The organism is Ruegeria atlantica, assembly GCF_013033965.1.
In the GTDB taxonomy this organism is placed as follows: Bacteria; Pseudomonadota; Alphaproteobacteria; order Rhodobacterales; family Rhodobacteraceae; genus Ruegeria; species Ruegeria atlantica_D.
Genome location: NZ_WQFE01000017.1, coordinates 1 through 57,671, shown reverse-complemented (window position 1 = coordinate 57,671; position 57,671 = coordinate 1). Strand labels below are relative to the sequence as shown.

The 57,671-nt window shown below is 56.2% G+C and carries 46 protein-coding genes (1 of these 46 running past the window's edge); 30 read left to right on the top strand and 16 right to left on the bottom strand.

Annotated elements, in window-relative coordinates:
- The 9 genes from GOW16_RS21770 to GOW16_RS21730 all read left to right on the top strand — a co-directional run.
- Nucleotides 1-7,304, top strand: partial view of a cadherin-like domain-containing protein gene (locus GOW16_RS21770; RefSeq protein WP_170419562.1) — the final stretch only. Its footprint begins 14,098 nt before the window's first position; only the last 7,304 of its 21,402 coding nucleotides appear in the window; the start codon falls outside the window, past its left edge; it ends in the stop codon at nucleotides 7,302-7,304.
- A gap of 228 nt (nucleotides 7,305-7,532) precedes the next feature.
- Nucleotides 7,533-9,257: a type I secretion system permease/ATPase gene (locus GOW16_RS21765; protein ID WP_170419561.1), complete on the top strand. Its 1,725-nt coding sequence runs from the start codon at nucleotides 7,533-7,535 to the stop codon at nucleotides 9,255-9,257.
- A complete protein-coding gene (locus tag GOW16_RS21760) occupies nucleotides 9,254-10,561 on the top strand; it encodes an HlyD family type I secretion periplasmic adaptor subunit (RefSeq protein WP_170419560.1) in 1,308 nt (435 codons plus the stop codon). Before GOW16_RS21765 ends, GOW16_RS21760 begins: the two co-directional genes overlap by 4 nt.
- A 64-nt stretch (nucleotides 10,562-10,625) precedes the next feature.
- Nucleotides 10,626-11,609: a LysR family transcriptional regulator gene (locus tag GOW16_RS21755; RefSeq protein ID WP_170419559.1), complete on the top strand. Its 984-nt coding sequence runs from the start codon at nucleotides 10,626-10,628 to the stop codon at nucleotides 11,607-11,609.
- Nucleotides 11,610-11,879: 270 nt separating this feature from the next.
- Nucleotides 11,880-12,995, top strand: coding sequence for a TIGR03032 family protein (locus GOW16_RS21750; RefSeq protein ID WP_170419558.1), 1,116 nt, complete (start codon nucleotides 11,880-11,882; stop codon nucleotides 12,993-12,995).
- 170 nt (nucleotides 12,996-13,165) lie between these two features.
- A complete protein-coding gene (locus GOW16_RS21745; RefSeq protein WP_170419557.1) occupies nucleotides 13,166-18,643 on the top strand; it encodes a beta strand repeat-containing protein in 5,478 nt (1,825 codons plus the stop codon).
- A gap of 158 nt (nucleotides 18,644-18,801) precedes the next feature.
- The gene (locus tag GOW16_RS21740) at nucleotides 18,802-19,260 is read left to right on the top strand and encodes a rhodanese-like domain-containing protein (RefSeq protein WP_170419556.1); all 459 of its coding nucleotides are present in this window, start codon (nucleotides 18,802-18,804) and stop codon (nucleotides 19,258-19,260) included.
- Nucleotides 19,261-19,998: 738 nt separating this feature from the next.
- Nucleotides 19,999-21,633: an RcgA family putative transporter gene (locus GOW16_RS21735; protein WP_170419555.1), complete on the top strand. Its 1,635-nt coding sequence runs from the start codon at nucleotides 19,999-20,001 to the stop codon at nucleotides 21,631-21,633.
- Nucleotides 21,626-22,573, top strand: a complete 948-nt coding sequence (locus tag GOW16_RS21730; RefSeq protein ID WP_254429874.1) for an alpha/beta hydrolase — start codon at nucleotides 21,626-21,628, stop codon at nucleotides 22,571-22,573. Before GOW16_RS21735 ends, GOW16_RS21730 begins: the two co-directional genes overlap by 8 nt.
- 82 nt (nucleotides 22,574-22,655) lie before the next feature.
- On the opposite strand, the gene GOW16_RS22655 is transcribed toward GOW16_RS21730, so the two are convergent.
- Complete coding sequence (locus GOW16_RS22655) at nucleotides 22,656-23,207, bottom strand: hypothetical protein (protein WP_174864302.1); 552 nt, start codon at nucleotides 23,205-23,207, stop codon at nucleotides 22,656-22,658.
- A gap of 388 nt (nucleotides 23,208-23,595) precedes the next feature.
- On the opposite strand from GOW16_RS22655, the gene GOW16_RS21720 reads away from it, so the two are divergent.
- The 15 genes from GOW16_RS21720 (at nucleotide 23,596) to GOW16_RS21650 (ending at nucleotide 37,948) form a co-directional block, all read left to right on the top strand.
- Complete coding sequence (locus GOW16_RS21720) at nucleotides 23,596-23,949, top strand: hypothetical protein (protein WP_170419554.1); 354 nt, start codon at nucleotides 23,596-23,598, stop codon at nucleotides 23,947-23,949.
- A 117-nt stretch (nucleotides 23,950-24,066) separates the two neighbouring features.
- On the top strand, nucleotides 24,067-24,480 hold the full coding sequence (locus GOW16_RS21715; RefSeq protein WP_170419553.1) for a thermonuclease family protein: 414 nt from the start codon (nucleotides 24,067-24,069) through the stop codon (nucleotides 24,478-24,480).
- Nucleotides 24,481-25,055: 575 nt separating this feature from the next.
- Nucleotides 25,056-26,405, top strand: coding sequence for a DUF1173 family protein (locus GOW16_RS21710; RefSeq protein WP_170419552.1), 1,350 nt, complete (start codon nucleotides 25,056-25,058; stop codon nucleotides 26,403-26,405).
- A 225-nt stretch (nucleotides 26,406-26,630) separates the two neighbouring features.
- Nucleotides 26,631-27,278 (top strand): lytic transglycosylase domain-containing protein, encoded by a 648-nt coding sequence (locus GOW16_RS21705; RefSeq protein ID WP_254429873.1) that lies wholly within the window; start codon nucleotides 26,631-26,633, stop codon nucleotides 27,276-27,278.
- A 28-nt stretch (nucleotides 27,279-27,306) separates the two neighbouring features.
- Nucleotides 27,307-27,609 carry a TrbC/VirB2 family protein gene (locus GOW16_RS21700; protein WP_170419551.1) on the top strand — a complete coding sequence of 101 codons (303 nt, stop codon included), beginning with the start codon at nucleotides 27,307-27,309 and terminating at the stop codon, nucleotides 27,607-27,609.
- Entirely contained in the window at nucleotides 27,609-27,899 is a 291-nt protein-coding gene (locus GOW16_RS21695) for a VirB3 family type IV secretion system protein (RefSeq protein WP_170419549.1), read from the top strand. Before GOW16_RS21700 ends, GOW16_RS21695 begins: the two co-directional genes overlap by 1 nt.
- A 1-nt stretch (nucleotide 27,900) precedes the next feature.
- Nucleotides 27,901-30,327: a hypothetical protein gene (locus GOW16_RS21690; protein WP_170419547.1), complete on the top strand. Its 2,427-nt coding sequence runs from the start codon at nucleotides 27,901-27,903 to the stop codon at nucleotides 30,325-30,327.
- Nucleotides 30,328-30,338: 11 nt separating this feature from the next.
- The gene (locus GOW16_RS21685) at nucleotides 30,339-30,518 is read left to right on the top strand and encodes a hypothetical protein (protein WP_170419545.1); all 180 of its coding nucleotides are present in this window, start codon (nucleotides 30,339-30,341) and stop codon (nucleotides 30,516-30,518) included.
- Between the two features lie 24 nt (nucleotides 30,519-30,542).
- Nucleotides 30,543-31,295, top strand: a complete 753-nt coding sequence (locus GOW16_RS21680) for a type IV secretion system protein (RefSeq protein WP_170419543.1) — start codon at nucleotides 30,543-30,545, stop codon at nucleotides 31,293-31,295.
- The gene (locus GOW16_RS21675; RefSeq protein WP_170419541.1) at nucleotides 31,295-31,681 is read left to right on the top strand and encodes a hypothetical protein; all 387 of its coding nucleotides are present in this window, start codon (nucleotides 31,295-31,297) and stop codon (nucleotides 31,679-31,681) included. The genes GOW16_RS21680 and GOW16_RS21675 overlap by 1 nt, the downstream gene beginning before the upstream one ends.
- A complete protein-coding gene (locus GOW16_RS21670; protein WP_170419539.1) occupies nucleotides 31,678-32,757 on the top strand; it encodes a type IV secretion system protein in 1,080 nt (359 codons plus the stop codon). The genes GOW16_RS21675 and GOW16_RS21670 overlap by 4 nt, the downstream gene beginning before the upstream one ends.
- Before the next feature lie 59 nt (nucleotides 32,758-32,816).
- Entirely contained in the window at nucleotides 32,817-33,554 is a 738-nt protein-coding gene (locus GOW16_RS21665; protein WP_170419537.1) for a virB8 family protein, read from the top strand.
- Entirely contained in the window at nucleotides 33,554-34,378 is an 825-nt protein-coding gene (locus GOW16_RS21660; RefSeq protein ID WP_170419535.1) for a TrbG/VirB9 family P-type conjugative transfer protein, read from the top strand. The genes GOW16_RS21665 and GOW16_RS21660 overlap by 1 nt, the downstream gene beginning before the upstream one ends.
- Complete coding sequence (locus tag GOW16_RS21655; protein WP_170419533.1) at nucleotides 34,378-35,667, top strand: TrbI/VirB10 family protein; 1,290 nt, start codon at nucleotides 34,378-34,380, stop codon at nucleotides 35,665-35,667. The genes GOW16_RS21660 and GOW16_RS21655 overlap by 1 nt, the downstream gene beginning before the upstream one ends.
- A gap of 100 nt (nucleotides 35,668-35,767) precedes the next feature.
- The gene (locus tag GOW16_RS21650) at nucleotides 35,768-37,948 is read left to right on the top strand and encodes a type IV secretory system conjugative DNA transfer family protein (RefSeq protein WP_170419531.1); all 2,181 of its coding nucleotides are present in this window, start codon (nucleotides 35,768-35,770) and stop codon (nucleotides 37,946-37,948) included.
- Nucleotides 37,949-38,137: 189 nt separating this feature from the next.
- On the opposite strand, the gene GOW16_RS21645 is transcribed toward GOW16_RS21650, so the two are convergent.
- From GOW16_RS21645 to GOW16_RS21610, 8 genes are read right to left on the bottom strand one after another with little or no spacing between them, the layout of a single operon-like run.
- The gene (locus GOW16_RS21645; protein WP_170419529.1) at nucleotides 38,138-38,986 is read right to left on the bottom strand and encodes a fumarylacetoacetate hydrolase family protein; all 849 of its coding nucleotides are present in this window, start codon (nucleotides 38,984-38,986) and stop codon (nucleotides 38,138-38,140) included.
- Nucleotides 38,987-38,995: 9 nt separating this feature from the next.
- Nucleotides 38,996-39,733, bottom strand: coding sequence for an SDR family oxidoreductase (locus tag GOW16_RS21640; RefSeq protein ID WP_170419527.1), 738 nt, complete (start codon nucleotides 39,731-39,733; stop codon nucleotides 38,996-38,998).
- Complete coding sequence (locus tag GOW16_RS21635; RefSeq protein WP_170419525.1) at nucleotides 39,730-40,539, bottom strand: amidohydrolase family protein; 810 nt, start codon at nucleotides 40,537-40,539, stop codon at nucleotides 39,730-39,732. Before GOW16_RS21635 ends, GOW16_RS21640 begins: the two co-directional genes overlap by 4 nt.
- Nucleotides 40,532-40,870 carry an L-rhamnose mutarotase gene (locus tag GOW16_RS21630; protein WP_170419523.1) on the bottom strand — a complete coding sequence of 113 codons (339 nt, stop codon included), beginning with the start codon at nucleotides 40,868-40,870 and terminating at the stop codon, nucleotides 40,532-40,534. The genes GOW16_RS21635 and GOW16_RS21630 overlap by 8 nt, the downstream gene beginning before the upstream one ends.
- Nucleotides 40,867-41,703, bottom strand: coding sequence for a carbohydrate ABC transporter permease (locus GOW16_RS21625; protein ID WP_170419521.1), 837 nt, complete (start codon nucleotides 41,701-41,703; stop codon nucleotides 40,867-40,869). The genes GOW16_RS21630 and GOW16_RS21625 overlap by 4 nt, the downstream gene beginning before the upstream one ends.
- On the bottom strand, nucleotides 41,700-42,620 hold the full coding sequence (locus GOW16_RS21620) for a carbohydrate ABC transporter permease (RefSeq protein ID WP_170419519.1): 921 nt from the start codon (nucleotides 42,618-42,620) through the stop codon (nucleotides 41,700-41,702). The genes GOW16_RS21625 and GOW16_RS21620 overlap by 4 nt, the downstream gene beginning before the upstream one ends.
- Before the next feature lie 58 nt (nucleotides 42,621-42,678).
- Complete coding sequence (locus tag GOW16_RS21615; protein ID WP_170419517.1) at nucleotides 42,679-43,938, bottom strand: ABC transporter substrate-binding protein; 1,260 nt, start codon at nucleotides 43,936-43,938, stop codon at nucleotides 42,679-42,681.
- Nucleotides 43,939-43,969: 31 nt separating this feature from the next.
- The gene (locus GOW16_RS21610; protein WP_170419515.1) at nucleotides 43,970-45,112 is read right to left on the bottom strand and encodes a mandelate racemase/muconate lactonizing enzyme family protein; all 1,143 of its coding nucleotides are present in this window, start codon (nucleotides 45,110-45,112) and stop codon (nucleotides 43,970-43,972) included.
- A gap of 150 nt (nucleotides 45,113-45,262) precedes the next feature.
- Between GOW16_RS21610 and GOW16_RS21605 the strand changes: the two genes are divergently transcribed.
- Genes GOW16_RS21605 through GOW16_RS21595 form a run of 3 tightly spaced genes read left to right on the top strand, consistent with a single transcriptional unit; the run spans nucleotide 45,263 to nucleotide 47,930 of the window.
- The gene (locus tag GOW16_RS21605) at nucleotides 45,263-45,907 is read left to right on the top strand and encodes a GntR family transcriptional regulator (protein WP_170419513.1); all 645 of its coding nucleotides are present in this window, start codon (nucleotides 45,263-45,265) and stop codon (nucleotides 45,905-45,907) included.
- A gap of 1 nt (nucleotide 45,908) precedes the next feature.
- Nucleotides 45,909-46,967 carry an ABC transporter ATP-binding protein gene (locus GOW16_RS21600; RefSeq protein ID WP_170419511.1) on the top strand — a complete coding sequence of 353 codons (1,059 nt, stop codon included), beginning with the start codon at nucleotides 45,909-45,911 and terminating at the stop codon, nucleotides 46,965-46,967.
- A 3-nt stretch (nucleotides 46,968-46,970) separates the two neighbouring features.
- Complete coding sequence (locus GOW16_RS21595; protein ID WP_170419509.1) at nucleotides 46,971-47,930, top strand: aldo/keto reductase; 960 nt, start codon at nucleotides 46,971-46,973, stop codon at nucleotides 47,928-47,930.
- Between the two features lie 302 nt (nucleotides 47,931-48,232).
- On the opposite strand, the gene GOW16_RS21590 is transcribed toward GOW16_RS21595, so the two are convergent.
- Genes GOW16_RS21590 through GOW16_RS21580 form a run of 3 tightly spaced genes read right to left on the bottom strand, consistent with a single transcriptional unit; the run spans nucleotide 48,233 to nucleotide 52,430 of the window.
- Complete coding sequence (locus tag GOW16_RS21590) at nucleotides 48,233-49,210, bottom strand: ATPase, T2SS/T4P/T4SS family (RefSeq protein ID WP_170419506.1); 978 nt, start codon at nucleotides 49,208-49,210, stop codon at nucleotides 48,233-48,235.
- Nucleotides 49,207-51,987: a relaxase/mobilization nuclease domain-containing protein gene (locus GOW16_RS21585; protein ID WP_170419504.1), complete on the bottom strand. Its 2,781-nt coding sequence runs from the start codon at nucleotides 51,985-51,987 to the stop codon at nucleotides 49,207-49,209. The genes GOW16_RS21590 and GOW16_RS21585 overlap by 4 nt, the downstream gene beginning before the upstream one ends.
- Nucleotides 51,984-52,430, bottom strand: coding sequence for a MobC family plasmid mobilization relaxosome protein (locus tag GOW16_RS21580; protein WP_170419502.1), 447 nt, complete (start codon nucleotides 52,428-52,430; stop codon nucleotides 51,984-51,986). Before GOW16_RS21580 ends, GOW16_RS21585 begins: the two co-directional genes overlap by 4 nt.
- Before the next feature lie 518 nt (nucleotides 52,431-52,948).
- Here GOW16_RS21580 and GOW16_RS21575 point away from each other — a divergent pair.
- From GOW16_RS21575 to GOW16_RS21565, 3 genes are read left to right on the top strand one after another with little or no spacing between them, the layout of a single operon-like run.
- Nucleotides 52,949-53,725: a ParA family protein gene (locus tag GOW16_RS21575; RefSeq protein WP_170419500.1), complete on the top strand. Its 777-nt coding sequence runs from the start codon at nucleotides 52,949-52,951 to the stop codon at nucleotides 53,723-53,725.
- On the top strand, nucleotides 53,712-54,164 hold the full coding sequence (locus GOW16_RS21570) for a hypothetical protein (protein ID WP_170419499.1): 453 nt from the start codon (nucleotides 53,712-53,714) through the stop codon (nucleotides 54,162-54,164). Before GOW16_RS21575 ends, GOW16_RS21570 begins: the two co-directional genes overlap by 14 nt.
- Nucleotides 54,161-54,406, top strand: coding sequence for a hypothetical protein (locus GOW16_RS21565; protein WP_170419497.1), 246 nt, complete (start codon nucleotides 54,161-54,163; stop codon nucleotides 54,404-54,406). Before GOW16_RS21570 ends, GOW16_RS21565 begins: the two co-directional genes overlap by 4 nt.
- Nucleotides 54,407-54,621: 215 nt before the next feature.
- Here GOW16_RS21565 and GOW16_RS21560 read toward each other — a convergent pair whose 3' ends face one another.
- From GOW16_RS21560 to GOW16_RS21545, 4 genes are all read right to left on the bottom strand, one after another.
- The gene (locus GOW16_RS21560; protein WP_170419495.1) at nucleotides 54,622-55,431 is read right to left on the bottom strand and encodes an N-6 DNA methylase; all 810 of its coding nucleotides are present in this window, start codon (nucleotides 55,429-55,431) and stop codon (nucleotides 54,622-54,624) included.
- A complete protein-coding gene (locus GOW16_RS21555) occupies nucleotides 55,428-55,631 on the bottom strand; it encodes a hypothetical protein (RefSeq protein ID WP_170419493.1) in 204 nt (67 codons plus the stop codon). The genes GOW16_RS21560 and GOW16_RS21555 overlap by 4 nt, the downstream gene beginning before the upstream one ends.
- Nucleotides 55,628-56,494, bottom strand: a complete 867-nt coding sequence (locus GOW16_RS21550; protein ID WP_170419491.1) for a DUF932 domain-containing protein — start codon at nucleotides 56,492-56,494, stop codon at nucleotides 55,628-55,630. The genes GOW16_RS21555 and GOW16_RS21550 overlap by 4 nt, the downstream gene beginning before the upstream one ends.
- An 866-nt stretch (nucleotides 56,495-57,360) precedes the next feature.
- The coding region (locus tag GOW16_RS21545) for a hypothetical protein (RefSeq protein ID WP_217354712.1) at nucleotides 57,361-57,671 on the bottom strand (311 nt) is incomplete at its 5' end.

Below are 57,671 nucleotides of genomic sequence, written 5' to 3'. Positions count from 1 at the left end.
ATGACCGTCTTGTTGGCGACGCACAGAACAACGTGCTGGTTGGCAATTCGGGCGCGGACGAGTTGATCGGCGGTGCCGGTAACGACACGCTAGACGGCGGGCTTGGCGCAGACCGTTTGGATGGTGGTGACGGCCAGGATACAGCACTGTTCAACACGCTGTCGCAGGGGATCACAGTGGATCTTGCCGCGGGCACGACCAACGATGGTGATCAGATCAGCAACGTCGAAAATGTCGTGGCAACCGAGTTTGCGGACCGGCTGGTCGGGGACGCGAATGCTAATACCTTCTTTGCCGGCGCGGGTGACGATGAACTGCTTGGCAACGGTGGGGCTGATGCCCTGGTTGGTGGCGCTGGTTCTGATCATCTTGATGGTGGGGATGGCGTAGATACGGCTGTCTACAATGATGGCCGGACCATTGGTGTCGAGGTTGATCTGGCGACAGGTGAAAACAACGATGATGATACATTTGTCAGCATCGAAAACGTGATCGGAACCGGGCAGGACGATATCTTGCGCGGCGACGATCAGGCCAACACGCTGACCGGTCTTGACGGTGCGGATGTGCTGGAAAGTGGCGCCGGGAATGACGTTCTGGACGGAGGAGCCGGGGCGGATGTTTTGGACGGTGGCAGCGGTATCGACACGGCATCGTATCGCAATGCGACCGAGGCGCTTGATATTGACCTTTACGACTCAGTCAACAGCGACGGAGATCGCCTGAGCAATATCGAGAACCTTGAAGGGGGCCGGTTTGATGACCGCTTGCAAGGGGATGATGGGCGCAACCAGATCATCGGTAACGAAGGGGATGATGTGCTGGCCGGACATGGCGGCAGCGACATTCTGTTGGGCGGCGCCGGCAATGACACGCTGATAGGCGGAACCGGCAATGATGTTCTGGCCGGTGGATCTGGTCAGGACCGGCTTGTCGGCGGCGCAGGTTCGGACAGCGCGACTTACGCCTCTGAAGCGCAAGCCATTGCTATCAATCTGGCCACCTCAGAGAACTCGACCGGGGATGAGTTGATCTCAATCGAGAATATCGAGGCAACCGCGTTTGACGACACCGTGACTGGCGATAATCTGTCCAACAATCTCTATGGGCTCGGCGGTGCGGATACGCTTACCGGTGGTGCGGGCGATGACCGCCTGTTCGGCGGCGAAGGCGCGGATGTGCTGGACGGTGGCGACGATGATGATGAGCTGGATGGCGGGGCCGGCGCTGATGTCCTCCTGGGAGGTGATGGTGTCGATCTGGTCAGCTATGCGACCCGTGACAGCGACGGCGTCACTGTCTCGCTGCTGACGGGTGAAAACAGCGATGGGGATGTCCTGGCAGAAATCGAGCAACTGGAAGGAAGCGCCTTTGCCGACACGCTTGAGGGCGATGGGCAGGACAACCTTCTGCTGGGCAATGATGGCGACGACACCCTTGTCGGTCATGCAGGCAATGACGTGCTGCGCGGAGGTGCAGGAAGTGACGTGCTGGATGGAGGGGCCGAATCTGATGTGCTGTCGGGTGGGGCCGGGGATGACACCCTTCGCGGCGGCGAGGGCGACGACCTGTTGCGCGCAGATGGCGGTCAGGATCACCTAATTGGGGGCAGCGGCCTTGATATCTTTGCCATCAGCGCCGCCAGCACAAATTCGCTGGTGACAGCGGGCGAAGATGTTGACCGGCTCGCCTTTGACGATCTGAGCGCGGATGACTTGACGCTTTCAGTGGCGCAAGACAGCGGTGACCGCTTCCTTGTGTTCAGCAGGGTGCAGTCAACTGAAGGCACAGGGGTGCCGCAACCGCTGATCCGTATCAGCCTTGCCGCGCTGTTCCCAGCGACCGTTGATGTCGTTACGCTGACATCGGATCAGATCGCATCTGCAATCAGCCAGTCATTTGATCGCGTCATCTTCACCGATGGTTCGGTCAGCGGCAGCGCCATTGAAGCGCTGGTGCAGGATGGGTTGGCCGGACGCCCGCTTACCGTCACCCCGTTTGGAGTACGAACCGGCACCGATGGAGATGATGTTATCGACGGTTCGGGCCGTGCGGATGACGTCCTGAGCGGCAAGGGCGGCGATGACCGTCTTACCGGGCTGTCTGGAAATGACCGGCTGGAAGGCGGGCATGGTGCCGATGTGATCGACGGTGGCGAAGGCGTGGATATCGCTGTCTATGCCAGTTCTCAAACCGGGGTCAGCGTCGATCTGGAGTCCGCCGAGCAGACCGGAGGTGATGCCACCGGAGACCGGCTGGTTGATATCGAAGGGCTGGAAGGCTCTGACCATGCTGACAGTCTGTCGGGTAATGCACAGGACAATATCTTTCTGGGCGGTGCAGGCGATGACACGCTTGTTGGGCGCGCAGGATCAGACACACTTGATGGTGGCGCGGGTGCTGACCGGTTGGATGGTGGCCTTGGCGATGATCTGTTGATCTCTCGGGACGGTGATGATGTTCTCGCAGGCGGTCAGGGTGCAGATATCTTCGTGGTCAGTACCTCGTCCGGTGCGGTGACAATCTCTGAGACTCTGCTGGGAGAAAACGCGGGCGAGAACCGTATTGTCTTTGATGGTGTGGATTATGGCGATGTGATGGCCCGCCAGTCAGGTGACGCGTTGGTTCTGACGCTTTCTGCGACAGCCAACGTGACAATCGAAAATTGGTTCGCCGCTTCTGGAGCAGTGGCGTCTGCCTTTGGCAGATTCCAGTTTCTCGGAGGGGTCCAGATTGATCCGTCTCACTTCGTTCAACAGATTCTTGCTGGCGAACAGCCGACTGTATTCTTAGGTGGCGCAGGCGATGACGTCTTTGCCACGGGTGATACGGTTGTCACAATCGACAGCGGCGACGGCGCAGATAGGATCGAAACGGGCGCAGGCGATGATGTCGTGAACGCCGGAGATGGTACAGACATTGTCACTGGCAATGGCGGTTTCGATCACATCGATCTGGGGGCCGGCAACGACGTGTTCTATGATCGGGGCGAAGGCATCGCCAACTCGGCACCAAATGATGACGATGTCGTCATTGGGGGAGCGGGTCAGGATGTGTTCTTCTCGGAACGTGGCAATGACCGGCTGTTTGGCGGCGCGGGCGATGATTTGTTCCAGCTTCAACTGGGCAATGGCGTTCGCACCATCGAAGGCCAGGCGGGCATCGATACGCTCAGTTATACGCTGGAGGATCTGCCCACTGGGTTCGACCCCGCGTTTGCCGATCTGCATCGAATCAGCCTGACACTGAATGATGTTGCAACTGAAAGCATCGGGCCGGGCGGTTTCCGATATGTCTTTGGAGAAACACTGGACGCGCTGATTGCCGACGGAGAAGTGGTCGAGGAAGAAATAGACTCGGATCGGGAAGGAGTGACCGATATCATCTACCGCGACAGCGAAGGACGAGAGCTTATTGTTATTGCGCCGGAATTCAGCTCGTTCCTGCAACTGACGTCAAGTCAACCCGGAGCAGAGTTCAACCAGATTTCGCTTACCGCGGTCAGAGGTATCGAAAATGTCACTGGAAGCGCGCTTTCTGACGACATAAGCGGCAACAATGTGGATAACATCGTGCTGGGTCGCGAAGGTGACGACGTTTTGTCCGGTGGCGGGGGAGCCGATATGTTGGACGGTGGCGTCGGTGATGACCAGCTTTTTGGTGATGAAGGAGATGACAGGCTAATCGCCCAGTTCGGGTCGGACCGGTTGGTCGGCGGCCTTGGCAACGACACCTATGTGATCCACCGCACGGCGCGTGACAGCGTGATCAATGAACTGGTTGATGGTCGTTCGAGCACTGGGAACACTTTGGTGTTTGAAGATGCGCGTTTTGACGAAGTCAGCTTTGTTCGGGTAGGGGTCAACATTGAAGCCTATGTCGATGGCAACCGTATCCTGACCATCGAAAGCATCTTCCCTGGGATTAATCCGATACCAAACGCACAATTCGAGGCGATTCAATTCGCGGATGGTGTCTTTATCACCGGTGTGCAAACCGTACAGAATTTCCTGATTGCGCGTCTGAATGGCGAGGATGGCGTGCGGGATGCCATATTGGGCAGCAATGATACGGACATCATCAACGGGGATGCAGGCGACAATGCCTTTAGCGGGCAACGGGGCGATGACGTCTTGTCAGGCGGTGCTGGCAACGACGTGCTGCGTGGTGATGATGGGGATGATCATCTAGATGGAGGCACCGGCAACGATACGCTGGATGGCGGCGAAGGCGATGATGCCATCATTGCCACCCAGGGGTCGGACATCGTAAGCACTGGTGCAGGCGACAACCGCATCATCCTGAGCGCACAGTCCCAGTTTTCGCAGATCGATGCGGCGGGCGGGACCACTACGGTCGAGTTCCAGGATCTGTCCGTCGCGGATGTTTCGTTCCGCCGTGCCGGGCTTGATCTTGAAATCACCTATGGGGGTCAGCGTCTCGCTGTCGTTCTGGATTTCTGGTTCAACCTCTTCAGCAACGTGTCCCGTGATGAAGTGACATCCTTTGTCTTCACCGACGCGTCCATCGCGGCCTCCGAAATTGAGTTCGAACGGTTGCCAGACAATTTTGATCTTCGGATTTCACCGCTGCTGCCGACACAAGACAGCCTGCTGGCGGTCGAAGACGAGACGGTCAGTGTCTCAGTTAATGATCTGCTGGCAAATGATTTGAATGTCGGGCCAGAGACTGCGCTGCATTCGGTTGAAAACGCACGCCATGGCAGTGTCAGCGTCGAAAACGGCATCGTCCAGTTTACACCAGATGCAGACTTCAACGGCGTCGCCGCCTTCGACTACGTCCTGATCGATGGGAATGGCACGCGCGTGTCTTCAACCGTTACCGTGACGGTCACAGCGGTCGAGGATGCGCCGGATGCCAGTGACGACGCTCTGGAAACGCAGGAAGATACGACAATTGTCATTCCGGTTGCTGACCTGTTGGCTAATGACCTTGATGCGGATGGCAATGCGCTGACCTTTGTCTCGGTACAGAATCCTGTGAATGGAAGCGTCGAGCTGGGCGCCGACGGCACCATCCTGTTCACGCCCGATGCGGATTACGCCGGGCCTGCCAACTTTGGTTACACTATAGCTGACTCCAACGGTAATCAGACATCCGCAACGGCACACGTGACCGTTTTGCCAGTGAACGATGCGCCTGTGGCGGTCGAAGATCGCTTTGTCAGCGCGTTTGATGAGCCGTTGATCGTTTCGTTGGCCGATCTACTGGTCAATGACAGTGATGTGGACTCGGTGACGCTCTCGATTGCGTCTGTGGGCAATGCACAGAACGGCACTGTCCGCCTTACCCCGGAGGGACTGGTCGAGTTTACACCGGACGCTGGTTTCGACGGAACGGCGGGCTTTGACTATACGCTGGTCGATGCGGAAGGTGCTCGTTCCATCGGGGTTACCTCGATCGAGGTTTCACCCAGCACGGCACCGCCGGTTGTGGCTGATGACACATTTACTTATACGGTCGCACAGCCGCTTGAGATTGCTCAAAGCGCATTGCTGGTCAACGACAGCGACCCGGAAGGTGGCAGCCTGACCGTTGTGTCAGTACAAGATGCCATCGGGGGACATGTCGAGCTTAACGCGCAAGGCAGTATCGTATTCACACCTTCAGGCAGAGATCCGGTTCCAGCGCAGTTCACTTACACCGTCAGCGATGAAGACGGGAACACCTCAACCGCGATCGTCTATTTGACGGGGCAGGCAGCAGAGTTGCTGTATCTGTCCGAGGCGCAACCGATCTCGGCTGTGAATGGCTGGGGCAATTTCGAGGTCAACTATGCCAATGGTTACCTGACCGATGGTGATGCTGTGCCGCTGCGACTGGACGGGGTTACTTATGACAACGGGTTGGGTGTTCATGCCGGATCCGAGTTGATCTATGATCTAACAGGCGGCGATTTTGCAGAGTTCACGGCGCGGATTGGGGTCGATGACTCCCGTGGCAATAACGGATCGGTCGTTTTCGAAGTCTATGTGGACGATCGGCTGGCCTATTCCAGCGGTCGCGTAACCGGCGCAACTGCGGCGCAGGATATTTCGATCAGTATTGGCGCAGCTGCAGAAACTCTCCGACTTGTTGTTGCAGAGGCCGGGGATGGCAGAGGCAACGACCACGCTAACTGGATAAACGCTGCTCTTGTAGTAGCAAACCCATCAAGCACCCTACAAACAGATGGTTTGGATCGCGCGATTGTAACAGATGGATCTGATCGGAACGACTGGATCACCGCTGGAGCAGGCACACAAATCATTTATGGTCGCGGTGGCAATGACGAGATTGCCGCCGGTGCTGGCGACGATTTTGTTGATGGTGGCTTTGGTACCGACAATTCGGATGGCGGCGACGGAATCGATACGCTCAGCTTCCAATATTCCATTGCTGAATCGGATCAGCGCGGCGTTATTATTTCGTTGAGAACCGGCAGTGTGTTTCTGAAAGACCCGGATGGTAACCTTACAACCTCTGATGTTTTTGAACGTCACATTAACTATGAAAATGCCATCGGAACACATAATGACGACCACCTTTTTGGCACGGCGGGCGCAAATTCGCTGACCGGAGGGCGCGGCAATGATGACCTACTGGGTTTTGATGGCGACGACTTTATTGATGGTGGCTTGGGAATCGACAGTTCCAACGGTGGCGTGGGAATCGACACTATCACCTTTGCCAACAGCTTTGGTAACGGTGATCAAAGAGGAATTGAGTTTATTCTACATTCGGGGCAGAGCTATTTGATCAACTCGGATTTCACCCGCAATCAGCAGAGTGTGTACGAACGTCACCTGGAGTTTGAAAATGTCATCGGCTCTTCCGGCAATGATGTGCTTTTCGGCTCCTCCGAATCCAATGAACTGACTGGTGGTGGGGGTAACGACCGCATTTTTGCGGCCGAGGGCAACGACTATCTCAATGGTGGTGCCGGAAATGACGAGTTGACAGGCGGAGCGGGTCTGGATGTGCTGGAAGGCGGCGCCGGAGACGACATGCTGTTTGGTCGAAATGGTGACGACACCCTGAACGGTGGCATCGGTGATGACATTCTTTCAGGCGGCAACAACTCGGATACATTCGTGTTTGCCAGCGGGGATGGAAGAGATCGCATTGTCGACTTCGAAGTTGGCGTTGATCTGATCCGCATCACCTCGGGTGTTCGTTTTGAGGATCTCGTCTTCGCGAACGGGGCAAGTGGCGTTTCCATCAACTATGGAACCGGCGATCAGATTGTTGTCGAAGGTATCGATCTTGATCGCTTGGACGAAGACGACTTTGCCTTTCAATAAGGGCCATGTCAGCGATGCGCTGTCCCTGTGATAGTGCATCGCCGAAGCGTCAGCTGCGTGGTGGAATGGTGAAATGTTACAGCTTTTCACACCCACGTGGCGAGGTTTGATGGGCATGTTCGAGAAGCAGATGTTAGCCTGAACGGACCCACCCCAGGCGGTGTTTTCGCAGGCTCGGGACTGATCCCGTTGATCTGCACCGAGTACCTGTATTGAGTGAGAAGGACAATGAACCCGGTAGTATCTGATGATCTGCTAGAGGCCCGAAAGGCAGGGCGAAGCTTCTTGTGGGCTGTGTGTATGTTCAGCGTCTTTGTGAACCTTTTAATGCTGACCGGGCCGCTGTTCATGTTGCAGGTCTATGACCGCGTGCTGGCATCGGGTTCCGAGGAAACATTGGCAGCGTTGTTCGTGTTGGTGGTGGTGCTTTACGGGTTGATGACGGTGCTTGACTACGTGCGTAGTCGCGTACTTGCGCGGTTCGGCGCGCGCTTTCAGGCGCGGTTGGATAACCGGGTTTTTCATGCGGTCGTCAAACGGGCGGTCCTACCCAAAGAACGGGCCGCGCCTTCGGCGGGTTTGAACGATCTTGAATCCGTGCGCGCGGCGTTTGCATCGCCAGTGATGATTGCACTGTTCGATATTCCGTGGACACCAATTTTCGTCGCCGGAATTTTCATCCTGCATCCCTGGCTGGGCTGGTTGGCGGTCTTTGGCAGCGTGGTTCAGATCGCGACGACACTTGTCAACAACTGGCTGACGGGGACAAAGACCCTGGCCGCTCAGAATTCCTCACGCCAAGCTCAGGGGTTCGCCGAGCAGGTCCGTCGTTCCGCAGAAATCGTTCGTGGTCAGGGCATGAGCCGCTCAGTCGCTGAACGCTGGCACGGGATGCGGGATGACGCGCTTGAAAAATCCATACGGGCAAGCGACTGGACGGGGCTTTTTTCGTCTTTCGGAAAGACCTTCCGCTTATTTTTACAATCGGCCATGTTGGCGCTAGGAGCCTATCTTGTTCTGAAAGGTAGTGCGACCGGTGGCGCCATGATCGCAAGCTCAATCCTGCTTGGGCGGGCTTTGGCCCCGATACAGCAGGCGCTGGGTCAATGGGGATTGATCCTACAGGCCCGTAATGGTTGGCGGTCTTTGGGCGATCTACTTGCAACCACACCCGAAGATATGGAACGGCACGACCTGCCGAGACCCCATCCCAACATTTCCTTTGTCGGTGTGTCGGTGATCGCTCCCGGTGCCAAAGCCCCGACCGTCAGGAATGTCTCGTTCTATTTGGGCGAAGGTGAAATTTTAGGAGTGATCGGCAAAAGCGGTTCGGGCAAGACGACGCTGGCGAAGACTTTGCTGGGTCTTTTTCCGGCCGCCGCCGGTGAGGTCAGGCTAGGGGGCGCCACGCTTGATCAGTATGATCCGGATGTTTTGGGATCCCATATCGGGTATCTGCCACAAAGCGTCACCCTGTTTTCCGGGACAATCTCGGAGAACATCGCGCGGATGGCACCAGAGCCGGATCAGCTCAAAGTGACCGAGGCCGCGAAGCGTGCCAACGCGCATGAGATGATCCTGTCGCTGCCAGATGGCTACAATACCGTGCTTCAAGGGGATGAGAGCCAGCTTTCGGGTGGTCAAAAGCAGCGTATCGCACTTGCCCGCGCGTTTTTTGGCGACCCCGTTCTGCTGCTGTTGGACGAACCCAATTCTGCCTTGGACAATGACGGCACAATTGCGCTGAACCAGGCTTTGCGTGACTTCAAGACACAAGGAAAATCTGCCGTCCTGATGACGCATCGCCCGTCCGCCATCACAGAATGTGACCGGTTGCTGGTGATCGAGGACGGGCAGATTACGGCAGATGGCCCCCGCGATGAGGTGCTCAAGGCAACGATTGCCCCCGTTGAGCAATCGCGAAAACCGCAGCAGATGGTGAAGATGAAATGACCGCGCATCCGACAAAGCAATGGAAGGCAACGGGTACAATCCTCGTTGGAGCCGCGACTTTGGTTGTATTGTTCGGTGCGCTTGGCGTCTGGGGGGTGCAGGCACGGATTGACGGAGCCATTATCGCGCAAGGCATGACGCAGGTGGAATCCAATCGACAGATTGTACAACATCCGGATGGCGGTGTGGTCGGTGCATTGCACGTGAAAGATGGTGACTGGGTTGTTGCCGGAGACGTACTGCTGACGTTCGAAGATGAGTTCATCCGATCGGAGTTAACAACAGTCGAAGGCCAACTGTTCGAAATCGTCGCGCGCAAAGCCAGGCTGGCTGCGGAACGTGATGGGTTGGCTACGCTAAAGATCTCACCATCCCTTGTCGCGTATCTGGAAGAAGCACCCGAGATCAAGGAACTGCTGAACGATCAACAGCAGTTATTGGACGTGCGGCGTCAAGCACAGGCGGAGAATGAGGCGCAGATCACCGAACAGATTTCTCAGGCCAATCATCAAATCGAAGGAGCTGAAGCGCAGTTAGCCGCGATCCAAAGGCAAAGTGAGCTTATCTTGGGCGAATTGGAAAATGTGCGCGTTCTTTTTGAAGAGAAACTGACGCCGGCGTCCCGTCTTTCCTCGTTACAACGCGAAGATGCCCGCCTTATTGGTGAGCAAGGTACGACACTCGCAAGTATAGCGCAGCTCAAAGGGCAAATTGCTGCGCTGAATATTCAACTGATCTCGCTAAAAACCCAACGACGCGAAGAAGCCATTTCGACACTGCGCGACCTTGAAGTGCGAGAGATCGAGTTGGTGCAGCGACGCCTGGACCTGAAGCGCACTCTGTCGCGCGTCGAAGTGCGGGCGCCCGTCGATGGCGTTGTTTTTGGCTCGCGGGTATTTGCTGTACGCGCGGTCGTGTCTGCCGCCGAACCGATCTTGTTCGTGATCCCGCAAGACCAACCCTTGGTGATTTCAGCACGTGTGGAACCCATCCATGTGGATCAGGTGCTTATCAACCAAGAGGCGACCCTTAGGTTCACGTCGTTTGATCAGAGATTCACACCCGAGCTGAAAGGCACAGTGGTTGGGGTATCGGCTGATATCCATCAGGATGAAGCGACCGGATTTCCGTACTACCGCGTTGAAATCGTTCCAGACGATGGTGAAATCAGCAAGCTTGGCGACAATACTCTGATCCCCGGAATGCCGGTGGAATCCTTGATCAAAACCGGTGCGCGTTCACCATTAAATTATCTTACCAAACCCCTCACTGACTATTTCGTGAGATCGTTTCGCGAAAGCTAGAGCAATCAGAGCGTGTCTCATACCAAAGACTGAAAAAACCGAAGAAAGTCAAAATCATCTCGTCATGAATCTCAGAGACCTAGAATATGTGATCGCCGTTGCGGAACTTAAGAGCTTTACCCGCGCTGCTGAGAGGGTGGCCATCTCTCAGCCGACATTGTCGAACCAGATCAAGAAACTTGAAAACAATTTCCAGATGCAAATCTTCGAACGCAGGAATGGAACGGTCAGACTGACCAAATTTGGTCAGGAATTCGTAGCGATCGCAAAGCGGATTGACGACTCCGTTTGTGACATCAGTCGATTGGTCCAAAGCCTTCAAGGATCCAAGGTACGACCTGCCAGAATTGGAACCACCCCGACGCTGGCAGCCTATCTGACGCGCTATCTGCGAAATACGTTCCGGCGCGTTTGCAAGAACCTGCAAATTGTCATCGTGGAAGAATACCCCACGACGCTGGCCAAAATGGTCAAGTCCCGCGAAATCGAAATGGCCTTGATTGCGCGCAAAAGTTACCAGGACATCTTTTCGAAAGATACAGAAAGCGTCGGATTTGCACCCTTGTGGCGAGAAGCTTTGTATCTGGGTGTGCGAAAGGGACATCCATTGACAAAAAACAAATACATCACCGCGCATGAGGTGCCACAAGCAAACCTGCTGCGTTTCGACATCCCTTTTGGGTTTGAACTTGAGGCTAATTTACCCAAATCATCCAAAGATGCCGGTGCACAAGCCGGAATTGATATTAGATCGGCCCGATTTGAAACCGTTTGTCGCCATGTCGCCCAAAGTGATGCTTGCACAATCGTAAACTCGATTGCTGCTGAGCAATTCAAGAAGGACGGATTTGGGTTGGATTTCATTCCCTTCGAAGGTCTGGGCAATACACGGGAACTGGGTGCAATTACGCATCCGAAGTATCCGCACATGGATATTGTCGAGAGGTTTCAAGCCGAAGTCTGGGCAGCACCGCCGACGGGGGCATTTGTACCTGAAACCAAATTTCTCCAACAGCCGCTGCAGTGTGTGAAGCGAGACACTTCATGACCCGGTATCGCATTGTTGTTTCCAGCGAATTCACGGGCCGGTCCATTGTAGGAAATTTGACGGTCAATTTTGCCGTCTGGTGCGCCGGGAAACGAGTAGATCAAATCCCGGATTTTACTCACGTAAACGTGTTAGTTTTGGGCTTAGATGTGTTGAGTAGCACTGTTGCCAATTGCGTGCTTGCAAAACAGCCTATGAAAGAGTGTGGGGGCAAGTTTGGTCTGCATTCGTGAGGCGTGAAGCTGGATGCAGTTAGTTAAGAGTGGTCAAATGGAAGAAGAAACGACGGTTCTAAAAAAAGAGCGCACCAATAATCCCGCGCAAGTTAAAAGTGACGTAATCGAAAACAAGGTCGAATACTCGGTATCCGCTGGCCTGGGTCATAGGATCAATTCGTTGGCGGCCTCGATTGCAGTCACGTCCTATCAATCGAATGCGGTCTATTTCATTGGTGTAAAGCCTCAAGGCGGCGTGAATATTCACACGATGCCGGTCACGCGTCCGATGGGCATATGCCGCGACGGATCAAACGGTTTGTCCATCGCCTGTCAGCGACAGATCCTGCATCTGCAAAACATTCTGGCCGAGAATGAGCGGATGAACAATTGCTTTGATGTGGCGTTCATGGCGCGGCGCAGCGAGTATATTGGCGAATTGGATCAGCACGATCTGGGAATTGACGCGGAAGGCAACGCGGTTTTCGTCAACACACGCTTTAATTGTCTGGCGACGCCAGATATCCGGCATAATTTCCGAGAGATTTGGCGCCCCGATTTTGTGTCCAAACTGGTCTCGGAGGATCGCTGCCATCTTAACGGAATGGCGATGCAAGACGGAGCGCCGCGCTATGTGACCGCCGTCAGCCGTTCGGATACGATTGATGGTTGGCGGGATCGCCGAGCCGATGGGGGCGTCGTCATTGATGTAACGACCGGCGATGTGGTGTGCGAAGGTTTGTCGATGCCGCATTCTCCGCGCCTTCATCATGGGCGGCTATGGGTTCTCAACTCTGGCTCAGGTGAACTGGGCGAGGTCGTATTTGATGGAGAGAACGCGATGGGCCGTTTCGAGGCCCGCGTATTCTGCCCCGGTTTCCTGCGCGGGCTAGCCTTTCATGGTGACTATGCTTTCGTGGGCCTGTCCAGACCACGTTACAAACGGTTCGAGGGTCTGGAGCTTGATCATCGATTGCGTGACACCGACAGCGCGCCGTGGTGCGGGATCCAGATCATTGATCTGAAAAAAGGAACTTGCGTGGACTGGTTCCGTATCGATGGAGCGGTTGCCGAAATCTACGATCTTGAATTGATCAACGGCTATCGCTGCCCAATCGCGATCCCGCCTGACGCGCCGGAGGCTGCTTCGATTGTAACCATCGGACACTGACCGAAGCAGCTTGCTCCGTAGCTAAGCAACCAAAAACAAACAAGAACTGGTCCCTGTGTTTCACAGGGCTGTGGAGACTATTACCCATGAAACAGAAACCGCTTTCCAAAACTGATCCTGAAAACAGAGGTTTTTTCAAAAATTCGCAATGTCCGCTGCGCGGCGGTCGGATGACCAAGTTCAAAGGGCAGGTCGCAAGTTATGCGCCCATGCTGGGGCTGGTCCAAACCGGCATTTTCGCCATTGCCTTGGGGGCGTCGCTTCAATTTGCAGGCGCGACACCCGGATTTGCAGGCGATTGCTTGCCCGGGAGTGCGCCAGGTGACTTTTTATGCTCGGGGCCTGCGGATCCGATAAACGATCAGACGCAAGTTCTGACGTTTAGCCGGCCTGGCAATTTGCTTGCTACAACCGAACCGGGATTTGGACTTGATACCGAGACATCCGGTGGTGGCGATGGCATCGTCTTGCAGAAAAACGATGCCGGAGACCTGATCTTTCTGGACGCAAACAGCTCGGACATTCGCGCCCGGGGCACCGGGCTTAGCGCAGATACGGATGCCAACGCGGGCTCGATCTCGATCACGTCCACGGGTGAGATCGGCGGCGGTCCTTACGCGGTGCGTGTCAATTCGCAAGGAAGTGGATCGGTCGATGTCTCTTTGAACAATGTGCAAACCCTTACCGGTACTGGGGTTCGAGTTGAAAATACCCTGAATGGCACAGGGCTTTCGGTGACAACATCGGGCTTTGTCCAAGCGCAGAATGACGGTATCTATGCAACAAATAACGGGTCCGGTGCGCTTTCGATTTCGGCGGCGAGTGTATTTGCCAACCGTGATGGGGTCTATGCAAGAAACTTCGACCAAGGAACCGATCTGACCGTTTCTTCGGAGTATTCTGTAAACGGGTATGAGCGCGGCATCGTCGCCATCAACAGAGGTAGCGGTGAGTTGACGCTGATGACAAATGAAGTCGGCAGCGAACTTGGGGATGGCATCTACGCGTTTAACTACGACACAGGCACCGCAGTGACGATTACGGCCAACGGTTCGGTCAGCGGGGGCTTGTCAGGCATCGTCGCTGGCAATGCAGGTAGTCAGGATCTGACGATATTAGCCCTACAGGACGTTGTGGGGGCAGACACCGGAATCATAGCCGAGAACGTGAGCGGTGGCGATTTATCCGTCACGACAGCGGGAAGCGTAACAGGAACGGGAAATAATGGGATATATGCCAATAACGAGGATGACGCGGGCAATCTGACGATCACAGCAACAGGGCTCGTCACGGGCCAAAGGGACGGTATTGAAGCTAACAACCGGGGCACCGGTGTATTGTCGGTTAACGCGGGAGACGTCACCGGAACGTTGGGCGACGGGATTGATGCCGACAACCGAGCGAATGGCACAGGGATATCTGTCACCTCGACGGGGACCGTTTCGGGCGGGATTAACGGCATTGGGGTTGCCAATTATGGCGCTGGGTCAACTACTGTGTCCGCCGTGAATGTCAATGGTCAGAATTCGGGTATTGTTGCCAGTGGCGGCCAATACAGCTCTGATTTGACGATCACAGCCACAGGTGCTGTGACGGGGGGAAGTTCTGCAATAAGTGTCTACAGCAACGGAACCGGGCAGGTGGCCGTGTCTGCAAATAGTGCGACAGGCGGGTTGAGAGGCGTCATTGCAAGCTCGCAACAGACAACAACTGGTCTGACGATAACTGCAACCGGCACGGTCACAGGCAATGGTGCCGAGGGTATTTCAGCCTCGCATGACGGGACCGGTGCAGTCACCATCACAACCGCGGTTGTGTCAGGTGATGACGATGGCATTCAGGTGCAGAATTCTGCCAATGGCTCGGATCTGAGCGTGTTTGCGAACGGTTCAGTCTCAGGGGGCGACACCGGTATCAATGCGGAGAACGAAGGCAGCGGCGACGTGTCGATCAGGACGGCTCAGGGTGTTTCGGGGGATAACTTCGGAATTGTGGCCCGCAATTCGAATGGCGGTGATCTGAGCATTGTCACGGATGGCAACGTGACCGGGCTGAGCAATGACGGAATCGAGGCGCGCAGCGAGGCTGGAACCCGTGATCTGGTGATCAATGCAAACGGGCCAGTCAATGGGGCTCGAGACGGTATCGAAGCGGTCAACTTGGGGATGGGTGTTTTGGACATTACCGCCTCTGATATCACAGCAGAACGTCGTGGAATCCTGGCCTTCAACGCGACTGATGGGACAAGCCTGACCATAACGACCACAGGAACGGTTATCAGCAACGGCAACACAGGTATATACGCAACCAATCGCGGTTCCGAGGGGATGACGATTGACGTGCAAGGCAGCTTAAATGCGAGTTTCGATGGCATCAACAGTGTGCACTACGGTCAAAGCGCTCTGTCGATTTCGGCGAACAATGTGCAAGCCGGATCGAGAGGTATCTATGCACGGTCCGATCAGCTTTCGACCGGACTTTCGATAGAGAGCAGTGGGCAGATTGAAGGTCAAGATATCGGCATCTTCGCCTTCCATGCCGGATCCGGCGATCTGGCCATCGACGTCAATGATGTTGTGGGAGACAACAGTGGGGGTATCCGGGCTCGAAATAACGGCAGCGCTGCACTGACAATCGCAGCTGCCAATGTAGGCAGTCAAAACGAGGATGGCATTTATGCTGTCAATTTGTCGAGGGGCACCGCACTGACCATAACCACAAGCGGCGTGGTATCTGGGGCTGATGCTGGTATCGATGCAAGAAATGCTGGAAACGCAAACTTGCGTATCACAAGCGATCAGGACGTGACCGGCGGTGATCGAGGGATTGATGCCATCAATCGCAATGGGGGCGATCTGATCATCTCCGCCAATGGTGCTGTGACCGGAACGTCATCAGAAGGTATCTTTGCAGACAATGGATCGGGAACCGACAATCTGACGGTCACCGCGACCGGGCCGGTTAGGGGTGGAGCCGATGGTGTCAGAGTTAACAGTCGAGGCGCCGGACAGGTGACCATTTCGACTGCTGATGTATCCGGCGCGACCCGCGGGATTTATGCGACCAGTGAAGGTTCAACAACCAGTCTTTCCATCACCACAACCGGAACAGTGACAGGCGCTACTCAGGAAGGCATATTGGGCACCCATAGAGGAAGCGGTGCTGCTAGCGTAATTGCCGAGAACGTCTCGGGCGCAACGGATGGTATCCAGTTGTCCAACACCACCAGCGGCACGAACCTGAGCGCAAATGCAACCGGTACCGTGCAAGCCCTTCAAGAGGGGATTGCCGTCCGTAACTCTGGCACCGGGGCAACCGAGATCACTGCGGTCGATGTTTCGGGCATGACCAGAGGTGTCATTGGTGTCAACTATGATGGTTCAAGCGATCTGACGATCACCACAACCGGTTCTGTGAGCAGCAGCTTAGGCGAAGGTATATTCACCACCAATCGGGGCAGTGGCGACACAATCATTAACGCAACTGGCGACATCACAAGTGAGTTAAACGCAGTCGACAGTGTGCAGGTTGGTCCAGGATCCCTGTCGATCTCGATCGCCAACGCCAACAGCAACCGGGTCGGCGTTTTCGGTATTTCCGAGGCGGGATCCACAGGGCTGTCAATTGAAAGCAGCGAATCTATCTATGGCCGCGATGGGGGTATCTTGTCACTGAGCGATGGGACCGGCGATGTCAGCATCGTTGCAAACGATGTATCCAGCCAGTTAGACGGAATTTCCGCCAGCACTTTCGGTGCGCAAGACCTGTCAATCACGGTCACCGGAGAAGTCACTTCGACAACAAGAGATGCGATTACCGCTTCAACGCGGGAAGGCAGGCACACCCAAATCATTGCTACCTCAGGATCTCGGGTAGGTGGGCTATCCGGCAGCGCGATCGTCAACAATGAAGGCGATAGCGACACAGTGTTCCAGTCGGGTTCTGTCTTAGCTGGTGCGGTCTCGCTGGGAGCTGGTGCGGACTCGCTGTCCTTGCAGGGCGTCGGGGTGCTGGTAAACCAGCTCGATGGATTTGATTTTGATGGTGGCGACGGCACTGACACATTGAGCTTCGACAACGTGCAAGCCGGCCTTGATCAGGTGGATCTACTCAACTGGGAAACTGTCAATGTGAATACAGGTTCCGATCTTCGATTCAGCGCCGCGTCTGACACGCTTGGTGCGGACATTCTGAATTTGAGCGACAGCCGCATTTCATTCGTGAACGGATTACTTGTTGTCGGTGCAGGCGGTTTCGCTCAGACCGTCCAAATCTCGAGAAGGTCAATAATAGATGCAAACGTAACCAATAGCGGGAATATTTCGCTGAGCAATGGGCAGACCAGTGATGTATTGGCAGTAAGGGGAAACCTGACGGGAACAGGTAATGTCACACTGGACGTTGGAAATGACGGCAACGACCGGTTGGACATTGGGGGCAACACAGCGGGTGCCAACCAATTGCTGTTCATTCGCACGACGGCGACTTTGGATGGACAGACGCAAGCCTATCTCTTGGTTGAAGTCGATGGCGAAGCGACGGCAGGTGACTTTGAATTGGGCAACGCCGACACTGTGTCATCTGACGGGGAACGCGCGATTGTCAGCGGGGCACACTTGTACACACTCAGCTTTGACCAATCGACCAATCAGTTTGTTCTGTCAGCGCTAAATCAAAACGGCCAACTTCAGGTGACTTCAGACGCTGCGATATACGGAGCAAATGTTCAAGCATTGGGCGATCTTCTGAACGTTGGTTCGGCAAGCCGTCGACTTGCAAGTATTGCACAGCGAAACCTGGGTAACGGTGATCAATTCGTAACTCGAAGCCTGCACGAATTGATCACGACTGACGGGAGCAACCTGACCTGGTTCGAGGTCTCTGGTGGTCGCGATGGATACAGTTTCGATGGCCGTGATGTCGACACAAGCTTCGGCAGAATTGAATTTGGTCTTGGAATCCCTGTCTTGGAAACCGGTGCCGGGGTTCTGATCGCCGGTTTGGAACTGGGTGCAACAGATCTGTCCACAACTGCGCAAGCGGCCACATTGAACGCTGCAAGCTCGTCCACGACCAGCTACGATGCGACCCTCAGCGGTTTGTGGCTGGGAAACAATCTGTTTTACGCTGAAGGACAAGCGCGCTTTGCGACATTCGACAACACGTTGAACTACACGGATGGTACGGCCGAGGACATTAATGGCAGTGGCTTCGCAGCCTCGATCGAGGTCGGCAAAGAAATCCCGATTGCCGGCACGAACAGTCAGATCGTACCTCAGGCGCAACTGATCTACAACGAGGTGCGCAGCGACGATTCTGCAACAACCGGTGGCTCGCTCACCGACGGAGATACTCTGACCGGCCGGCTTGGCCTGCGCTACCAATACTTCAATGCCAGCGGAAACCAGTTCTACTCGCAAGTGGATTGGTTTCATGCGTTCGACAATCAGACGGCTGTCAGTTTCGGCGGGACAGAATTGCCTACAAGACGCAATCGCGACCGTGCGCAATTGACAGTTGGTGGCCAGTGGCAACTGTCTGAAACCGGATCATTGTTTGGAGAATTATCTGTATCCGACGGGTTCGGCGGAACCAGCAGTGATGAATTGTCCATTTCGGGCCAGTTTGGTTTTGCGATGAGCTTCTAAAAGCATGAGTGGTGCGCGAGCCATACTCGCGCTCCACTATGCGCCTCCGAAAGGCTCAAGAACACAATTGCTCACCGTTCCGTTTAGTTAGGTTTCAACTGTTGTGAGACCATCATCTTTTTTCCACTTTCATTAGTATCCGCGAAAGGAGGCTAGCGATGGAGTACAAACTGATAAACAGTCACACTGTTGTTGACGAAATGGACCCTCTCGACGTTTGGGACGCAATGCAAGCAATACCAGATGCCGCTATGGTGGACGTTCGAACGCATCCCGAATGGCACTTTGTAGGTCGCCCTGATCTTTCTTCTATTGATCGCCGATTGTTGTGCGTCGAATGGCATACCTGGCCACGTATGACCCAAAATCTTGGGTTTTTAACCGATCTGTTGGATGACTTGGGTGACGAGATCCCATCTCGTCTATTCTTCCTGTGCCGGGCCGGTCCCCGGGCCATTTCCGCGGCAGAGGAATTCTCGCGCCAGATGCAGTCGCGTGGTGTGAATGTGCATTGTACAAATGTCGCGTTTGGTATGGAAGGTGAGGTGAATGCACAAGGTCATCGCGGTCTTATCAATGGATGGAAAAAGGCAGAACTGCCCTGGAAGCAAGACTAGGATCAGGACCCATCTACTTCATCTAGCAACATGATTCACGGCTAGAATGCAAAGCGGTTACGATGTTTGATCTATTCTGGCCAACAGAAGCGCAGATGACGAGTTTTAGCCCTTCTTCCCAAGTCGTACGGAAAATACAGAGTCAATGATGGGCGTGTATCTAGGGTTTCATCGCTAATTCCTTTGTGAGCAGCTTAGTTGGGCTGGCGATCCGACCAATTGCATCTCGCACAATGATGGCTCTGGTCTATCCGAAAGTTTGCAACACAACCGCCGCTGAACTGACCGGTTTCTTTTACTTAGATCCAGACCACGAGCAAAAAAAACAGGTTTTGGAACTAGACTCTCAAATACGAAGGCGCGCCGTGGGAGTAAGCTCTACTACCTTCAACCCACTGTTAGATGCGACGCTTACCTGTCCGTTGTTCCACGCGTAGACAAGCACCACTGTTTTGCCAGTAAGGGCATCCTGCACCTCAATGATCGGTTCGGCTCTTTTCGCGCGCTCGCTTGGTTGCTGTGTCTGCATTTTCGTTCCTTGGTATCCTGCAGGTCCATTCCTCAAACCCAGCGTTAAGCGAAGGGTAGGGGACTTTCGACTGTTCGATTATTGCGATTCACCCCAGAGGATGTAGCGGCATTTTGCTCAACTTATAGCTGAGTACCCCGGTTCATTGACAATCGCACGAAACGAAACGACACAGGACGAAATGGAACGAAACGAAAGCGTGGAAGCCATTGACCAAGCGCGGGAAATATTTTGTTCCTCCGCCGAACAACGGCAGCGACATCAAAGAACTCTTTAAGTACTTGATGTCTGTCGGCGCTGGTCTTCCGACCGATGAGTCCGGACTACCAGTCGGCTCCTGGACGCCAGAACTTCTTGCCAGCACAATCTCGCAGTTCGAATCCAACAAAACGGGTGTAGACCTGCGGACCGTTCAGCATTGGTTTCAGGACAATAACAAAGGCATTAGCGCAGACAACATTCATTGGCTGGCGCGCGTATTCGGCTGTGACGATCCCGACTCCATCGCCGCCTGGAGGGCGGAACTCAATACCGCCAACAGGCGTCTAGCGACAAAGCGAAGAGAGATGCGGAGTGCTCAAAAGCGTGAAGCGAACCTCTCTGATGGTGCTTCCAAGGGCGGCGATCAAGCTGCGATTGCGAATACAGGGAACCGCAGTTTTTCACTGGAACCAAAGCGGATACCAGGACTGGTGGGACGAACGGAAGCGATGTTCAGTGCTCGTTCTTCATTGGGCTTGCCTGCCGTCGTGTTCGCCGCCGCCACCGCTTTGGGGCTGATGTCGTTTTCATTTAACATTCACAGCGTTCTTTTCGAACTTCCGACTGGTACGATAAAGCAAGTCGGGTTTTTGTGGGCGCCGAATTGGACAATTGTTTTCCTCATACTTCTGCCAATCTACTTCGCCGTGTTGATCCATCTGTTAAAGCAGTGGAAAGAAGAATGGCGACCTGACTTAGTGACGAGGTTGAAAACCTCATCATCAAGCAAAAGCTGGGCAAGCAGGGCTACAGCATTATCCTATGTGTATTGGGCAGTGTTTGTTGTGACCGTTTTGATAGCCTCAGCTTTCAACTGGGTGGAAACACACCTGATCCCGCTGCTGACTGGGAACACGGGAAACTGGCCGGTGGATTGGGGAAGAATTGCGATCTTCCAACCTGAGATGATTTCAGTTCCGAACGCCATTGTTTTCTCCGGGCTCGTCTTTCTGCTGAATGCATTTGGGTCCTATCTGTTCTTTGCCGGCTTGATCGTCCTTTACACGCTCACCGATGATGTCGTCGATTTTTCTGCGGGCCTCGCCCACGATGGGGCTGAAGAACAGCGGCGGCGTCTGGCAAGGATCGGCGACGCCCTAATTGTTGGAGTTTTCCGGTGTTGTTCATTGGGCCTGATGATCACCATCTTGATGAAGCTTCAGGCCGGCTTCCTGCTCTCGGACAGCAGGGACATCGTTGGTTGGCTGGCAGCCGATCTGCAAGCCCCTATTCGGAGCAGTGGCCCGCATTTTAATGGATACGGCTTCCATCAGAATGTGCCGGGTTTCTACTACAGCTTCTTCTGTCTGCTTGTGATTTTCGGAGTCTTTGTGATCTGCACGGCCAGAATACGTAAAGCGGTTGCCAGCCTGGGCCTGCTGAATGACGAGAAAGCGGAAAGCTCATCCTTGGTGGCGATGTACGGGGTCCTGCTCCTGTTGACGGTGACTTATACGCTCATTGGTGTGTTTCCCGGCTTCACGATCCTTATGATTGCCGCCCTGGTCCTGGCTGCATGTTTCCTTGCTCGACCCACCCTTGCTCGACCGCACGCAATAAAAACGAGAGAATTAGATGCTTAAAACGAATGTTTTGGATAATGCCCCCATTCATCCCGAAGTCGCGGAAGGCCCATCTGATGTGCGTGCCTATTGGGTTCTTGCCGATGACAGTGTTCGTCTCAGGGTGGCCCACTGGCCAACAGAGGGCACATCCAAAGGTTCTGTCTTTCTGTTTCAAGGGCGAACGGAAAACATCGAAAAATACGGACGAACCGTCGAGTATCTACATTGCGCTGGCTACACCGCGTTCGCGGTTGATTGGCGCGGCCAGGGACTTTCCGACAGGCTCGCCGAAGATCCGATGATGGGCCATGTCGTCAGGTTCTCTGACTACCAGAAGGACGTAGCGGCTGCGGTAGAAGCGGCTAAGTCTCTCGATCTGCCACAGCCTTGGTACCTCATTGGGCACTCTCTGGGCGCATGTGTCGGTTTGCGGGCAATAATCGAAGGCCTGCCAATTTCAGCATGCGCGTTCACAGCCCCCCTGTGGGACATTAATTTACCGACATTGCAACGGCTCGGGGCGTGGCCTTTATCGGGCGCGTTTCAAGCTCTTGGAAAAGGCGCCACCTATGCTCCCGGCACTCGCGGAGAGAGTTACGTCCTGACAACGGATTTCGACGACAACCGCCTGACACATGACCCTGATATGTACCAGTACTATCAGAACGTTTCGGAATCCCTGCCTGACCAGCAGATTGGCGGACCAAGTATGTCTTGGTTGTACCAAGCCCTCAAAGAAACTCGAGCACTTTCTAAGCTGAAGTCTCCTAGCATTCCGTGTCTCACATTCTGTGGCGCTGAGGACGAAATCGTCGCGACCCCCGCAATCAAGGAGAGAATGGCACGTTGGCCCAATGGGAATTTGGAGCTGATACAAAACGCGAGACACGACGTCTTGTATGAGGTGCCAAGTGTTCGCGAAAACGTGTTGGCTCAAATTTGTGAGCTTTTTGGCTAAACAAACAAAGACAGGCCGATAGCGTCGACCTCCTAGGCTAGCCGTGTTCTGGCCGCGCTCAGATAGCTACTGTATGTGTTCGCTAGTACGGCACGAGCACATAGTCGAAGCGGCCAAAAATGTCTGACCATTCGACACCCACGCCGCGGAAATAGCTTGGACATTGCCGACGCAAGGGTAGCCACGCAGGATGCGGACCAGGTGCGCGATCGGACCAACTGAATCTGGCGTTTTCGCCGTACGATCCGACATCCATATCCAAACGGGTTTCGCAAGGCCCTTCGCGTTCCCGCACTTTGTAGCTGTAGTGACGGACGTGCCACACCCGTATGGATCGGACTACATCGAAATCAGGAGCTGATAGATTCACGTTTGCCAACGTGGGCTCAGAAAGGGCAGGGGAACCGGCACCGACAGTTGCCAACGGTTTTTCGCTTGTTCCAAGCGGCACCAATTCCAAGGTATCGGAGACATCAAGCGACCACCAAGTCTCTTGAGAGTAAGAGACATCTATAACTTGAGGGGTTTTGCCGTATGTCCCGGGAAATTCAGGAAGCTGGTTGGCACTTGATGATTTGATGGCATCGAGACGCTGCATGGGTGACATGTCGGCAGAACCAGAGGTTACGCCCATTGGGCATCGCCAGAGTTGAAGCGGCGGTTCGACCGGCAGGGGGGTGATACGCCGGATGAACTCGGCTCGAGCGGCATTGCAATCTGGTGAACTGGGCCACCCTGCAGCAAGGCATAAGAAAATCGCACAGTCGATTGGGTAGGCGTAAGTCGGAGCAGTGAATCCAAGAGCGATAGCAGATGTGCATCCCAGTAGCTTCAGTCGAAACATAGTGTAGTCCTTTCGAGCAACGTGATTTCGTGGATCGTTTGCGCTGATTTCTGCAAAAAAGTTAGATCATCATATTTTCTGTTTTGCAAATTTAAAATTTTGCAGTATCGAAATTACCAGATCAGAACTTTCGGGGAATTCGAAAGAATGTAAGAAGTCGTCCCATAAGGGGACGACCATGCCGCACAGAAAGAACTTTCCATTGATCACCCAAGGTGAAGCACGAGACCTTGATGCATCAGGTAAGGACTATGAGTTTCGGTATGACCTAGTCGAGCTTGGGCAAAATGGACGTCCACAATATATTTGCATCTACCGCTATGACGGTAAGGACAACGTCCTCATCTCTGAGAGGGCGACGTCTCAAGGGGTTGTTCCTAGAAGGCTGTCGCTGTTTCCGGGCCTCTTCAACTTTCACAGCCGCTTCAGACACGGCAGTGACATTACTCTGCACAATGATCTCACCATCACGACAGATGGTGTCCGAGGACAGATCAACCTGGATTTCGACAAAGAAGACGACGAGGACTGAGGCAACGCCGCATGTGGCTTGCTCGGAGAGCCGAACTAAGCTCTTCCTGTCATTTGGTTTCATAAACCTAATCTCCCTCGGATCTGGCTTTGCGATCCCAGTGGGAGGGCAAGCCACGTGAAAAAGCTTCTTTCTTTGACGGCTGTTCTATTTGGCGTGCTGATCGTTGCACACCAGTTCTGGGATCAGAATGCGACCTTGGAGGTTTCAGCCACAGGTGTGCTCGTCGTTGACGGGGATACTATTGACCATGCTGGGGACAGATACCGTCTTGTGGGTTTTGACACACCTGAAACCTATCGACCACAATGTGACGCCGAAAAAGCGTTGGGTTTGAAAGCCACGAAACGGCCCGCCGAACTCATCCAAACAGCCGGGCACATCAATCTCGAAATTGAACGCGACGTCGACAAGCATGGCCGCTTCCTGGCGGTTGGCCGTGTAGATGGGCGGGATGTTGGGGCCACTCTGATTTCTGAGGGTCTCGCACGCAAATACTGGGGCGGCAAACGCCTGTCCTGGTGCACCTGAACTTAAAGGCTGGAAACAACAATGCAACAAGAGGAAGAGAACCAAGTCGAGCAGTAATTGGCCCTGTCGGTTGCGCCAACAACTGACAGGGCCAGAGACGCCCCAAAGCCATCCGGGGCAATTCTCGCACATCAAGAGAAAACCGTAATGATGAAGAAAACAGCAAACCTCGATGCTGTCCCTAAAAAGGACAGCAAAGCGGCGGTGTCAATCACATTGACTTCCGTAGACAAGCGAAAGCCTTGCTCAGCTTTGGAGCCGTTAGAGGTTTCCACGGAATGCTGGCCGTCAATGTCAGCAAAATCTCTGGGCGTTTGCGGCCCGCGTAATCCGTTTTATGTTAACTATGGCAGTAATGCTGACCCTTTGCGAACTCTGAATACAGCTGTTCTACGCGTTGGTCCAACCAGAGGATGGCGGGTGGCAGCGCCCCACCAATGGTTGTCCCGGGAGCATGCCTATGCCCGCCAGCCCCGTTCGCGCGCAGTGCAGAAAGATGGAAGCGGCGGCTGCTCACTCAATGTTCAGACCAAAGCCGAGAAGCCGCCGCACCAAAGAGATGAAAGGCCAAGCCCTTGACTCTCTATCTCTGGCAGAAGCCGCTTAACCCCGATAGTGCAACAGGTCAAACCTGCCTCTCACAGGCGCACAAATCCGGTGATCGCGTTGAATGCCGCTGTCGCGTTCCTGCGCCACCCATGTATATCGCTGCCATAGGCGGCAGGTTCATCGTCAAGCGTATGCCCGGAACCGGACCGGATCATGCGATTGACTGCCCATGCTTTCTGGCGCCCGAAGAATTGTCCGGGCTGGCGCAGATCCAGGCGTCGGCCATCACCGAAGATCCTGACGATGGCACCACCACGCTCAAACTGGGCTTTCCGCTGCGCAAGAACTGCAAGGGCCGTACCGCACCGGAACAGACCGGTGCAAAACCAACCGAGGCCAAGGCCGCACCGCGCAAGCTAACCATCACGTCTGTCCTCCATTTCCTCTGGCATGAGGCAGATCTGGGCAAGTGGTATCCCAGGATGGAAGGAAAACGGTTCTGGGGCGTGATTCATAACGCACTGCGCCGGGCCGCGGAGGCGAAGATCGTCAAGGGTCAGGATCTGGCCCGCATCCTCTATGTCCCCGAGTTTTTCAAACTCGAAGACAAGTCCCAGATCGCTGCCCGTCGGAACCGGGTCTTTACAAACCTGCGTCCAGCCGGGCGCGGTGCAACTCCGTTTGGTTTCGTGATTGCGGAATACAAGGGCAAGGAAATCACCCCAAATGGAGCGCGGTTTATCTTCAAACATGCCCCGGATTGCGCGTTCTTTGCTGACGAGGTTCTGTCCAAGAAGTTCGACAAGGTGTTTGGGGATCAGCTGCGCTTCCTCGAAGCGATGGGGTCTGGTCATGCCATCCTGATCGCCAGCTTTTCAATCGCAAAGGCGGGCTATCCGGTTCTGCATGAAATCGGCATGATGCTGGTGACGGATAACTGGATACCGTTCGAAGGCCTGCGCGAACTGAATGTGCTGAACGCGCTGACCGAACAGAGCCGCGCCTTCCAGAAACAGATGCGGTTCAACCTGCCGGTGGACGCACCGATCGCATCGGCGGTGCTGCTGGATACCGCAGATCCGATTGCCCTCTTTGTAGCCACCACCCCCGATGATGCCGGGGCGCTGGCACCTCTCACCAAAGCCGCTGAAGAAACCCGGTATGCGAGCTGGTGCTGGTTTGATGACGGGCCGATGCGCCCGTTCCCAGATCAAGGCGCGTCCCCCTCCAGCCATCGCTCACGACCACCGGAGGGGGGCGCTACCGGTCAGAGTGTGAGGCCATCACCGGTAAATGAGCGCCGCGCATCAGGCGATCAACGCGACACGATGTGGGATAGCCCCATTCTTCCCAAAGGAGCAAGTGACCATGGCTAAAGCCGCACTCGTCTCTCTTGTTTTTCTGACAACAGTTGCAGCCCCCGCATTCGCCCAGAATGACGAGGCCGCGATTTGTGCTGCCCGGGATGGGTTCCCTCCCCGCCAACAGGACGATGTCGCGACGGAGAGGGATGCTAATCAAACTACATTTGGGATGGGGTTCGACCAGCAATCTCGCCCTACTTCAACCTCCCCAATGTCTCAAAAGAGCAGTCGGTCCACATGAAAAATGTGTTCAAACCGTTGCTGATTAGCCTCCCTTTATTCGCAGCACTCGCTTCATTTGCCCAAGCTCAGAATGACGAGGCCGCAGTTTGTGCGGGCCGTGATGGCCCGCTGTTGAGTGGAGGGCGCTTGCTGTGTGCGACCGCCCCCGCCCGCACCTGCCTGGAACCGTCATTCCGGGCAGGTGCAATGGTTTGCTTGCACTATGAGGATGGCGGCAATTCTGAACAGGTCGTCTCAAGGAACGCAAGCCCCCGCGCCAAGGGCGAATGGGCAGCGGAAGCAGAACGCGCCGCCAAACGCCACGGTGTTCCGGTGCCGCTGTTTCATGCGCTGGTGCATCAGGAAAGCCGCTGGAACGCCAATGTGGTCAGTCCCAAAGGCGCACTCGGCTTAGCCCAGCTAATGCCGCCAACAGCCGCCGCTCTTGGTGTCGATCCGCATGACCCGGTGCAAAACCTCGATGGCGGCGCGCGGTATCTCAAGGCCATGTTCCTGAAGTTCGGCAACTGGCGGCTTGCTCTCGCAGCCTACAACGCCGGGCCCAAGGCCGTGGAACGCTATGAGGGCGTCCCGCCCTACTCGGAAACCACCCACTACGTCGCAACCGTTCTCGAAGGGGCCGGGTTCCCTCCCGACGCATGAACATCGCAATTCAAGGAGACAGAACCACATGAAACGCAACCCTCAAGTCGTCGCACTACTGACGGTGCTTGCCCTGGTGTCGTTCAGCGGCCCGGCTCTGGCACAAGATTTATTTGCAGCCCCGGTGTCTATTCTCACCCAGATCCGGGCATTCATCACGGGCGCCAACGGTATCCTGCTTGGTGGTGCAGCCGTTGCCCTTGCCGGTATCTCTGCGGCCAGCCCGCGCGTTCCAGTAACCTGGGGCCATTTTTTTGTCATTATCGTGGTGCTGGGCATCTTCTACGGTGCGTTTGGCATCGCCGAAGCCATTCAGGGCTTTGCGACCTGATGAGCGACGGCAACCGGATATTCCAGGCGATCACCCGACCTTCAGAAAGGGCCGGGATGCCAATGACTTTTCACATCGTGGCAATCAGCATCCCCCTGATGCTGTTCATCATGACGCAGGGGTTCTTGGGCTTCTGGGGCTTGCTCGCCATCGTCCCGTCTTACCTCGCCGCCCGCTGGATCGTCAGCGTCGATCCCTACCTGCCGGATCATCTGGCAACGATGGCCGACTGCAAGCTGTTCACCAAAAACAAGCCCTTCTGGGGCGGCAATTCCTACGCCGGAGACTGACATGAATGTGCACCCGGAAATTCAAAACGCCATGCCGTCGGCACGCCGCGCCGCACACGAGGTATCAGCTACCACGCATATTCCCTATGTGCGCTTCTTGCAGAACGGGACATTTACGACGCGCAACGGGGATCTGGTGGCTTTGTTGGAACTCAAGGGGTTCATCCACGAAACCGCGGATCGGGAGGCAATCAAATCCGCCAACGACACGCTCGCCCGACTTGTCTCTAGTTTTGAAGACAATCGAACAGCCTTCTACAGCCATATCATCCGAACCAAAGTGAACCTGTCCGACACGCTGCCAACCGTAACCGGTCCCGCATTTTCTGAAGAACTGGATCGCCACTATCGGGAACAGCTGGACAAGGACGAGACGTTCCAGCTGCTTCACTTCCTGACAATTGTGCGACGCCCCTATACCAGCGGCAAGCGTCTGCTGGATGCCGGGTTGCGGTTTTTTCGCGCTACAGCATCAGATCCGGCAACAACTGCGGCCCGCACCAGGAACCGCAAAGCCCTGCATGTGGCGGCGGAACAAGCAATGCGGGATCTGTCGGTGTTCGGCGCGCGCAGGCTGACCGGAACGGAAGCGGATCGCAGCCGCACGCTGTCATTTCTGTCGATGCTGCAAAGCGGGATCTGGCAACCGGCCCCGGCCGTCTGGACGCATCTGGCGGATGCGGCGCCAAACGGTCGTATCACTTTCCGCAACACCCATGTCGAAAGCCTGTCACCGGGTAGAGACAAGGATCGGTTCGCTGCCGTCTTTGCGATCAATGCCTATCCTGAAAAGTCGAAATTCTTCATGTTTGATGAACTTCTGGGGGAACGGTGCGAGTTCATAGCGACCCAAAGCTACGCACCGTTGGATCGAGTGTCCGGCGGCACAAAGATCCGTGACGCCAAGCGGGGCATGGCAGATGCCGGCGACGAAGCGGAGTCGCTGCAGAAGGATTTGACTGAGGCGCGCGACGCGGTTGCCTCGCGCGCCATGTCCATTGGGCGGCACCACTTCACCGTTGCCGTTCTGGGAGAAACCCGCGAGGAAATGGAAGACGCGGCCACGCGTGTGAATTCTTCCCTGACCGGCGCGGATCTGCGCACGCGGCGCGAAGACATCGGGTTAGAGGCGGCCTGGTGGGCGCAGCTGCCCGGCAACTTCGCCTATCAGACCCGGAGCAAAAAGCGTTTTGTGTCCGACAAGAACTTTGCCGATTTTGCCAACCTGCATTCCTGGCCGATGGGCTCGCGGGAGCACCTGCGTTGGGGCGGGCCCGTGGCCGCGTTCCGGACGCTTGCCGGCACTCCGTACTGGTTTTCATTTCACCGGGAAGGATCCGACAAAGACGCGGGCCCGGGCACAACAGCGATATTCGGCGCCCCCGGCGAAGGAAAAACCCTGCTGGCAAACTTCCTGATGTCCTGCTGCTACCGCCTGCCCGATCCGCCTCATTTCATCGCCTTTGACAAAGACCGTGGGTCTGAGACGTTCATCCGCGCGCTTGGTGGGACCTATCTGCACCTGAAGCCCGGCCTCAATCTGGGGTTCAACCCGTTTGCCGTGGCAACGGATGCGGCCGGGATCGAATGGCTTGAAGGGTTTATCAAACGCCTGACCGGCGCAGAAAAGCTGACGCCGGAACAAGAACGGCGGATTGCCACCGGCCTGCGCCGCCTTGCGTCGGGTGATCCGGCCCTGCGCACCTTTTCGGACTTTGTTACCACCTTGCGGTCGGTCGATGACCGCGATGCGCCTGTGCAACTGCTCGATGCACTGGAAAAGTGGCACGGGTCCGGCAGTCGTGCTTGGCTGTTTGACAACCAGCAAGACAGTTTCAGCCTAGATCAGCCCATTACCGCGTTTGATATGACCGCGTTGCTGAAAGACACCGATATCCGGTCGCCGCTGCTGGATTATCTGTTCTACCGGATCGAGCGCAAACTGGCCGCTGGCAAGCCGCTGATCATCGAAATCGACGAAGCTTGGAACCTGTTTGACGACCCAAAGTTTGTTGGCCGCATTCGGGACTGGATCAAGACCATCCGGAAGCTCGATGGCATTCTGGTGTTCATGACGCAGGAGGCGTCGGACGCCTCAAAATCGGCCATTGCTGACACGCTGGTTCAATCGTCAGAAAACAAGATCTTCTTCGCCAACCCGCAGGCGGATCGGGCCACATATGTCGACACCTTTCGCCTGACCGAAGGGGAGTTCAGCGCGGTCGCGTCAATGCCGCCAAAATCTCGTCTCGCGCTGATCCGCAATGCCGAAGGATCAGCGGTGGTTTCGACCCGGTTGGACTTGCCGGCCCCCTTCTATCGAGTGCTGTCCGCCACTGGTGAAAGCGTAGCGGAAATGGACCGCCTGCGTGCTGAGCATGGCGAAGACGGCTGGCTTGAACTCTTCATGACCCTCAAGGCCCCATAGGAGACCTCCCAATGATCCGAACCATCGTTTTCGTTGCCCTTGGCCCGCCCCTGCTCGGGGCCTGTACGATTGCCGGCGGTGTCGTCGATCCGCCCCGCGAGTTGAAGGCCAATTGCAACATCGCAGACGCGGACCCGGTTCCGCAAACCGGCCTTGCCACCACCCCGCCGCTCAGCATCGGCAAAGTCTGACCCACCCCACGAGAGGACTTGATGATGAAGACCCTTCTCAAAACCACCACCGCAGCCCTTGCTCTGGCCGGGTTTGTTGGAATGTCCAACAAAGCCAGCGCGCAGGGTGTGCCGACCTACAGCGCCACGGAACATGCCGAACTGATCGCCCTGTTGAACTCCGCCGGAGACATGGTCCAGCTGGATACCCAGATCCTCGACAACGCTTTGTTGCAGTTGAACGAGCTTCAGGAGCAACTGCGCCAGGCCCGGGCGACGCACAACGCGATCACCGGCGCGCGGGATCAGATCAGCAACCTGTTCAACGGCGATATTACGCCGAGACGTTTGGCGGCCTCGCTGACCACTTTGTCGATGACCGGAAGCTCGGTGAACAACCGTCTCGGCAATCATCTGGAAGCGCTGAAAGTGGATTTCCAGCCCTTGAGCGGGCTGCAGGCGCTGGGGCGGTCTGAGGCTGACCCGGTAACGAAATCCCATGATTTAGTGTCCGGATCGAGCCTCGCAGGTCTAGCCGTCGCCGAAGAAGGCTTTGCCGGGGCTGGGGAAGCGATGCAGCGATATGACGGCTACCGCCAACAGATCGCGTCTACCGAGGATCTGAAAGCCAGCATCGATCTGAACACACGTATAGCGGTCGAAAACGGGATGATGCTCGCCACTCTCTTGCAAACACTGTCGGCGCAAGGTCAGCTGGAAGCTGCAATCGTCAACGAACGTCTGCGCGGTCAGGAACTCGTAGCCCGCAAGGCGTACAGACCTCAAGGAGCTAACTGATGCGCATTACCACTCACACCCTTCTCATTGCAGCAACCGTCGCCACTACACTGGCGGTGGGCCAGCCAGCGTTGGCTTTGACGGCTGATGAAAAGCGCGAAAAGTCGCGCCTGGTTGCCGCCGAACGCGCAACACTCACCCGTAATGCCGCGGATGTCAGGTTGGCCTTTGCCAAGAAATGTGAAGCGGCCTTTGCGGCAGATGAACCGATGCCGGAGAAAGACCTTCGCATAGCGGATCCGGTAGTGATTGACGACGATCTGATGGGGATGACGAGCGAAGAAATCTCGGAACAATTCGGAATTGCCGCAGCAGCCTTCGATGAATCGGACAAGGCCGTCAACGACTGCCTGCGCAAATACGGGAAAAGGAATGAAGGGTCATGAGCATCAGAGATTTCCTTGTCGGAACCGATCAGAGCTTTGACGATATTATCAATGGCGGCTCCCAACAGGTGTTCCAGGCGCTTGCGGCCCCAAGTGCAGAATTCCTGACCTTTCTCGCCGGGGCCGCGCTGGGGGTCTGGGCAATCACAGCCGGGTTCCGAGGCAGTTTTTCACTGGACGGCTTCATTACCTTCGTTTTTCGATTTTCCTTATTCTATCTGGCAGTGTCGGGCGGCGCACTCTGGACCCAGTATGTTTTTCCATTCCTCACCCAATTCCCCATCAATGTCGGCAACACTGTACTCAGCCAGTTTGGGGGAGCCGGGAACGCCGAGGGCGTGGCAACTGCATTTGCCGATGTTGCAGACACATCCTTCAGGAACATCACAACTGCATTGGGTTCGTATGGTGTGACAGACTACCTGTCCGGTGAGGCTCTTGGCGTGGTCATCATGGCATTGCTCGCTGCGGTCGCGATCCTTGCCATGATCGTCATTGCGCTTGCATTGCTCGTCGCCTCGAAAGTTCTGTTGGCCATTCTACTCGCCATCTTTCCGGTCATGGCCGTCTGGGCCTACCTGCGCAGTTCTGCAGAGATTTTCAACGGCTGGGTGCGTGGCATCACCATGCTGGTTCTGTTCCAAATCCTGCTCTTTGGGGTCATGGGCATCGCTCTTGCCGCAACCGAAGATGTATCTCAGTCCGTGACTGCCGGCGTTCTTTCAGACACAGACATTCCTCTGGAGATGTTCAAACTGGCGGGCATCAGCGGCATAACCGCCGGACTTCTCTTGATCTGTCCGATGATCGCGCAGCGGATCGGCGGTGCGGCGCTGGCACTGGGCGAGTCCCAGTTAAAGGGTGCTGGTCATCAAGGAGTGAAACTTCTGGGCGGAAGGCTGACAGGCGTAGGGTCCGGCGGGAACAATCTGGGCGATGTCGCCAATCAACGCGCAAGCGCAGCCAGTGAGGCAGACGGCCCCTCGCCTGCAGAGTCAAACAGTCGGCGCATTCGAGACTCCGTGAGACGCGGGGTTGAGCGCATGGCCGAAGAAGCGCGAAGCAGGCGAACCTGATCTGAAATCACCCCAGTTTTGCTGGCGGGCTGACCCCGCAACAGACGAGGAGTCACCATATGCAACACGCAACGGCAGAATTTACCCCCGGCTCGCACAATCTTGGCGAGCTTGATCCGGGCGCACCGTTTCCGGACACGACAACCATTCACGACGGCCACGACCGCTGGGAAGAAGAGATGTATCTGTCTATGCAACGCCGGGCCCGGCTGGCCTACGTTGTCGGCGGGGTTGGCGCACTGATCGGTGTTATGGGCGTGGCGGCCGTCATGGCCCTGGCCCCGTTGAAAGAACTGATCCCGATCACAATGACCGTGGACAAGCATACCGGCCTGGTCAACGTGGAGTCGCGTCTGGGTAATCTGACGCTGGATGATGACGAGTATGTCACGCAGGCGTTGTTGTTCCAATATGCCCGCGACCGCGAAACCTATGACACATATGATCAGCGAGACCGGCTAAATGCTGTCTACGGCCAGACCTGCGGCGGCGCGGCTGAAGATCTGGCCGCCCTCTATGAAGAAGAAAACCTCAACAGTCCCATGAACATCTATGGGAGCTATGGCCGAGTCGATGTGCGCATTCGGTCTGTCATCCTGCACAACGGAAACTCGGCCACACTGCGCATCACGAAAAGCGCGCGCCGACAACAGGGTGCCCCGGTCACAACGCGGAACTTTGTGGTGACGATGGGCTACGAGTTCGACCGCACCGGAAACATGACACTGGAAGAGCGTTGGAACAACCCAACTGGCTTTTGTGTCACCAACTACCGACTGGATGAGGAGGCGCGATAATGCTGCGTTTGATTTGCACTGTGGCTGTGATGCTGGCACTTGGCGCAGCCTCTGTTTCAGCTGAACAAAAAGGACGGGGAACCCGCACAGACGCGCGCGTGCGCACCCTCGTGTACCACCCTGACGAGGTGTACAAGATCGATGTGTCGCGGGGCTATGCTCTCAGTATTCACCTTCAAGACGGTGAACAGATGGTCGATGAGGTCCGGGGCGATCCAAAGACCTGGGACTTTATCCCCCTGACCGCTGGTAACGGCTTTGTCCTGAAGGCCAAACATGCCACCTCACAGGCCAGCAACCTCATTCTGCAAACCAACCTGCGCAGCTATGTGTTTCTCCTTCAGGCGCATGAAGCTGGTCCACCTGATAATGTCGGTTTCCTCTATCGGTTTAGCTATCCGGATCAGAAAAAGGGCTTCAAACCGCGACAGGCCGGTAACATCCAGACGGCATTCAACACCACCGGGCGGCCTGCCAATCTGCAATACAGCGCAAGTGGTGACAGGTTGTTGCGGCCGGAAGTGGCCTTTGACGATGGGCGCAAAACCTATCTGCGACTGAAACAGCAAAGCGTGCGGCCTGCTATCTTCGCCATGGATGCAAATGGGCGCGAACGACTGGTCAACTCAACGGATCTGGCAGACGGCACTATTGTCGTCACCGGCGTCTATCCGCGCCTGGTCCTGCGCGACGGACCTTATGTCGTCTGCGTGTTCAACATCCCCCTCTATGAAATCGACCGCAACCGCGACCCGAATAAGCCCCTCAGGGTTTCGTCATCAACGTCACAGCGCAATGCAAGTCAAGGTGGGGAGAACCGCTGATGGCACAGAAAAACAAACTGCTCGAAAACCGCATCGAAGGCTCTGAGGAAGAAAAACGCGGCCCGAACCTGCCCATGATCCTCGGCATCGGTGCATTCACTGCCTTTGTTAGCCTGTTCTTCTGGATCAACAGTGGCGGGGATGAGAGCGGCCGACGCGACAGCATCATTCCCGAAGTCAACGAGACGCCGGATCAGCGCAATCAGGGGGGCACCCTATTTGGAGCCGTGCCAACGGAACCTCTGCCTCAGATTGCACAAGAGCCAGATCCGCGCGTCGCCCTGCTTGAGGCTGAGCTGGCCGAACTGCGCGAGTTAATCAAAGCCGCGCAGGAAGAGGAACCTGTGACTGAGCATGCCCCGCAAGCGCCCGCCACGGATCTGGACGCAGCGGCCCTCGAAGCGCTCGAAAAACGCACCGAACGGCAAGAAAAGGCCCTTGAGGCGTTCTTGAAGAAGCTGGAAGAGGATCGGCTGGCCGATGAACGCCGGCAACGGGAACTGCTCGCGCGGATTCAGGCCAACCGGCCGATTACAGAACCGGGCCAAGCGTCAGAACCGGCACAGGATGGCAATGCGGCGCAGGATGCGGTTGCGGCGGAAGAAGATCGGTTGACCCAGCCTTTGACCAATAGCCTTGGACGCAGTGCTGCCGGGGCGGGTGCTGGTGGCGGCTCGAATAACAGCACGGGCAACGATTTCCTCGATGCGGCCGCGTCTCGTACCGTTCAGACTGCGCGGGCGGTTCAGTTGCAGGATGTGCATCGACTGGTGACGCAAGGAACCATGATTCCGGCCATTCTGGATACAGCAATATCGTCTGATCTTCCCGGTGAATTGAAAGCCACCATAAGTCGGGACGTGTGGTCGGCGGATGCAACCACGATCCTGATACCAAAAGGCTCAACGCTGATTGGTGAATACTCGTCAGATATATCCCTTGGTCAACGCCGGGTTCTGGTGGCTTGGAACCGGGTGATCACCACCGACCAGCGATCGGTCATGATTGGATCACGCGGCGTAGATGGCTTGGGCCGCGCCGGTCTGACTGGCAACGTCCAGCACCACTTTGGTCTCAAATTTGAAGCGGCGTTCTTTATCTCGATCTTCTCAGGCATTTCGAGCTTCGGGAATCGCACTCTGAGCGAGAACGATCTGTCCACAGGAACCGATGGCTTTGCGAATTCCGGTCAGGATGCCTTTGAGGAGTACCTGTCGATCCCGCCGACAATCTGGGTGAATCAGGGCGAGAACATCAACGTGTTCGTATCGCGAGACCTCTATATGTGACGCCTTGAGCATCATTCCAGGCGGGGAGCAACATGGGTTGTGCCCCGCAGCGTTTTCGAGCTTTCCACTCCTTAACATTCTTGTCCTGAAGGAGACTGCCATGAGCACCATACAGGCAAAGACCCACCTTCCTTACACGATCGCAGCTGGCCTCATCAGCATCCCGCTCTGGGCCGCGCTGTTGATCGCCTGGAAGGTGAATGGCGACATTGAAACGTGGCGGCCCTGGCTCCTGCTCAGCCAGCGAAACAGCCTGCATCAGAAGGACTGGGACCTGGTGCTATGGGGTGGCATCACACTTGGACTGATGACCGGCGCGGGCCTTGCCTATCTCTTTGGCGGGATGGTGTTTGGTGTGACCGCGACCGACGCGCATGGGGATGCACGTTGGGCCAATGCAAAAGAGATCCGCGCGGCCCGGCTTATCAGTGATTGGGGGTTGGTGCTGGGCAAGCTGGGCAAACCCGAGAGAAAGGCGCCACATCTGCGCGCCCATACCGATGATCAGGGCACGGTGCTTGTCTCGGGGCCGCCGCGCTCCGGTAAAGGTGTCGGTATCGTTGTTCCCACCCTGCTCGACTATCCCGGCTCGCTCATCGTCTATGACGTAAAAGGCGAGCTTTTTGAGACCACGTCGCGGCGGCGCTTGGAAAAAGGCGACAAGGTGCTGGTGTTGTCACCCTTCGATGTGCAGTTTCCGAACAACCCGGACGGTTCCCTTGTCGGCCGGTCGCACAGCTTCAACCCGCTGGTTGAGATTGCGGCAATGGATGATCTGGAAGACCGGCTTGTGCGGATCTCGGAAATCAGCACCGCGCTGTTGGCACCCAAAAGTTCAACCGGTGCTGAGGCGTCCCTGATGGAAGATGCACAGGAGGTTTTTGAGGCCGCGACGGCCATCGTCTGCAACGAGTCGGCGCCCTCGCTCGGTCGTGTCCTGCAGGTGTTGACGCCGGAAGTCGCTGGTGACGATGAGGTGCCGGATTACAAAGCCATGTTTGCCGCTCTCGCCCCACGCGCGCCCGATCCGGTATCGAAAGGCGCGATGCTGCGGATGGCGGGCCAGGACAACAAGCAGCTGGGGATCTACCTGTCGGTCCTGATGGGGGGCGGCCTCAATGCGTGGCGTAACCCCGCGATCGTTCGTGCGACCAAGACCAACGATTTCGACTTTGAGTCTATGCGGTGGAAACCCCAGACCTTCTATATCTCGATCCCGGAGGCGCATAAACAGGTGTCCCGGCCTCTGGTGCGTCTGTTCATCCAGTGCGCCATCAACACGCTGCGTCGGCGGTTCATGGCCTCGGGCGAGGATTTTCTGCCGGTCCTGTTCCTGATTGATGAGTTTCATTCGCTTGGGAAGATGCAGGGCGTCCTCGATGCAGTGACCACCCTGCCCGGCTATGGCGGCCGTTTGTGTCTGGTCGTGCAATCGCCGGCATCGTTGCGCGAACACTATGGTCCTGCAGGCGAGGAAATCCTGTCGGAAAGTTCACACCTGCATGTGTGGCTGACGCCCAACTCCGAAGAAACCAAGCAAAAGCTGTCCAAAGCGCTCGGAAACAAGACTTTGACGCAGAAATCGGTCTCCGGGCGCAACTGGTCGAAGGAGCCCGGCCGGTCTGAAAGTTGGTCAGAGAAAAGCCGGGCGCTGCTCACCCCGGAAGAAATCGGTCGTTTGGGCAAGGAAGAGGTCATTATCACCGGCAAGGGCATGTTCCCGATCCGCACGAACCGAGTGTCCTTCTACAAGGACCATCGGTTCAAAGCCCTGAGTGACAGCCAGAAGGGCAAACCCTGGCCGGATGTGCCTGTGGTCAAGAATAGCGTTGTGACCCGGTTTGATGAATTCCTGAAAAGTGCCGGGTCGGCAAAATCAACTGAGGTCGAAGAACCAGAGCTTGACCCGGTTGCCAAACCGCCCTTGTCGCAGCTTGCGGCTGTCACTGGACCCCGCACTTATGATCCACCTGAGTATGACGGATACCTTGATCAGGGCGTGGCCGGCTACGGGTACTTTGAAGATCCGCGCGAGACCGCGACTGACGAGGAAACAGCCGAAGACCGCCAGCTAAAACAAGCAATCGAAACGGTGAAAGCACCAAGCTTTGCGGACAACCTCCGCAACCTATTGAACCTTGCACCGATCAGCGCAGACAGCGAGCCCGAACTTGCCGACCTGGCACACCGGCTCTCACCTGACGAGCTGGTCAAGAGGTTGATGCCACTGTTCAGCGGTGAAAACGTGAACATCAGTGGCCATTCATTGCGTGGGGCGTGAATTGGCAAGTAGCGGACTTTGCCGCCATTGCCCTTCCGGGTGTTTGCTGACGCAGCATCCGTTCGCAGGTGCCACACGATTGCCGCTACATTGCAGCCGATGTCGCCATTCCGGTCAGAATGCCCGCCCAGCGTATGCGAGCCAAACACATGCGCACCCAAGCCTAGGTGCCGTTATGTCATGTTTTTTTTACGAACGAGCATCAATAACCTTCTGCCGTTGTGTGCCGAGACCCTCGATGGACAAGCGCATTTCGTCACCTGCGCGCAGATAGGTTTGAGGCCTTTGCCCCATACCGACTCCCGGAGGCGTACCGGTGGAAATCACGTCTCCGGGTTGAAGGGACATGAATTGCGACAGGTGCGAGACGACGGTAGCTACGTCAAAATGCATCGTGCGGGTCGAGCCATCCTGATATCGTTTGCCGTTCACATCCAGTGTCATGCTCAGATCCTGCGGATCGGAGACCTCGTCACGGGTGACAAGCCAAGGACCGATCGGGCCGAATGTATCGGCGGATTTGCCTTTGACCCATTGGCCAGAGCGGTGCAGTTGGAAATCACGCTCGCTGAGGTCATTCACGATGCAATACCCCGCCACATGATCCAGAGCTTCTTCTTTCGAAACGTATTTGGCCGTTTTGCCGATCACCACGCCCAACTCGACCTCCCAATCGGTTTTGACCGATCCGCGCGGGATTTCAACGTCGTCATTCGGGCCAATGATGGCTGAGGTTGCTTTGAAGAATACGATCGGTTCTGCGGGCAGTTCCATTCCGCTTTCTTCGGCATGATCAGCGTAGTTGAGGCCAATGCAAATGAATTTCCCCACATGGCCGACACAGGCACCAATACGAGTATCGCTTGGCAATTCAGGCAGGGTCTTTGGATCGACCTGCCGCAACGTCTCAAGGCTGGTATCACCCAACACCTCTCCGGCAAGATCATTGACATGATCCGAAAGATCACGGATCACGCCGTCTGCATCAAGAAGAGCTGGATTTTCCTGACCCACTGGGCCGACACGTAAAAGCTTCATGAGACTTCCTTAGATATTAGACCAACCGCCGTCGATGACATGCGCCACACCCGTGGTATAGGCGCTTTCATCAGAGGCTAGATAAACAACCAGGGCTGCGATTTCCTCGGCCTTTCCCAGCCGACCAATTGGTTGGCGGGCGACGAAATCAGTATAGGATTTTTCATAGTCCCCGGTTGCTCGCATGCGTCCATGCAACGAGGGGCTGTCCACCGTGCCCGGGCAGATCGCGTTGCAGCGAATGCTCTGCCCGATATGGTCGGCCGCCACGGCCTTGGTCATGCCAATCACGGCAGCCTTGGTGGTGCCGTAGACGAACCTGTTTGGTGCTGCGATCACGGATGAGGCGACCGAAGCCATGTTGATGATCGAGCCGCCACCGGCGTCAATCATCCCCGGCAGGAAACTGCGGATCATACGGTACATGGCCGTCACATTCAGATCGAAGGATCGAGCCCAGGCCTCTTCGTCACAGTCGAGGATCGTGCCATTGTCGACAAACCCGGCGCAGTTGAACAACACATCCAGTGCGCCGATCCGTTCACGCAGGGAGGTGATATTGGCGGGGTTGCAGACATCCAGTCGCGCGGTTTCGATTCCCGGTACGGCAAGCGCGGAAAGCGCCTCGTGGTCGATATCTGTCGCAACCACCCGCGCACCTTCCCGGGCCATGGCCAGCACAGTTGCACGTCCGATGCCTTGCGCTGCGGCCGTCACAAGGCAGGTTTTGCCCTTCAGGCGGGTCATGTAATCTCTCCTTGTTGCAAGTGGTAAACGCGCATTGCGTTGGTTTCAAAAACAGCCTGCTTTTCGGTATCGCTACACTCAGCCGTGAGCCGAAAGGCCAACTCCACCCATGCGTCATAGTCGGCCGTTTCAAGCAGAACTGGATAGTCACTGCCCCAGAGGATTCGCTCTGAGCTAAACGCGGACCAGATCGTGTCGAATACGGATTGGTTGAACGCAAAATCCATGCTCTGCGCTGTGAGGCCGGAGAATTTGCAACTGACGTTTGGACATGCGGCTGCATCGTGCATCGCAGCCTTCCACGTCACAAAGAGATCCAGTCGCGGCTTGGCCGCATGGTTAATCAGAATAGGAAGGCCGGGATAAGACTGCGCAACACGGGTAACGGCAGGCAGATGGTGCGGTAACACCAGAGCCTCCAAAACCAGTTCTTCTGAAGCGACGACCTCTAGGCCGAGCTGATAATCTGAGGCATCCAGCCAAGTGTCATTTCCGACGGCTTCCATCGGTCGCAGCCCGACCAGATTGCCCGACGCCCGGAGATCTATGACGTCATTGGCGACCGTAGGCGCACGCAGGTCGACCCAGCCCGTCACACCTTTGATCCACGAATGTTGGCTTGCCTGTCGCAGCAGCCACTTGCTTTCCTGCATTGTCGGCGCCGCCTGCACAGCTATGACCCCGTTCAGATCGCTGTTCAGTAGATCACCCGGTAAGAAATCACGATAGACCTTGGTCCGCGCAGGCGTGAGCCAGTGATAGTCCCCTCGATCCAACCGCCAGAAATGCACGTGGCTATCAATCATCCGCAGCCCTGTTCGATGTGGTGAAGATGGGTGTCAATTCCGACCAAATCTGTGTGTCCTCGGGCGACAAGGGCTCTTGGCAGGCTTGAGTTCTTGCCATCCAATCTGTCAATTCCGGTAAGGCGCGCATCTGGCGGCGGTCCTCTGCAATATCAGCACCGGTGTAGTCAAAACTGGCAACTGCATAAGGCCCGACCAAGTCCAGACGGTAGTTTTCATGGTGGAAACGATACAGCGCTCTTGCGGCTTCCGGGTCGGGCTGGAAGTGCATCTCAACATATTCGGTGCGCTTTTTGGGCCTGATCCGCGTAGCCAACACAATCCGGGTCATTTCGTGGCCCCTTGTGTCAATCCGGCCACCAGCTTCTTTTGCAGCGGTAGGAACAGCAGCAGGGTCGGAACGGTTGCCACAACAGACCCGGCCATGACCGCACCCCAGTCGACCTGTACATCGCCGAAATACTGATAGAGACCCAAAGGAATGGTCTTCAGCCCATCCTCGGTGATCAGCGCCAACGCCAGCAGGTACTCTGACCAGCTTTGCAAGAACCCAAAGGTCGCCGCAGCTACAAGGCCTGGCCACATGATCGGCAGGATAACCATCCAGATGACTTGCAACCGATTGGCCCCGTCCACGATAGCGGCTTCATCCAGGCTTTTGGGAATTGTGGTCAGATAGCCCACCAGCAGGTAGACGGTGAAAGGGGTGATGAAGGCGGTATAGCAAAGGATCAGCCCGAGATGGCTGTTGATCAATCCTGCGCGCGCAAAGAAGATGAAGATCGGGTTGACCAGGATGATCCATGGAAAAAACTGCCCGCCCATTATTGCCCCGAACACAAACCCGCGCCCCGGAAAGCGGAACCGCGACAAGCCATATGCTGCGAACAACGAAATCGTGCAGGACAGTACCGTCGCCAGAATACAGATGTATAGGCTGTTGAAGACATAGACGAAATAGCCATCCGACAGGATTTTGCCGTAGTTCTTCAACGTCAGACCGCCTTCATTGGCAACCAACGAGATCGAGATATTCTCAACCGAGCCTTTGAACACAAAGACCGCAGGTGCCAGCAAGAAAGTCATCAGGACCAGGAACAGGGCCAACATACCGCCGCGTTCGATCAATCCGGACAGTCCGGTTTTTTGTGCGGAAATGCTCATCCAACTTTATCCTGCATCTCGCTCAGGCCAAAGAATCTGAAATAAAGCGCTCCAAATGCCGCCATTACAACCGCCATCACCACCCCGATGGCCGAGCTGTAGCCAATGCGCAGATCGACAAAGGCCTTTAGGTAAACCTCGGTCGCCAGAACATTGGTAAAGGTGCCCGGCCCAGCCCCGGTGGCGAGCCAGACATAGACGAAATTGTTGAAGGTCCAGATCACCGACATCAGCCCCAGCACCGAGATTGTGGGCATCAGATAGGGCAGCGTCACAAATCGGAACTGTTGCCAGCGGGTGGCCCCGTCAATGGCGGCGGCCTCGTTCAGTTCCTCGGGAATGGTCTGCAACGCAGCCAGCAGCGAGACTGCCACCAACGGTGTCGTATTCCAAACGATGATGGTGATGATCGCGGGCCAGACGGTCGTCAGCGTGGCCAGAAACGCCACCGGGTCCGAGATCAGTCCGGTCGACAACAGCAGCGAATTGATCGCGCCATGGGTCGGGTCAAACAGCCAGCGCCAGGCGATCACAGCAACAACGGGCGGCGTTGCCCAAGGCACCAGAATGATCAAACGCGCCACGGTCGTCATGCGGATGTCTTGTAGGAACTTCGAATTCAGCAGTAAGGCCACAACCAGCCCCAGCGCCAATCGCAAGACGACCGACACCACCGTCAGCCAAAAGATCGTATTGATCGCGATATCCAGAAAGCTGGAGCTGGTGAGGAATTCTGAATAGTTTTCCAGGCCCACGAAATCGCCGCCCTGTCGCAGACGCAGCAGCGTGATGTCGGTAAAGCTGAGCTCTAGATTGTAAAGCGTCGGATAAAGGTAGAACCCGATCAGGATCAAAAAGGTCGGCAGCAGCATCCAAAAGGCGCTGATCCGGTCGCGAGCAGTGGGCGTGAGTTTCATGCAGCCGTCCTGAGGCAAGGTGGTGTGAGGCGGCGATATTTCGCCGCCCCGGTCGTCATTAATTCTCTAACAATCGGTCCACTTCGCCTACCAGTTCGTTGGCCGCGTCTAACGAGCTTGCCTGACCCGACATTGCCGTGCCGACGGCGCGCGATGTCAAGTTCCAAAGCTGCCCCACGCCCGCACCACTGTCAGCATAGGCGCCCCATGTCCGAGTGTTGTTGGCCAATTGCTCGGAAAAGCCCAGCTCTTCGGGGCGGTATTCGATCTGTCCCAACAGTGTTTTTTGCGCCGGAAACTGATTGGTATAGTGTTTCTCGAACAACCCTGCATCGGTCAGGAATTGCACCAGCTTCCAGCTTTCTTCGGGGTGTTCGGTGTTCGCATTCACAACCAGAGTACGCCCGCCCAAATGCGTTTTCGGCTCCTCGCTACCACCCATCATGACACCAGAGGCGAAGGGCACATCTGCCCCCGGATTGGCCTCTTCATAGGCGCTAAGCAACTGGCGGTAAGTGTTGGTTGGCATCAGGGCCATTGCCTGAGACCCATCCAGAAGCCCCTGCAACAGTGCCGGATCATGCGGCACGTCGATGGCCAGGATTGAGCGCGGCGCAAGACCTTCGTCTACATAGGTTTTGAAATAATCCATCGCCGCTGCCAGTTCCTCGGCTGAGGCACCAACCTGGTAGCCACCCGCGCCGTCCTCAGACACGATGGCCTGACCGTTGGACCACAGGTAGTAGTTCAGTGGGAACCAGACCTGATTGGCCGCGGCAAAGGAAAAGCCGGTCTTGCCTGTGGCCTCTTTGATCTTACGACTGTCAGCCAGCAGATCGTCCCAAGTCTGGGGTAGTTCATCAATGCCCGCCTCGGCTAGAACATCGGTGCGATAAACCATCGCCCATGTGTCTGCCGACCATGGCACACCCCAAGCCTTGCCGTCATACATTGTAAGGTCCGTGGCTATGAAATCGTCAAAGCCATTGGGAAACTCGCCATATTGCGTCATCTCTTCGATGGACTTTACAATTCCTGCCTCGGCCATCTCTTGGGTCCAGACAAAGGCGATATGCACCACATCCGGTCCTTGACCAACGGCAGCCTCGCGCAAGAACTGATCGCGACTGTCTTTCCAGGCGATGGTTTGCAGCTCAACCGTGATACCGGGATTAGCCGCTTCGAATTCGTCCAGCGCAGCGCGCATTTCCTCGCGCTCGCTATCGTTGAAGCGGAAGGTGATCTGTGCATCGGCCAAAGCCATGCCAGCCGAAAGTGCGGCGACCGCCGCTGTTGCAAGGTAAGTTTTTAGGTGCATTGCATCCTCCCTAATAGTGCAAAACCTTCGTTCAGTTCAGGTCAATTTCCGCGAGTGTGTGGCCTTTCAAGGCCGCTGGATCGGGCACGAAGCCAATTCCGACCCCGTCCGGCACAGTCAGCTTCCCGTTGTGTACTTTCAGGTCTAACTGCCCCAGGTCCGTGCGCAGCGGGTTTGGATTGGCGTCCAGTTCAACCGGTCCGGCACCACCAATGGCCGACAGCACATGCATACTGGCGGCCAACCCAAGGGCAGTACCCATGTAATGCATGGCACAGGTGGCATCACTGGCGCGGATGTCCTGACCAACCGCAAAACAGCCGCTGACACCCCCCCATTTAGCCACATCCGGTTGCAGCACTTTCAGTCCCCCAACGGTGCGATGTGCTTGAAAACTGTCAAAGGACGTGATGTTTTCGCCTGCCGCTATTGGTATCGCGCTGGCCGCCGTAAGCTTGCTCCAATCCTGTGCGGGTGCATTTGATGGCAGAGGTTCTTCGATAAACTGCAACCCAAATTCCGCGAACACATTGGTGGCGTCGATGGCCTCGGCCAGTGACCAGTTCTGGTTCGCATCGGCCATGATTTGGATGGACGCATCGGTCAGATCTCGAACCCGGCGCAACAGGGTGAGGTCCGTCTCGCGGTCAAATCCGATTTTTAGCTTGATTGCCCGGTGTCCCGCCTCAACGATATCGCGCAACGAAGTGTCCAAATGCTCCACATTGGGCGTGCTTGCGTAGGTTCGCACCTGTGGTGTTGGATCATCTGTCAGAAACCGGTTGAGCGGAAGCCCCCTCATCCGTGCCCCGATATCCGCCATCGCCGTATCAAACGCGGCGTAACAATGCTCAAAAGCTCCCTGCTCGCCTGTGTGCCTGGCCAGTCGGCTCAGCTTTTCCTCCAAAAAGAGACGGCAGTCTGAGTAGGCGTAAAACGTCTTTCGATGCACAAGGGGGGCCATCACATCCTGGATCAGATACAGGCGCGACAGATTCCCTCGGGGTGGAAAGTTACACCATGCCTCGCCCCATCCGGTCACACCGTCCACGCTCGTCAGCGCCAAAAGCACGCCATTGCGAACCGGCATCGAACCCAGCGATGATTCTGGCCCGACCGAAGGCGTCGCGCTTAGCGCAAAGGCTTGAATCCTGTCGATAACGATGGGTGACATTCTGGTTACTTTCAGTTTCGGTGCCTGATTGGCTAACTGATTAATCAGTGATTGACAAGTGATTTTATTTTGACCTATCAGATGTCGAACGCTGGCCAATAACCGGCCAGATGGTAGTGTATGTGCCAATTCAAAACCCAGATGGAGGCAATGAGGGCTTTGGTTTCTCGAATTTCGGCATATGAAAGTTTTCGCGAACGTCTGTTCTCGGGCGAGCTCAAACCCGGGCAATTTCTGACTCAACGCGAACTGGCAGAGTTGGCAGGCGTTTCACTGGGCAGCGCCCGCGAGGCGATCCAGAAGCTGGAACATGATTCACTTTTGAAAGTGCATCCCCAGCGCGGCATTCAGGTCACGGATGTAACCAACAAGTTCATCCGCGAATCCTTTCAATTGCGCTCGATTTTAGAATTGGCCGCAATCCCGTTTTATTGCGAAACCGGTCAGGAGCAGTCGCGAGAAACTCTAAAGACCACCAAAGCGATTCTGGAACGCGCAAAAACCGACAGCTCATCCGAGGTTCTGAATGCTGCGGTCGACGTTGATTGGCAGTTCCATGACGAGCTGATCAAGGCTACCCATAATGATCTGGTCGAAGAGACCTACCAGATCAATACCCTTCGATTGCGCCTAATCCGCGCCAATATCCGGCTGGATGCCAAGCGTGTGCTTGGGGCGCTGGCCGAACATGTCGAAATCCTCGAAGCCTGCGTCTCGGGTGATCCTGTCACCGCGCAAGAGAAACTTCGCAACCATATGATGGTCGCCATGCGGCGGGCCATGGAAGGAATGTAACATGAAGCCCATCGCTCTGCGTGACGTCAGAAAAAGCTATGGAAGTGTCCCGGTAATCCACGGTGTGGATATCACCATAGAACCTGGCGAATTCGCTGTTCTGGTGGGGCCGTCGGGATGCGGAAAATCCACGCTGTTGCGCATGTTGGCGGGGCTTGAATCCGTGACCGGAGGGCAGATCGAAATCGGCGGTGAGCGTGTGAATGACGCATTACCGAAAGAGCGAGACATTGCAATGGTGTTTCAGAACTATGCGCTCTATCCACATATGACCGTCGCCGAGAACATGGGGTTCTCGCTGCGGCTCGCACGCGCTGACAAAGCCGAGGCCCGCGCCAAGGTGGAGGCCGCGGCCGAAATCCTCGGGCTCGATAAATTGTTGGACAGATACCCCCGCCACCTGTCTGGCGGGCAACGCCAACGGGTTGCCATGGGCCGCGCCATAGTACGCGATCCTTCCGTTTTCCTCTTTGATGAACCCTTATCCAACCTGGACGCAAAACTGCGAGTGAAGATGCGTAGTGAGATCAAAGAACTGCACCAGAAGCTGAAAACAACAGTCGTCTATGTCACCCATGATCAGATCGAAGCCATGACCATGGCCGACAAGATCATTGTGCTGGATGGCGGCCACGTCTCGCAAATCGGCACTCCGCTTGAGTTGTACAATCGACCCAAGAACAAATTCGTCGCCGCTTTCATCGGCTCCCCATCCATGAACCTGCTGCCTGCAAGATCTGACGGCGGTGGCCGCGCGACTTTGGCGGATGGGTCTTCCGTTGCTTTGCCGCAAAGCGTCGCAGCCGACAAAGATATCCTGATCGGAATCCGGCCCGAGCACCTGGAGCAGACCACCGACGCCGCGCGAATATCCGTCAAAACAAGCGTCATCGAACCCACCGGCGCGGAAACCCTGATCACTGCCCACCACGCAGAGACTGAGGTGCTTGCTGCCCTGCGTGGACATGTGCCAATCGCCGCAGGCGCGACGCTTGACCTCACCTTTGAGGACACGCATGTGCACCTCTTTGACGCGCAGACCGGGCTTCGGCTCGATTAAGCGATGTCTTTATTGCTACCAGATATCGGCCTTGGCACAGCAGCGATTGCAGGTCTTTATAAACCCGTGCCGCTTGCCGCTGCGATAGAAACACTGGAAGAAGCGTGGCAGCAAGGCATACGCTATTTCGATACCGCGCCTCATTACGGACAAGGTAAGGCAGAGCGTCTTCTGGGCGATGCGCTGAGGACCAAACCAGCAGAAGATTATGTGATTTCTACAAAAGTGGGCCGCTTGTTGCGACCAAGCACCACCCGGCACGCCGAGCTGAACGGTTTCGTCGATCCCTTGCCTTTCGATCAAAGCTACGATTATTCCTATGATGGGATCATGCGATCCTTTGAGGACAGTTATCAGCGGCTCGGCCTCAGTCGGATTGATATTCTCTATCTGCATGACATCGGCATGCGCACTCATGGTGGCGCGAACGAAACTTACATGGCACAGCTGCGCGATGGCGGTTTTCGCGCGTTAGAACGTCTGAAAGCGTCCGGAGCCATCAAAGCCTTTGGGCTCGGTGTGAATGAGGTCGAGATTTGCGAAGATATCTTGGAAGAAATCGAACTTGACTTGATCCTTTTGGCTGGGCGCTACACGCTGCTTGACCGCAGCGCCGAGCGTTCGCTTCTAAAAACCTGCTTGGACAAAAGAACGCAGCTTGTCATTGGCGGTGTGTTCAATTCCGGCATTTTGGCAACAGGCGCACATGAAGAGGCGCATTGGGACTATGGTCAGGCCCCGCAACACATCGTCGACAAGGTGCGCAGCCTAAGCGATCTCTGCCGCGAAACGAATACGCCCCTTCCAAGTGCTGCTCTTGCCTTCCCGAAAACCCATCCCGCAGTGGCCTGCACTCTCCTCGGCAACAGCCAGGCGGCCAGGATCAAAAGCAACCTGCAAGCCCTACGAAACACAACGCTCACCACCGATTTCAAAACCCGCGCCGACGCAATCGTTCGATGACCGAAAAATCCGAAACGAGTTGCTGCCCCAAACCTCACCATTTCGCGCGACCTGATCTTCGCACGTCGATCCCCCAGAGATTTGCATAAAAGGTTGATAGGTTGCTGCAGTGCAGCAAGTCGCTGCTTTTAAATAGTGCGTCTTCCGGTTCAAGTTTATGCCACGCGAGAAATGACAACGACCGCGTTGGGCTCCTTGCGGCCATTCTCCGCAAGCTACTTGAACGTCGGCTTGGCCTTTCGGAGGATCGGCGCGACCGAAAAACCCCACTTCGGCCACTTCTCCATCGGGTGTTCTAAAACCTATACTGCTTTCTCCCTGAGCACTCTGACGGCAACCGGTCGCCTCCGGTCACCGGTTTTTCGAAACTGCACAATCGCATCAACCATCGAGCGGCAGTATTCGAGGATTTCGGAATAGGTCAGCCCGGTATCTGCCTGCATGACCATCAACGCCAGACGAGAAAGCGCAGATTCCGGCGAGGCCGCATGCAAGGTCGAGATCCCACCCGGATGGCCCGAGTTGATGGCGGACAGGAAATCATAGGCTTCAGCACCGCGCAGCTCCCCCATGATGATCCGATCCGGCCGAAATCGCAGACAGGCTTTCAATAGATCGCTGCTCGATGCGTTCTTGTTGACCACCAAAGAGACCGCATTGGGCTGGCTGGGTCGGATCTCCAGCACGTCCTCAATGGTCATGATCCGCTCTGAAGGATCGACTTCGAAAAGACAGGCACGCAACCATGTTGTTTTGCCGGAGGATGTCCCGCCGGACAAAAGAATGTTCCACTTGGCCTTGACTGCCGCTCGCAGGAAATCACCAAAACCTTTGTTCTCATACGCGTCGAAAACAGCCTCGTCGGCGGGATCAACGCCGGATTTCAGATCGGCCATGTTGGCGTCTAGGTCCGGCAAGTCCTGCATCAGATCATCGAGCGACAATTGCTTTGCCACTGCCCGGCGCAGAGCAAATGCAACGCCAGCCTCAACGGCGGGTTTGACCGCGACCTGCGCCCGCCACAGTGACCCATCGATTTCAAACTGCGATCCCGCCAGCGGTGTTTTTTCTGAAATGGGATTACCGCCAGCAAGGTCATGTGCAAGTGCCTCTGCATCATCCTCGCCCATCGGCTGGTCCAGCAGACGCATGGCAGGCTCACCGCTGCGCTCGATCCAGAGTCTGCCGTCCGGGTTCAGGACGATTTCAGACAGTAGAGGATCGGAGAGCAATTGCCCTCCGAATACCCGATTCAATGTACTTTCCAGATGACGACTCACCGGCTGATACCCCGGTCGCCCTTGGCGCGTTCTTCCCGTTCCCGACGCCGCTGCTCTTGCACCGCAGGATCACGGTCAATCTGTCGATCCAGGTTTTTCACATCCCAGGCCGTGCGGGTGACATTGACGCGCTCCGGTTCGTCGGTCTCGGGGTTCCGGCGTGAGCCGGTGACTTCTTCTTTGCCCGCTTTGACGAACGTGGCGGTGTCACCGATTGAGATATTGTTCCGAGCCATTTGGTCCTGCAGGGCGGTGCCCCAGATCCGTTCCAGCTCGTCTTTGCCCTCAACTTTCATATCGACATAGAACGATTTGCTGTTTGAATCATCGGGGCGCACCAGAGCCTCCTTGGCATCGACGATGACACCCGTAACGCCGGTTTCTACCGAGACCTCCTGCCGAACGGCGCGGGCCTGCAGGGCCTTCTCGCCTGCTTTTGCATTCGTAACATCTGGCAACATGGGCTGTTCCCGTGATCGATCATTGTCGCGTGGTGCACGCTCGATGTCAGATGCTTTCCATGCCCGGCGGTTTGCCTCGATGCTTTTCTTTTCGCCAGTCTCTGGATCAACCTTGCTGACCGTCACCCTTTTGTACCCGTCATGGGCAAGCGTGACCGTGTCACCGACTGACAAATTTTCGCGCTGCATCATGTCGGGCAGATCAACGCCCCAGACCCGGAAAGGCTTATCGCGGCCGTCTACCTTCAGATCGACGTAAGGAGACATGCTGTCTTTCTCGTCTTCTTTGAAGAGCGCAGACCCAACCTCGACGATCTGCCCGCGCACACCCGCGTCCAGATCGGGGTGATACGGGGCTGAGCTGACGGCTTTTTCATTTGGTGCCGACCCTTGCTGTTCCGGGCCCGGGCGCGCTTCGCCCTCAACACGATCCGGTGCGCGACCTGTCACACGCTCCTGCACCCGGTCCTCAATCTCAAGCAAACGTCCACCGATCGCGGCCCGATCAAAACCCTGCACCTTCATGGTCTGGATTTCATCCTGAACGCCGGTTTTGATCTTCTCTTGCAGGAAGTCGTCTCCCCTGCCCTCTGCAAAGGCGCGGTTGATGTCACGGATCTCGCCACGGGCATCGCGGTAGATCTCAGAAGCGTCTTTATACGCGGCCTTCATGTCGATCCGCGCCTGGTTCTCGCTAAGAGAATGCGCATTAGCCAAGGTCTTAACGTCGCGTTCGAACCAGTTCTCGCGCGTCCGCCGGTCTACATCAGCGCCATTGCGGATACGCGACAGCACCAGATCACCATTGATGCCCATCGCTTCGAACCGCTCGGCCACCTGCCTGTCCGCATCTTTCAACACCGCATTGGCGGCCGCGCTGCGCGGATCGTTTGCATCAGCGCGCTTCCGACCCTCTGAGTCTGCCCGGTCCTGTCCGATGGGCTGGGTACGCGTTGGATCTGCTGCGTCTTGTTCTGCTGCGCGACGCTGGCGTGTCGGGTCGACGTCGTCGAGGCTTACCTCAATCTCATCGTCCCGCTCCAGACGCTTGCCAAAGAACGTCTTGGTCTCTTCATCCATAAGCAGCTCATAGTCCCGCAGGACCCGTGAAATCGCGGCCTCTGTTTGACTGCGCTTCTCCTCGTCCTCCATGGCTTCGGCTTTGGCGTCCATCCTCGTGATAAACTCACGGACATCGGTTCCAATGGCCTTCATCTCCCTATCAATGGCCGGGGCATGTGTCGGGTCCATCTGGTTGGCGACTTGTTGATTCATGTCGATTTCCTCTGATCTAAGAACCCCGTCCGTCACCAGGATTGATGCTGCGCCGAGTACAGCGTGGCTTATGGCCCCCAGGGTCTCGGCACGCCCTGGGTATTGGGTTGTGAAAAAGCCCTGCTCAAAACCGGCGTGATGCGACCGGAGTGTTTCGCCCAGGGCGGCATAGTCTGCATTGCGTTGATCGCTGATGACCTGCAGCTGGTCCGCCGCGGCAGGGTGTTGTCGGCTGATGCCAAAGAACGGAAAACCACTGCGCTGCGCTGGGGCCGGCCGCTCACGCAGTTCCCGGCCGTCGCGCCGCGCATGAACCCGCGCGCTGCTTTCACGCTCGGGGCGCAGGTTGCGGCTGAACCGGCTGGTGGCGGTCAAGACAATGCCGACGTCCCGCGCGGTCTCAACCTGCAGTTCTCGCAGATCCTGCGTTGTGATCCCGTACCGGCTGATCTGAAGTGTCTTGCCAGACGCCCCTGCCCGGCTGATCACCAGATGCGTATGCGGATGGCCGGTGTCGTCGTGATGGGCCATGACATATTTATAGCGGTCGCCATATTCGCCATTCGTCAGACGCGCGCCGAAACTGCGCGCGGCTTGCTTCGCTGCTTCCCGGTCTGTGTCCTTGGGGTAAGACAAGATGACGTGATAACTGTAGTTCGTGACCCGCGTGTCCATCCGGTCCCAGTCTTTCGCCCACTCATCCTGGACGTCGCGCAGGCCTTCCATCCCATGCCACACCTCACCGGTGTCGCCACGCTCCATTTCAACGGTGCCCTTGCGTGTGATGTAGGACAGCTGCCCGCCCAGGCGGCCGGATGCGGTGACGCCGCCACCGGGGACAACTTTGACCACTGCCTGATTGGTTAGCAGTGCATTGGCAATCATGCCGGCAGCACCACCTGACGGGTTCTGCCGTTGCGGTGATCGACGCCGCGATCGCGCGGGGTTTTGACCAGGACGCGGTTTCAGGTTCGGGATAAGCTGAAACTCTCCAAAGAGCGCGTCCCAGGCCGGGTCATATGCAGCGGCCAGGCTGGTCATGCTCTAGCCTTCACCTTGGGGGACACACGTGATGCGCGCTGTTTCTCCGCAAGCCGCTCGATCTCTAATGCACGGGTAAAAGACCTCTCATGGGCGGCGTCGGAGTAATCTTCGATCAACCGGCGCAACTCCCGAACCTCGTCCTTCATTGCTGCCAATTGATCTTCGGCGCGCTTGTTAAGCCGGAACTTCCCGGCATTTGCGGCGCGGGTCATCTGGTTGAGGTTGTTCGCCATGCCGACCAGCTGCGCCAGGTGCTCTTTGAATTGCTGTGTCCGGAACTCTTCTTTCGACGGAATACCAAAGGCTATGCGGATACAGACACGCACCAGGCCGGTTACGCTTCGCAGTTGCATGGCCTTGCTGCGCTGTTTGAGGAACGCCAATTCGTCCTCATCAAAGCGCATGGTTGTCGTGACAGATTTAGGTACGCCTTGTGGCATCGGGGCTTTCTCCACGATCAGAAATCGTGCGTGGCCCCGTCAGACCGCGCGTATGGTGTTTCAAGTGTAAGTTGAATTGATAGCCGACTGCAAGTCTAACAGATTGTCGATAGCACAATCTGTATTATCCCGCAAAGCAAAGTAAGCGTAGGATGTAGACGGTCCGTAGCGCGAGGCACAGCCGCTTGCCGCGTACTAAACACCGACCGGCGGCTGCTCCATGGCAAATGCCATTACGCTGTCGCCATCTGGCTGGCGGGCTTTGCCAGATGGCACATGGCACCGGACCATTGGCAAGTTCCAAATGCCTGATAATCGCCAACCATCTGGCATATGGCAAACGTCTGCTGGCAATACCCTTTTGGCCTTCCTTATTGTAGACGGTTGAGTATTGCTTAGAAAAGCAATAGCGTAGTTTTCAGCGCGGGTGACGGGTCGCGCGATAACTTGCAATCGCGAGCCCGTTTGTGGCACGCCGCTGCGCGGCGAGGCTTTCGGGCGCAGACCCGGAGACCAAATTGAAAATCTATGCAGCCGTAAACTCCAAAGGTGGGGCGGGAAAGTCTTCCATGCTCGTCGCCTTCGCTTCCGCTTTGCACCATCAGGGCAAACGTGTCCGTATCCTTGATCTGGATTCACAAGGAACACTCTCGGAATGGTTGAATCCGAATAACGGGCTGGAGCCGCTCCCCGCCGATGAACTTCTGATCGAGGCCGGGCAGTTTGCCAAGGAAGACGCAGAAAATGCGAAACTCGCTTATGCCCACATTCTTGCGGCCGAAGAGGCGGGGGGCTTTGACTACCTGCTGATCGACACCAAAGGTGAGCCCAGCATGACCGCCGCGATGGCGATGGCTGTTGCCGACATGGTGCTCTGCCCGTCTGATGGATCATCGGCAGAATACAAGCCTATCCTGGTCACATACAGATCGTGTGAGGCGGCTTTGCAGCAAATTGGCAGCACTGCGGACCCGAAAGAAAAGTTTCGGATTGTGTTCACCCGGCAATCTGTCGCGCAGTCAGCCGGAATTCAGAAGGGCAAACAGGCGCTGGCAAAGCAGTTTCATTGTGTCGTCGGAATCGCCGACACAGCGGCTATGGATGACGCGCTGCGGACGGGCACAACGATCGGGCGGTTGATGGGCTTTGCTCAGGAAACCATGGAACACGCGGAAACCCAGACGGCCAGGTCGAACGCCCGGCGCATGGCGGATCGGTGCAAAAAGGCGCTGAGCAATGCAGACCATGTGCTGAACGCGCTGAAAGAAAGCGAGGTGCAGCATGTCCCGGCCTAAGAGCATCGACAGCCTGCTTGCCAGATCAACCTCAGACATCGCGCCGACCGTGACGGATCTGAGCAAGCGGGAACAGGGTGAACCTGCAACTGATCCAAAACCGGAATCTGAGCCAGCCAAAGAAATGAAGACAGAACCGGTGGCAGACACGACACCGACCGCAAAACCAAAACGCTTAAATCCGGCCCCTGCGAAGCCAAAGCAGAAAGACCCTGCCCAGCCCGAAGACCTAAGTGCCGCAGGGCAACCGATCAGGGTTCAGATTTCCACCTCAGACGGCAGTGAGATTGCGGCGGCACTGGAAGAGGTCCGAAGCAACATACCTGCCGCCTTCCAGAAAAACTTTAACCTTGGAGCCTTCTTCAAAGAGGTCCTGCAAGACAACGATGCCGCCATTGCGGCCATGATCCGGAACAACCTGAATGAGGATGCACAATGAGCAAGCGCAAAAAAGCCACAAAGGAAACCAAGAGCATCGTTCGCACCCCCATCCGGTTTCAGGTTTCAGCCCTTGAAGGCGGTGAGGTAGAAAAGGAGTTTCTGGACCTGCTGGAAGATGTGCCGCCGCCATTGCGTGCGAGTGTGAATATCGGAAGCCTGTTCCGGCAAGTGATGTTGGAAAACGACAAAGAAATTGCCAAGATGATCAGAACAACAATGCAGAAAAAAGAGGTACACTGATCCCGTTTGATCTGTCGCAACAAACCTCCAATGTCACGCTGGCGGCCAAGGCACCACTGGCCGAGGGTTAACCACAAGCTGACGCTGAGATATTTGGTATCTCTGCTTACAGCCTGCTTCGGTCAGGCCAATTTCGCCCAAGGTTGAAATTGACCGGACTGGATAACCCTCGGCCCTGCCAGCGGAGGCGACATTCCAAGAGAAATAGCCCAGCCTCAAAAGAGGCTGAGTTGGTCGCCTTGGATCGCGGGGCCGTCACCCAGCGTTTTAATGCGCTCCTTAAGGGCCGCTTCGTTTTGTGCGGCTCTTTCTGCATCAGCTTTGGCCTGCGCTTCCCGTTCTGCGCGTTGCTTTGCAAACGGATCACCATTCGCGGCAAAGAATACAGGCGCAGCGGCGGTGTATGCGCCAGTGTAGGTTTCCAAACTGATGCTGTTGCCATGAATGACCTGCCCGGCCAGACCGCGCGTGGTGAGTTGCAGATAGGCCATGTGATAGGTGGCACGTGACAACTCGGTTGCCCGAAACCAGACACTTGTTTCCAATTCAAACCCCATGCCCTCGATGGTATCGGCCACGGCCAGCAACATGCCGCCCGCCCCGGCGGCGGGTTCGTCAATTGTTATGAACCCTTCCGCCTCGATGATCGCATTGGCATCGGCCAAGGTCATTTCCGCCATCATGCGCGACACTTCAAAGGGCGTGAAAAACTGGCCCAGCTTGGCATCCAGCACGCCAAGCTCACCGGCCACCATGCCGAGAAAATCACATCCGCCATTGCCGATCGTGCCCGCCATGATTGCCAGCAATTCGGGCATACGGCGGATGTCGTCTTTGTTGCGATAGCGCCCGACCACCTCCATATACTGGGTCTCAAGCGCGTCTCTTTGGGCCTCATCAGGGCAGGCGCGCTTTGCCAGCGCACAATAGGACAGTTCGCAGAAATCGCGGAAAACCTCGTCCCGGTGCTTGGATCGGTCAAGCTCGTTGATGATCCGGACAAAATCTTTGACCGCCGCAATCATGCTGATGCCTTGATGTCAGACGGATCACTAACTGTCTGCTCATAGACTGAAACCGAATGGCCGCAATCGTCGCAGTCCCATGCGTCATAGACGGCGCAAAGCTCCCATTGCTGTAGCTCTGCGTTCCATTCTGCATGGGCGTCCCGCTTGACGTTCTGCCCGCCGCAGTTCGAGCAATGGACCGTATTGGGGGCGCTCAAGCGCCACCCCCTTTCAATTCGGCCATTTTCTCGGTCAGCGCCCAAAGCGCGCGGTTCAGTGCTTTGTTCTGGTCGATCCCGGCAACAGCGCGGGTCCGCTGACGACGGGTCTGACCATCGGCTGTGCGGACACGCCCGGAAATCCCACCTCGGATGACATTCTCCTGAACCACGTTGAACGCGGTCCACAGATCAGCTGTTCGGTCAGCGGTGCGGCGCGTACTGAGCAACCGTGTCGCCTCAATCGGCGCGGGTTTTCCGTCTTCTTTGGCCGCATCGGGAAAACGAAGTTGGTGTGCGGCTTCGGCCAAAACCTTCCGTTCCGCGTCGTTCACGGTGATGGCCTTGAAGTCTTGCACCTGCTCCGTGATTTCTTCGGCATCGTCCAGAACGGTAAACGCGCCTTCGATGACTTCGGACACGGCATTTCCCGAGTGCCGCACCTTCACCTCGTTGAACGTATCGCCCACCATCAGGCCATTTGCGCAGACAAACCGGAAATAGCCGGGGATCATCTGATAGCTGCTGGTCCCGTCATTGGCGTTGACCAGTACAATTTCGAAGGACTCGCCGTCGCTGTTGGTGATCGAGCGGTGACGAAGCCGCAGCATGTGCTTGGTGAACGCGGCCTTGCCCGGAACACGGGTGTTCGCCTGCTGCGCAAAGAACGGATCAAACCCTTCATTCCGCAGCCCGTCCAGAACGTTTACGGTCGGAACCGGCACAAAGCGGTCAGAGCGGCTTTCGTGACCTTTGGTTGCAAATATTGACGGGACAGCTTGGCGCAGCTGGTCGTTGGTCAGCGCCGCTCCTGTCACCAGTCCGCCGCATGACATGCCCCGCATGTAACGATTGTAAGTCATCAGGAATATTCCTCTGTGGTGATGCGGTGGCCGATGTGGCCCGTTGGTCGGGGAAACGCTTCACTGGAGCCTTTCCTGATCCTCCCAACTCCGCTTGCTGTTTGTTGTGAACACAGCAGGCCAAGGAAACGGCCTGCTGGACTGACATCAGCCACCCTCGCCCCTCCGCGTTTTTCCCGGCGAAGGAGGGGGGCCGATGGAAAAGATCCGGATCTGATCGGAGGACTGGGGGTCAGGCTGAAAAACGGAAGGTTTGCGCGCTTTACGCGTGAAAGCCGTTTTTCTGCTTGAGGCGCATGGGAAAGAGAAATGTGAGCCGCGCCCATGGCGCGGATCTCTCTTTGCGCACTCCCCCTGGACCGGATCAGATACGAGAGCTTTTCGGCCCCCTGACGTTCGGGAAAACAGGCGCAGCAGACCGCTTGTCGGTCTGCGCTTTGCTCGATGTCTATCGAGCGTGGTCCTTGCAAAAGGCGAAGTGAACGGGCGTCACCCGAAGGGCCGAAACGGGCGTAACCAGGCGACTTGCGGCCGCGGTGAAAGCAGGCTCGGATGAGACAAGGTTCACTGCCCTCGGGCCGCAGGGAGAATGGGCAGGTCCGGTTCGGGGCGTAAGCCGGTAAGGCCGGCTGGAGCCAAGCACGCGGTCACGCGCTGAAGGCGCGGGATTTGCCCTGATCTCTATGCTGACTCTCGGCCACTCAGTTACTTGGAAAATCTGCTCAAGATTGCCCGACGCGATCAGGCTATCAAGCGTTACAATTGATGCGTCGCCTATCATATCCCGGCACTTCTCTCTGGTGATCTTGATGTCGGCCAGAAGCCGGAGCACTGGAAAGGGCGACTTGCGCCGCCCTGCCCTTTGGTTATTCGGTTACTCCATCGTCGTCGTTCCGTTTTGGGAAGGCCACCATTTCAACGCTGGGGAACATGCTGTGTTTGACGGTGATCGACTTGATTTCGCCGGAAACGTCGTCGGTGTTTACGAAGAGAACCCCGCAGCGGTCCCAGTAGTTCGTGCCATCTTTTTCACCGGCTTTGACGTTCAGTTTCAGAGTTTGAGTTGCCATTGTTAGATCCTCGCTTTTGAGTGTTTCGATGAACATGGCTTTTGCGGGCACTAAGATACGGTAATGGGGCTTTACGCTACTCATTACCGTTGGTGATTGCTCTGATT

Coding starts and splice junctions, on each gene's coding strand:
- GOW16_RS21765 (WP_170419561.1), top strand. CDS start 7,533: ATGAACCCGGTAGTATCTGATGATCTGCTAGAGGCCCGAAAGGCAGGG.
- GOW16_RS21760 (WP_170419560.1), top strand. CDS start 9,254: ATGACCGCGCATCCGACAAAGCAATGGAAGGCAACGGGTACAATCCTC.
- GOW16_RS21755 (WP_170419559.1), top strand. CDS start 10,626: ATGAATCTCAGAGACCTAGAATATGTGATCGCCGTTGCGGAACTTAAG.
- GOW16_RS21750 (WP_170419558.1), top strand. CDS start 11,880: ATGGAAGAAGAAACGACGGTTCTAAAAAAAGAGCGCACCAATAATCCC.
- GOW16_RS21745 (WP_170419557.1), top strand. CDS start 13,166: ATGACCAAGTTCAAAGGGCAGGTCGCAAGTTATGCGCCCATGCTGGGG.
- GOW16_RS21740 (WP_170419556.1), top strand. CDS start 18,802: ATGGAGTACAAACTGATAAACAGTCACACTGTTGTTGACGAAATGGAC.
- GOW16_RS21730 (WP_254429874.1), top strand. CDS start 21,626: ATGCTTAAAACGAATGTTTTGGATAATGCCCCCATTCATCCCGAAGTC.
- GOW16_RS22655 (WP_174864302.1), bottom strand. CDS start 23,207: ATGGGCGTAACCTCTGGTTCTGCCGACATGTCACCCATGCAGCGTCTC.
- GOW16_RS21720 (WP_170419554.1), top strand. CDS start 23,596: ATGCCGCACAGAAAGAACTTTCCATTGATCACCCAAGGTGAAGCACGA.
- GOW16_RS21705 (WP_254429873.1), top strand. CDS start 26,631: ATGAAAAATGTGTTCAAACCGTTGCTGATTAGCCTCCCTTTATTCGCA.
- GOW16_RS21700 (WP_170419551.1), top strand. CDS start 27,307: ATGAAACGCAACCCTCAAGTCGTCGCACTACTGACGGTGCTTGCCCTG.
- GOW16_RS21695 (WP_170419549.1), top strand. CDS start 27,609: ATGAGCGACGGCAACCGGATATTCCAGGCGATCACCCGACCTTCAGAA.
- GOW16_RS21690 (WP_170419547.1), top strand. CDS start 27,901: ATGAATGTGCACCCGGAAATTCAAAACGCCATGCCGTCGGCACGCCGC.
- GOW16_RS21685 (WP_170419545.1), top strand. CDS start 30,339: ATGATCCGAACCATCGTTTTCGTTGCCCTTGGCCCGCCCCTGCTCGGG.
- GOW16_RS21680 (WP_170419543.1), top strand. CDS start 30,543: ATGAAGACCCTTCTCAAAACCACCACCGCAGCCCTTGCTCTGGCCGGG.
- GOW16_RS21675 (WP_170419541.1), top strand. CDS start 31,295: ATGCGCATTACCACTCACACCCTTCTCATTGCAGCAACCGTCGCCACT.
- GOW16_RS21670 (WP_170419539.1), top strand. CDS start 31,678: ATGAGCATCAGAGATTTCCTTGTCGGAACCGATCAGAGCTTTGACGAT.
- GOW16_RS21665 (WP_170419537.1), top strand. CDS start 32,817: ATGCAACACGCAACGGCAGAATTTACCCCCGGCTCGCACAATCTTGGC.
- GOW16_RS21660 (WP_170419535.1), top strand. CDS start 33,554: ATGCTGCGTTTGATTTGCACTGTGGCTGTGATGCTGGCACTTGGCGCA.
- GOW16_RS21655 (WP_170419533.1), top strand. CDS start 34,378: ATGGCACAGAAAAACAAACTGCTCGAAAACCGCATCGAAGGCTCTGAG.
- GOW16_RS21650 (WP_170419531.1), top strand. CDS start 35,768: ATGAGCACCATACAGGCAAAGACCCACCTTCCTTACACGATCGCAGCT.
- GOW16_RS21645 (WP_170419529.1), bottom strand. CDS start 38,986: ATGAAGCTTTTACGTGTCGGCCCAGTGGGTCAGGAAAATCCAGCTCTT.
- GOW16_RS21640 (WP_170419527.1), bottom strand. CDS start 39,733: ATGACCCGCCTGAAGGGCAAAACCTGCCTTGTGACGGCCGCAGCGCAA.
- GOW16_RS21635 (WP_170419525.1), bottom strand. CDS start 40,539: ATGATTGATAGCCACGTGCATTTCTGGCGGTTGGATCGAGGGGACTAT.
- GOW16_RS21630 (WP_170419523.1), bottom strand. CDS start 40,870: ATGACCCGGATTGTGTTGGCTACGCGGATCAGGCCCAAAAAGCGCACC.
- GOW16_RS21625 (WP_170419521.1), bottom strand. CDS start 41,703: ATGAGCATTTCCGCACAAAAAACCGGACTGTCCGGATTGATCGAACGC.
- GOW16_RS21620 (WP_170419519.1), bottom strand. CDS start 42,620: ATGAAACTCACGCCCACTGCTCGCGACCGGATCAGCGCCTTTTGGATG.
- GOW16_RS21615 (WP_170419517.1), bottom strand. CDS start 43,938: ATGCACCTAAAAACTTACCTTGCAACAGCGGCGGTCGCCGCACTTTCG.
- GOW16_RS21610 (WP_170419515.1), bottom strand. CDS start 45,112: ATGTCACCCATCGTTATCGACAGGATTCAAGCCTTTGCGCTAAGCGCG.
- GOW16_RS21605 (WP_170419513.1), top strand. CDS start 45,263: ATGAGGGCTTTGGTTTCTCGAATTTCGGCATATGAAAGTTTTCGCGAA.
- GOW16_RS21600 (WP_170419511.1), top strand. CDS start 45,909: ATGAAGCCCATCGCTCTGCGTGACGTCAGAAAAAGCTATGGAAGTGTC.
- GOW16_RS21595 (WP_170419509.1), top strand. CDS start 46,971: ATGTCTTTATTGCTACCAGATATCGGCCTTGGCACAGCAGCGATTGCA.
- GOW16_RS21585 (WP_170419504.1), bottom strand. CDS start 51,987: ATGACCAGCCTGGCCGCTGCATATGACCCGGCCTGGGACGCGCTCTTT.
- GOW16_RS21580 (WP_170419502.1), bottom strand. CDS start 52,430: ATGCCACAAGGCGTACCTAAATCTGTCACGACAACCATGCGCTTTGAT.
- GOW16_RS21570 (WP_170419499.1), top strand. CDS start 53,712: ATGTCCCGGCCTAAGAGCATCGACAGCCTGCTTGCCAGATCAACCTCA.
- GOW16_RS21565 (WP_170419497.1), top strand. CDS start 54,161: ATGAGCAAGCGCAAAAAAGCCACAAAGGAAACCAAGAGCATCGTTCGC.
- GOW16_RS21560 (WP_170419495.1), bottom strand. CDS start 55,431: ATGATTGCGGCGGTCAAAGATTTTGTCCGGATCATCAACGAGCTTGAC.
- GOW16_RS21550 (WP_170419491.1), bottom strand. CDS start 56,494: ATGACTTACAATCGTTACATGCGGGGCATGTCATGCGGCGGACTGGTG.